This is a genomic window from Gemmatimonadales bacterium (assembly GCA_036265815.1).
Taxonomy (GTDB): Bacteria; Gemmatimonadota; Gemmatimonadetes; order Gemmatimonadales; family GWC2-71-9; genus CAVVWJ01.
The window spans coordinates 57,672-110,680 of the sequence record DATAOI010000028.1 but is presented as its reverse complement, the minus strand read 5'-3'; the positions used below and the strand labels follow the sequence as shown (position 1 = coordinate 110,680).

The window sequence follows — 53,009 nt, the reverse complement described above, 5'->3', positions numbered from 1 at the left end:
CAGGGATTCGACGCGGCGCTGACCGATGTGTTCCAAGTGCAGGCCGACATCGCAAGCCAGGTCGCCAGCGCGCTGGACGTGGCCCTGACCGACAGCACCCGCCGGGAGCTGGCGGTGAGACCGACGAAGAACCTCGATGCCTACGATGCTTACCTTCGCGGGAAGGAAATACGCACCGGGGATATCGCGCCGGGCGTCCTTCATGCCGCCGAAGCCGAGTTCCGACGAGCGGTCGCCCTCGACTCCACCTTTGCAGCCGCCTGGGCTGAGCTGGCAACAACTCACATCCTGTTATTCCGCCTCGGTGGAACGCAGGCGGGAGATGCCGAAGCAGCGGGGCGCGAAGTCGAGCGAGCGACTGCTCTGGGACCGGAGCTGCCGGACGTTCATGCAGCTAAAGGATGGTACCAGCAGGTAATACGCGGGGATGCGGCGAGCGCCCTCCGAGAGTATGAGGCGGGGTTGCGTGGCGCGCCAAACCGCAGCGATCTCCTGAGCTTGGCCTCGGGAGCGGAGGCCACCCTCGGCCGGTCGGCTGCGGCACTCGCACATCTTGAGCGGGCCGCTCGCCTTGACCCCCGCTCTCCTGATGTTGCGGGAGGGCTGTTCGACATCTACTTGGGACTTCGACGCTACAGTGAGGCCCAAGCTGCCCTTGATCGTGCGCGTGCGCTCCGTCCATCGAGCTTGAGCCTGCTCCACGACCAGGCCGAACTGCATGCCGCACAGGGCGACCTGGGGGGGCTCGCAAGGCGCTTGCCCTTGCACACAAGGTGACCGATTCCACCACCGTCGTGGCGTATGTGGCGCTCCGGGAATATCTCCTGTGGCTCCTCGATGACGCTCAGCAGCGTCGGGTCCTTACCCTGACCCCGGCGGATCTAGACGGCAGTCGCGCCGACTGGGCGCTCGCGCTGGCTGAGACGTATTGGAGACGCGGTGACAGGCGCTCGGCGCGGGTATATGCCGATACGGCCAGCGTGGAGTATGGGGCGGAACTCCAGCATGTGTTGAACAAAGGGCTTCGAGCTCAAACCAGCGGGCTGCAGGCGCTTGCCCTCGCCTATCTTGGGAGGACGCAGGAGGCCATCGATAAAGGTGACGAGGCTTTGAACGCAGCAAAGCTTGCCGCCGCTCCCACATGGCAACAGTCCTACATTCAGTTTCTGCTGGCTCGGATTCATCTCCTGGCGGAGCAGCCGGAGAAGGCGCTCGACCAGCTCGAACCGCTTCTGAGGACTTCGGGTAGTAGGATATCGCCCGGCTTGCTTAGGATCGACCCCACCTTCGCCCCTCTCCGGGGCAACCCGCGCTTCGAGCGGCTGGTGAACGGGTCGTAGCGCAGTTAGAGCCGCTACGAGGCGTGCGATGGGTTGCCGATTCTGGGTGTGCGAATTTCTGTGTCAACTTCATCCGAACATCCTGCACATTTCTCACGCTCCGGCCGTGCATCCCGCACACCTCACCCCCTAAATTCAGGGGGAACATGACAAAATGTTCACCAAGGCCTAGCCATCAGGTTTAGGCATCGACAAGCCGGACGTGTGTCTGCCGGACGCGTGAGCAATCGACTTCACGATACGCCTTCGCCGCTTACCTCTGCTCATGTTGGCCGACTAATCACGCCCGCGCGACGCGGCAACGTTGGGGCGCTAGACTTCTCAGCATGCGCGACTACAAGCTCGCCTGCGGTGCCCGGCTCACCAGCTCCACCCACGATCATTCCTGCTACCACACCAAGGACCACAGCGGCAAACACGTCTGCTCCTGCGGGATCAAGTGGGACGACGCGAGGAAGATCAGCGTGGGGAAGAAGCCGCCACGGCGCCGTTGAGCTCCCCATTCGTCCCAACACAACCTAAGTTTGGATGAATGTATGCTAAGTAGTAGTAGTATATATATCTGGCATTCGTCCAAGCGTTTGCTGGACGAATGGAGCCCTGGACGAATGGGGGAATGGTTCTCCGGTGACAGCTGAGGGACATTCTGAGGGACCGACCACGCCAGAGCGGACCGAGTGCGACCGAGCAGGGAGCGGGGCGGGGAAGTGCTCCGAGGAGAAAACGCGAGTCGGTCCGAGCTGGCCTTAGTGCTCAGGAGCCTCAAAATCCACCGGGGGCAACCCCGTGCGAGTTCGAATCTCGCCTCGGGCACTCCGCTTTTACCACAACGACTTAGCCCTCCTCGCTTGAAGTAGCGCGCGAACTCCGCCGCGGGTGCCAACCCCCGCTACGTCGCGCTGGCCTTGTACAACGTCGAATACAGCACCAGGCCCCTTCCCACCGCCGTCGCGATCAGCTCCGCCATGTACTGGGGCATTCCACCGAGCTTTGCTTCGGTTCCGACCAGGGCCTTCCGAGCATCGTCACCCTGCCGCATCCCGGTGAATCGGTCCATGAGCCCGGTGCCGATGGCCTGTTGCACCCAAGGTTTGGTCTCGACCGTCGCGGTCGTGACCATCGCCCGGGCGATCGCCCCATCGGCACCGAACGTGAGCCCGACCTCGATCGGCCCGTGGGGCGTGTCCACCTGCTGAAACAAGACCACGCCCACCGACGCCCCACCATCGCCCTGGCCCAGATAGAACTGGACGTCCGGCTCGTCGGGCGTGAAATCGCCGGAGTGACGGATGGCGGCGAGATCCTGCTTGCCGATGTCCACCGTGCGAAGAAAATACTGGCGGGCACCCTGAAGGGTCTGCCGGATGAAGTCGGCGTGCTTGACCAGCACCACCTTGGGCGTGGGATGGGCGACGGCGCCGAGCGTGGCGGGCAGGAGCGCGAGCGCCGCGGCCGCGGTGAGGCGTCTGAAGTTGTTCATGATGAACCCTCCGTCGATCTGCCGGGCAGGACCGCCCGGACGGTCGAGTACAGGACGATGAGATAGATCAGGGACATGCCCCAGCCGGACACGATGGTGAGCCACGCGAACCCACCCAGCCCGAACTTCATGAGCCACTGGCCGGCGAAGTCGAGCGCACCGGTGGCGAAGGCGACGACGATCACGGTGTCTCGCCACCAGGCCGGCCAGTCGAGCCCGAGGATGATCAACGTCAGCAGCGCCGCCACGATCGCGTAGATCATGATGTGGATATGGCTGTCCTGGATGAGCGTGTTGGTGTCCACCGTATGCTGCATCTCGGGGACCGCCCCGAGATCGAGCGGCTGGGTGGCCGCGTGCGACTCGGTCGCCATATGCATCTCGTCCATGCCCGCGGCCGGCGCGTAGGTTGCCGCGACCTTGGCGGGGGTAAGCCCGGACCAGGTCTTCACCATCAGGAACGCGAACAGATAGGAGTAACCCAGCACGAGGAGAAACAGCACCACCCCGAGCTTCACCGACCGGTTCGCCTGACGCAGACTGTAGAGACCCATGGCACGCCCCGCTAGAAGGTCGTCACCAGCTGCACCCTGTACTGCACTCCCCACTGGCCGGCGCCGTCCGACGTCTCGAAGAAGGGTACGTCCGAGTGGTTGAGCCGGACCTCGCCCCTCAGCTGGAAGCGCGGGATCCGGTAGGTGGTGTGCTGGATGTTGGCGAAAATTCCCTCGCGTCCCACCCCGATCGAGTAGATCGGCGCGATGGTATAGGACGTGAGCGTCTGCGGTTGGCCGGTGCGGGAGCCGTCCTTGTCATCTAGAACCTCCGCCCGCGCGGCGATGCCCCAGTGCCGCGCCACCTGGTGGTGCACGATCAACGTCGCGCCGGTCCAGCTCGCGTTTCCGCCGTCGTCCGGGAGGTCGATGTCCTTCCCGTAGTTCGCCTCGCCCGCCACGATCCAGTCGCGGCTGGGCTGGACCACGTAGTCCGCGGCGAGCAGCAGGCGGTCATTGGTCTCGCCGGCTTCCCCCTCGGAGCCGTACAGCGCGCTCAAGCCGACGCTCGCCCGCTCCGTTGGGAGCAGCCCCAGGCGGGCGCCGACGGTCTTCCCATGGTTGGCATCTACCGGCGAATCCCACCCGTTGGCCACCAGTGCCGTGAGGTCCACCGTGCGGCTCAGCGTGTAGGTCCCGAACAGGCCGGTCAGCTTGGCCGGCCGCGCCAGTTCGAAGTTGAACGACGTGGTCGGGGTGAGCAGCAACACTTCGTCGTCGCGCTCGAACCCGATCGGGGCGTCGAGGGTGCCGAACGTGAGGTTGAGATTCGACGCACCTTTCGGCGTGAAGCTCACGAGCAGGTTGTCGATCTCGATCTCCGTCGTGGGCTCCTCGCCCTGCGCCGCCTGGTCGGAAATCGAAGTCGTGAGCTGGCCGAACACGTACAGGTTGTCGGTCAGCTCGCGGAACAGCGCCACGGCCACCTTTCCAGCCGCGGCGGAGTTGTCGTGGGTCTTGCCATCGTAGGTGTAGCCGCCGACGCCGAAGCCCGTGATGGACAGCTGATGTTCGTCCTCGCCGGTCACCGCCTGGACGTCGCCGGGCCCCTCGAGCGTGACCGGCTGGTCCGATGGGTTCTGCGCGGCGACCTTGCCGCCGGCAAGGCCAAGCATGAAGCACAGGCAAGCCACAGCTCGCATGTCGTCTGCTCCCGGATCTGAGGCCCCTGCGTCGCCGCAGGGTTGCGGTAGACGCCGCGCCGACGGCGGAGCCGTCGCGCGCGAAGGTCCAAGTGAGTTATCTGGGGTTCAGACGGAGCGGGGGGGCGGCGGTTCGGGCGTGGAAGAAATCTGCGGAGGCAGGATCGGACGCACGTCCAGCGGCTGCATCACCTCGCTGGGAAGCTCGGCCAGGACCGGGTCCGTTGCCGGCTCCATCGGCGATAGTACCTGGATCGACGTAATGTGGTCGGCGTCGGTGACGCCGCTGTGACAGGTAGTGCGGCTCGTCGCCGTTGACCCGCCATCCATGCCAGCCATCAGGTGCGACGCGTGATGTCGCTGGACCAGGCACAGCGCTGCACACCCCGCCAGCGGCTGGGCCATGATGAAGGCGCCCAGGACCAGAGAGGCAAACCGGGGGGAGCCGAAGAGTCGGGGCATCAGACGCATAAGGTAACCCATGATGGGCCCCGAGGGCAGCGGATGGTACCGGCGGGACCGCTGTCCGCTAATTCCGGCCGGTGATAGCGGAGGGATTGGCCTCGAGACGGCCCGGCGGGCCCGGGAGGCGGGAGCGGAGGCGATCCTGATGGCGCGCGAGCCGGATCGCCTGCACCGCGTTGGCCTCGAGCTCGGAGCTGCTAGCATCCCCGCCTTCGACGCGATGGACTTTGAGCGGCTGGCGAGCTTCTTCGAGGAGCTGCCCACCCCAGTCGACCATGTGCGGGTCACCGGCCCCGGTCACCACTACGCCCCACTGACGACACGCCGCGAGGTCGACGCCCATCTTCTACTGCCGCTCCAGGTCGCTCGGGACGCCGCGAGCAAAGTGCGCCAGGGGGGAACCGACCAGCTGGAAGCACGTCGCGAGCAGCTTCGCACGACGCTGCCGATCGGCGCGTCGTCGGCCCGGCCGACATCGCCGTCCTGCCGTCCACTTGATGACAAACACAATAGTGACCGGCGCGACCTTCGACATCGATGGCGGCCAGCACCTCGTCGAGCAGTAAGTTCAGAGAGGGGCCAGGACATCGTGCACCTGGAGAAGCCGGAGCTGACGATGATCTTCGTGGACCAAGCTCTCTCTCCGGCTCCTGGTGAAGCTGTTCTTCACCCCCGGCGAGTCGAGCAAGGCAGCGAGAGCGTCGACCTGATACTCCACTCACCGCGACAGCTTACATCACACCTGACCTCAAGTAAATCCTTAGCGCCATCACGCCCGAACTGGTCAGCCGGCGTCTCGAACCGGCGACCGCCGCCGGCTCACCGGCCTGCCGGCACCGGCGGAAATGCCGCCACCGCCTCCTTCCATCCCTCGGGCACCCCGACGTCGATGAACTCCGCCATGCACCGCGCGCCCACTAGCGCGTTCCGCCGCGCCAGGCGCTGAAGCAACGGCACGTCGTCCCCCCCCCACCCGGGGCAGCGATCTCGCGACCTCGTCCCGCTCCCCCCAGGTGGCGGCTGGCAGGACGAACTTTCCGATCGGGGTCGCGGCCCGGCTACCGCCGCCGGTGTCGAACCGCCCGCGGCCCTTGTCCGCCAAGTCCGTTACCTTGAGCGAACCGTCGGGTTCTTCGCGCACCCGGGCGCGCCCCCCGCTTCTTGCTCTGCGTCTCGTCCGCCGAGACCTCGGCGATCAGCGCGCTCGCGAGCATGTAACGATCCCAGGACGCCAACACGGCCGATGTTTGGTCGGGACCGCGGAACAGATTGTCCGGCAGCACTACCGCGAACGGTCGCTCGCCGATTCGGGGCCGTGCCCGAGCCATCGCGTCTCCCAGGCTGGCCGGGCGATCCTGCGAGTCCAACTCTACCTGGAAACCATGTCGCCCGGAGACCCGCGCCACCTCGCCCAGAATGGGCTTAGCCGGATTGATGACGACGATGGCTCGTGCCAGGGGCCCGCGTCGGCGGCTTCGCCCAACGCCCAGTGGATCAGCGGCGTCAGCGAGACTGGATGCAGCTCCTTGGGGAAGCCAGCGGGCGATCGGTTGCATGCGCGTACCAAAGCCGCCGCACGGATGATCACGGTGTCGGGGGTCGTCATTCGGTCGGGCTTGCCTTCCCTCGTCTCCACGAGTCAATCCGGAGGATTATCTCAGCCAACGGGGCCCAAAATGCGGGAAGGTAGATGGGAAGTCACGCGTCCTGTCCATACCAGTGCCGGATCCAATCGCGATACGCGCCGGTCATGACTGTGTTCCACCACGCTTCATTCTGCAAGTACCATTGAATCGTATTGCGGAGGCCGTTCGCGAAGGCTTCCCCCGGCACGAATCCGAGGCTCGTCCGAATCTTCTCGGAGTCGACGGCGTACCGGCGGTCGTGACCCGGGCGGTCCTGCACGAAGCTGATCAGGCTGGCCGTTTGCTGCCGAGAGGCGGGGCACAGGGGGAATCGGCCGCCGAGAGTAGGCGTGCCGGCAAAGGTCTCGTCCAGGAGCCGGCACAGCAGCTGGACAAGCGCCAGGTTGTTCCATTGGTTGTCTCCGCCGACATTGTACACCTCACCCACTTTCCCCGACCGGAGCACCAGGTCGATGGCTCGGCAGTGGTCCTCCACGTGGAGCCAGTCGCGAACGTTCAGGCCATCCCCGTAAATGGGTAATGGCTTTCCCTGCAAGGCATTCAATACGATCAGCGGAATGAGCTTTTCGGGAAACTGGTAGGGGCCGTAGTTGTTCGAGCAGTTGGTCACGGTGGTCGGAACTCCGTACGTATGATGATAGGCCCGGACCAGATGGTCGGAAGCCGCCTTACTCGCGGCATATGGTGAGTTAGGCTCATAAGGCGAGTTCTCGGTGAATGCCGGTTCGCCACTATCCAGGGACCCATATACTTCATCGGTGGAGACGTGATGAAACCGCTCGAGTCCGACCGCTCGGGCAGCCTCCAGCAGAACATGGGTGCCGAGCACGTTTGTCTCCAGAAACTGTTCCGGGCTGACGATCGAGCGGTCCACGTGTGACTCGGCCGCAAAATGGACCAGGATCGTCGCCTTATGCTGGCGCAGCAGGCGCTCGGCCAGCCCAGGAGTGCGGATATCGCCGTGGACAAAGTTCAGCCGCGGGTCAGCGCGCAGGTCGGCGAGGCTGACCAGGTTGCCGGCATAGGTAAGCTTGTCCAGGACAATGACGTGATCATCGGCATGCCGCTCGAGCCAATAGCGGACGAAGTTGCTTCCGATGAAGCCGGCTCCGCCGGTCACCAGGAGGCTACGCACCGGCGAGCTCCTGCAGCATTCGCCGCAAATTTACCCGCCAGTGATGCACTGGAAGGTCGAGTGCGGCCCAGGTTGCACGCTTGTCCAGCACGCTGAAGCCAGGACGGCGAGCCGCTGTCCGATAGTCATCCGAGGTGACCGGCATGATCGATACTCCATTGGTGAGAAGATTCAGCGTCATCGCCTCCTCCTGGACAGCGACGGCAAAATCGTACCAAGTCGCGACCCCAGCATCGGTCCAATGGTGGACACCGTGAACCTCGGGCCGTGCAGCCGCTCGCCATACGGCGTCTGCCAGCGAGCGGGCCCAGGTAGGAGAGCCCACCTGATCGCTGACCACTCGCAATGCCTGCCCGGCTCGCATCCGCTCGAGCATCTGCAGGACGAAGTTGCTTCCATGGGATGAGTACAGCCAGGCGCTCCGGAGGATGACTGCTTCGGGACGACAGCGTACCACCTCTCGCTCCCCGTCGAGTTTCGAGCGTCCATACACCGACAGGGGTGCTGGTGCATCATCCGGCAGGTAGGCACGCCCCTGCGTTCCGCCGAATACGTAATCAGTGGAGATATGGACCATCCGCGCATCGATTCGTCGGGCCGCCTCGGCCACGTTGGCGGCACCTCGCGTGTTCACCAGCCGGGCCCGCTCTGGATCGTTCTCCGCCGCATCCACCGCAGTGTAGGCCGCGGCATGGATGACCACCTGGGGGCGCACGGCAGTCAGGATCGCCTCAACCGCCTCCGCAGAGGTAACGTCGAGCATGGCCGAGGTGTAGGGGAGTAGAGCCCAGCCTTCCGGTGTGGCGGCCCGAAGCTCCCGGCCAAGCTGGCCGCCCGCGCCGGTCAGCAGCGTCGAAACGGGTGGCGATGCGTTCAAGGGAAGGTCGGTGCCTCAGTCAAGAGGAGTCCGGCCGCGTCCTTGGGTGAGAGACGAGGACTAGTCCCGGCCACCAGCGGCCAGTCGATCGCGAGGGTCGGGTCGTCCCACCGGATGCAGCGCTCGGCTGCTTGGGAATAGGCCTCAGTGCACTTGTAGATGACGTCCGCCGACTCACTCAGGACATAGAAACCGTGCGCCATGCCGGCCGGAATCCATAGCTGCTGATGCGTCTGGGCCGACAACGTCACCCCGAGCCACCGTCCAAAGGTCGGCGAGGAACGTCGCAGGTCGACGGCAACATCGAACACGGATCCGGTGAGACACTGTACCAGCTTCCCCTGCGGCTGCTCGATCTGATAGTGCAGTCCCCGCAGCGAGCCACCGACCGACTGACTGTGATTGTCCTGGCGAAACACCTCGGGGATGCCCATCGCGGCGTAGCGGTTTTCACTCCACAGTTCCACGAACAGGCCGCGGTAGTCCCGGTGGACAATCGTATCGATCAGCAGGACTCCTGGAATGCTCGTCTGTGCCACGTTCACTGAGGGGAGACCTCGCTCAGCACCCGCTGGAGGTACTCGCCATATGGGCTCGTCCTGATGGCATGGGCCAGCGACTCGAGCTGAGGCGCATCGATGTAGCCCATACGGAAGGCGATTTCCTCCGGACACCCGATCTTGAGGCCCTGACGCTGCTCGATAGTCTCAATGAACATGCTCGCCTTCAAAAGGGACTCGTGGGTACCGGTATCGAGCCAGGCCGTACCGCGCCGAAGGATCTCCACTCGGAGGGCCTTGGCTCGGAGGTACCAGGCGTTGACATCGGTAATCTCGAGCTCGCCCCGTGCGGACGGTCGGATCTCTCGCACGATATCGACGACTCGCTGGTCGTAAAAGTAGAGCCCCGTGACGGCGTAGTTGGAGGCCGGACGCGACGGCTTCTCCTCGATGGACTCGGGAGCGCCCGCGGCATCGAAGGCGATGACGCCGTAGGCCGTCGGGTTCATGACATGATAGCCGAAAATCGTCGCTCCCTCTCTCTGGCTCGCCGCCTGCTGAAGGACGCCGCTCAGGTCCTGGCCGTAGAAGATGTTGTCCCCCAGTATGAGGCAGCTGCGGTCCCCGGCGATGAACTCTCGACCGACGATGAACGCCTGCGCCAGTCCCTCGGGCCTGGGTTGGGCGGCATAGCTCAACGAAATTCCCCAGCGCTCGCCGTCCCCCAGCAGACGATGAAACGCCGGCAGGTCCTCCGGAGTGGAGATGACGAGAATATCCCGGATGCCGCTCAGCATCAGAGTAGAGAGCGGGTAGTAGATCATCGGTTTGTCGTATATGGGAAGCAGCTGCTTGGAGATAGCCAGGGTGACCGGGCGGAGCCGGCTACCGGTTCCACCCGCAAGCACAATCCCCTTTCGTCCGACCAGCTCAGTTCCCAAATCATCCCCCGGTTGACCATGTGCCATAATGTTCGAACGTGGGTGCGCGGCGCACTCGCGAGTCAGCGGACCTCTGATTTCCTCGCGGCGGCTGATCCCACCGATTAGCGATCAGGGCAAAGACACCACTCTAGGTAGGAATTTCAGGCGGCTTCTCGCGCAAGTATCCGTCCGGGCCGGATGGTCGTCAAGAGTAGCGCGGCTCCGAACCCGTGGCCGGCTCACGCATGGCTCCGAGGTTGAGGGAGTCGGCCCTTCCGCGCGCTTACGATCTCCGTGTTCATCCCACCCCAGTGCAGCGTGCCGGCGAACCTCCCGTGCTCCATCTTGATGCACTTGTCCATGATCACGTCGAGGCCTGCCCCCAGGGCGAGCTCCGCCGCCTCGAAGTTCACGATCCGGAGCTGAAGCCAGAGTGCCCGAGCGCCGAGCGCCACCGCCTGCCGTGCGAAGCCAGGTGCCTCGGCGGGCGGACGGAAGAGGACGACCAGGTCCAGCGCACCCGGGACGGCCGCCAGATCCGGGTAGACCGGTTCACCCAGGATCCGGCCACCACGGGGGTTCACCGGGACGATCCGGTAGCCTACGTGCTGCAGGTAGCTCGCGACGAATTGGCTGGCCTTCTGCGGCTCGCTGGAAAGGCCGACGACGGCGATCGTGCGGCTCTCGGCCAGCACGCGCCGGATCGTGGTCACATCCTGATACCGCCGCCGCTGGGCCGGGGTGAGCCCGGTGTTCAGGCCGATGTCGCACGCAAGGCTTGATCCAGGTCCCACAGCAAATCCTCCAGAGTTTCGAGCCCTACCGACAATCGAATCAGCTCCGGCGCCACGCCGGCACGCTCCAGTTCCGCTTCGTTCAACTGCTGGTGCGTGGTCGAGGCGGGATGGATCACCAGGCTGCGCGCGTCACCCACGTTGGCCAGGTGGGAGAAGAGCTGGAGTGACTCGATGAACCGTCGGCCCGCGGCCCGCGCATCGCCGGCATCCAGCCCGAAGGCGAAGACGGCTCCGGGCCGTCCCCCGAGATACTTCTGAGCGAGTGCATGGTCGGGGTGGTCTGCCAGCCCGGCGTAGGATACCCAGGCGACCCGCGGGTGATCGCGGAGGAACTCCGCCACCGCGCGCGCATTGGCGACGTGCCGCTCCATCCGGAGCGCCAGCGTCTCCAGACCCTGGAGCAGCAAGAACGCGTTGGTGGGCGAGATACAAGCACCGGTGTCCCGCACCGTCTCCGCCCGCGCCTTCATCAGGAAGCCGTAGTGGCCGAAGGTATCGTAGAATCGGAGCCCGTGATAGGACGGCGACGGCGCCGCCACGGTCGGGAAGTCGCTGTAATCGAACTTCCCCGATTCCAGGATCAGCCCGCCGATGCTGTTCCCGTGACCGCCGATGAACTTGGTGGCGGAGTGGAGCACGATCGTCGCACCCCAGTCGATGGGCCGGCAGAGATACGGCGTCGCGAAGGTGTTGTCGATCACCAGCGGGATCCGGTGCGCCTCGGCCAGGGCGGCGAGGGCCCCGAGATCCAGGATGCTCCCCCGGGGGTTGCCGATGGTCTCGCCATACAGGGCCCGGGTCCGCGGCGTGATGGCTCGCTCCCAGGCTCCCAGATCGGTCGGATCCACGAACCGCACGTCCACCGACAGCTTCCGAAAGGTATGGGTGAGCTGGGTGACCGTGCCGCCATAGAGGTGCGCCGATGCGACCACCTCGTCGCCGGGGGCCAGAAGGGTCATCAGGGCGACGAACTGTGCCGCCATGCCGCTCGCCGTCGCCACGGCGCCGGTGGCGTTCTCCAGCGAGGCGATCCGCTCCTCCAGCACCGCCGTGGTCGGGTTGCCGATCCGGGTGTAGATGTGGCCGTACTCTTTGAGCTCGAAGAGCTGGGCCGCCGTATCCACGTCGTCGAAGACGTAGGAGGTGGTCTGGTAGATCGGCACCGCCCGGGAGCCGGTGAGCCCGTCCGGGATGTGCCCGGCGTGGAGCATGCGCGTCTCGAAGCCGAACCGGTGGCTCGCGGTCGCGCTAGCCATAGAGAGCGGGCGCTCCGGCGTGGAGGTCACAGGCGGAGAAACTCGGCGATGATGGGGTCGGCCCGGAGCTGAGCCAGCGCGTCGTCATCCGGCCGCTCGGGGATGTCCCGGGCGCAGTCCACCATGCAGAGGAATCCCAGCGGCTCGGGGCCGGTCGCCCGGAACTGATGCCAGGTGAGGGGCGGCACCCGGACCAAGTCGTGACCCCCGAGATCCAGGATCCGATCACCCACCAGGGCTCTGCCCCCACCCCGGATCACCATGACGGCATGTTCGTGCTGGTGGCGCTCGAGGGAGGAGTATCCCTGGGGCTGGATCTCGAAGTAGCGGAGCTGGCAGCCCAGGCGCTCACCGCCATCGAACAGGAGTTGCCGGGTGATGCCGGCGAAGTGCGTCCCGCCCGGCTTGTAGGACGAGACCGCGATTCCTTCCCAGCGGAACGGGTCGCTCTGTCTGATATGGATCGTCATGCAGCCGCAGGTCCTTCGGACGCGGCTCTGGCTACTTCGTCCACCAGGGCTTTGGTCCGGTCGAAGAGTGCGTCACCCGCCTCATACAGGCTGCCGCCGATCAGCAGGATGCAATCCCGGCCGTAGAACGTGAGGAGCTCGGGCACTTGCTCCAGTCGGATGCCACCAGCGGGCATCGGGAACGCCGGCCGCGCGAGGAGGCTGGGGGCCCTGAGGGCACCGGCCAGGCGGCTGCAGGTCTCCCGGCTGTAGCTGAACCGGCCGCCCGCGTGCGGGAAGATGACGGCGTCCGCACCGTACCAGCGAAACAGCTTGCCGAATAGTACCGGTTCCTCGACGCGCAGCACACCGGCTAGCGCCGGATGGGCGAGGATCGGGAGCCCCTCCGCGGCACTGGCGAGTTGATGCAACAGCGGAAGCCCCACGATCATCGGCGAGATCATGACCGCCGGCGCCCCGGCGGCCCGGGCGAACTCGAGCTGCCGCAGCACCCGTTCAGGAGTCCCCGCGAGGTTCGGTACATAGAGCGCACGATGGCCGGTCTCCGCCGCTGTGTCTTCCACCGCCCGGAGGCACGCCTCGACTCTGCCTTCGAACGGCGAGAAAGCATGGTCGGCCAGCCCGTGATCGTCCTTGACCAGGTCGATCCCGGCGCGGGCGAACGTGCGGCACAGGCCGGCGAGCTGCCGTGGGTCGAGTCCCATCGGCTTCAGCGCCGTCGCGACGAGGGGTCGGGACGCCGCGTCCGCGAGCCGCCGCAGGCCGGCAATGCCGAGCCGGGGGCCGGGTAGCCAGGTGGACGCCTCGTCCGGGAGCGCCACGTCGGCGAGCATTACGTCGGCCTGCAGGGAGCTGTTGCCGAATATCACGTTGAGCAACTGGGCGGGATCGTGGGCCGTCGTGGCGAGGGGCTGGACGATCTCGACCCGAAACTGGCCCGGGCCGTCAGGTTCGATGCGCTCGACCCGGCCGAGAATGTGCTGAGCGATCCCCCTATCGCGAATGGCCGAGCGGGGCAGCTCCACCGTCTGCTCGAGGAGGAGGGCTTCGGCCCGGGACTCGATCTCTCCCGGGGCCGCCGATACGCGGTAGGTAATGCGGAGCGCGCCGGACCGCTCGAGCGCAGACACGTGGGGGCTTCCTTCCCTCCAGGGTGCTGGACTCTAGCGTCGTTCGGTGCCGATCTGAAGGTGCCGGTCGGGAGGGCGTGCTCAGGTCGCCGGCTCGGGTGCCCCCCCGGCAACCAGGCGTCGGAGCGCTTTCCGCGAGCGCACCTTGAGCTTGGTGAGGACGTTCTCGGTGTGGTGGCGGGCGGTGTGGGGGCTGATGCTCAGCATCCGCGCGATCTCCTTGTTCGAGAGCCGATGCATCAGCAGCGAGGCCACCTGGAGTTCTCGGACCGTCAAGCCGTAGCGGGCCCGGAGCGAATCGGGCGCCGGGATCTCGAATGCCACCCGGTCGAGGGAGACCAGTACGGCGCTAGGGTGATCGAGTGCATTACGTCCGACCGGCTTCCCTCGCAGCCGGTAGGCGGCCACCGTCGTGGCGACTTCCCGCCGGGTCCCGTCGGATCGGTTGTCCTTGGGATCGGCTTCTCCCGGCCGCAAGGTGGCGATGACCGCTTCTGCCACCTGACGGATGTACCCCTGCAGCAGATCGCGCTGATCGTCTTGAGCCAAGACCCGCCGCATGACCGGATTGTTGCGCAGCTCCCGCCCCTCCAAGTCGAACAGGACCAGCGCCTGCCCGGTCACGTCGATGACGGACGCGAGGTGCGCCAGCGAATCGTCCCCGGCGAGGTGCGCCCGGACGGCCAGGCGAAAGGTGGGCAGGATCACCTCGAGCAGGCTCAGTCGCCGTTGGATCAGTGTCGGAGCACTAGGGTGCTCGGCGTAGAGCCCGATGAAGATCTCCACCTGCTGCGCCGGTAGGCGGACCGAGAGGCCGAGCGTGTCATGGAGCCGGAAGGGAAGCACGAAGGCGCGGTAATATTCGCTTCGCTCCAGTTCCCAGTGATCGAGCACCTGACTGGAACTCCATACCTCCAGCCCCGACGCGAGCGCGCGATTGCGGGCGGGATCCAGGGCAGCGAACCGCTTCAAGTAGGCATTGAGGGCCTCCTGGCTCACTCCTTCCCCGTACGCCGCCGGCCCCTGTCCCGGCGCCCAATAGTACAGCGCAGCCTTATCCGAGTCGGTCAGCGCTCGAACGCTCCGGAGCACACTGCGCAACCACTGCCAGGGGCTGACCGATATGCCCTGGACGGTGAGACAGCGCATCGTGGAGCGTAGACGCTCGAGGTCCGGGCTCTCGAAATGACTGCGGAGTCCATGGGCTGCTCCAGTCTGCTTCAACGGACCTGCCTCGGCCACAGGGTGCTCTCTACGTCAGGGGGATGGACTTCGTATTCGGCCCCATCGCGACCTCAGGATGTAGGCGATGTGCTACGCCGGCAGGGACCCGCACTCGACGGCGCGCCTACGTGGCAAGCTTAAGGCCAGCAATTAGCTACTCGGTCAAGGTGGCGCAAGTCATGGCGTCACGTGCATTTAGTGACTAATAGGCCGAGGCGGCCGTGGATAAGACGCGCTCCCCCGTACGTTGAGGCAAAGCAACAGTATTGTGTGGGCCCACTTGGCTGGGCAAAAGCTGCCCATGTTACCCAACGGGATCCGTAACAACTTCTTCTCCAGAAATCGTGGTGGCCAGCAGAATTACACCGAAGACCTTCCGTTCTGCAACGTCCGTGATGCTGAAGGGCAAGCCGCACGCCGAGTCGGGGCGTAGCGCAATTGAACAATGGGGCGCCCCCTGAAAGCAGGAGGGCACTGACTAGGATATTCAGCTCTTTATGAAGACTCGATGAGACCTCGGGCGCCTGCCAGATCTGGTCCTCCTGCTCAATTGTCGTGCTCGCCTCCACGGAGAGTTCAGGCGCGCGCTGACGCCGCCTCACTGCGGAACGGTAGGGACAACCGCCGGGATGAGTCATGACTCTCTCTCCGCCTCTCAGGCCGCGGCTGAGTGTCCCCACCCCGGAACGAGTACGCGCGCCCTCGAGCGCTGAGCACCAAAATGCCGCCGTCAGGCTGTATCTCAAACTCTGTCGGAGCTACGACACGGTTATTGCGCTGGGGGCGCTGATCGGGCTGTTTGTAATCGATAACCTGGGCCGGCTGCCGACCGGCCTCGATGACTTCCTCGGTGCTCGGCTTACCGTCAAGAACTGCCTGCTCGCGGTCATCTTTGCCAATTCCTGGTACCTGAGCTGTCGCTGGGCGGGGCTATACGACTGGGTCCATGTCAAGAGTCGGAAGAGCGAGGCCCTCCGGGTATTCGGCGCCACCTCGCTCGGGACCCTGATCGCGGTAATTTTCCCGTTGACCAGCAAGTCCGGCGCCTTTCACATCGACCTGCTCTTGCCCTTCCTGGCGCTCGGCACTGGGCTCATGCTCGCCTGGCGGGCGGTCCTGCGCTCCACGACGGGATCTTTGGGCCGCACCTCACGGACGCTGCTCATCGTAGGAGCAGGGCCTCGCGGCCAGGAGCTCCGCACACTCATCAAGTCGGAGGGAAACGGTGAGGTCAATTTCCTCGGTTTCGTCGATTCTGACATTGAGCCAGGCAACTCGATATCCCCGCTCTGCTCGCTCGACGGGTTGGAGCGCTTTCTGATGGGGCAGGAGCTCGACGAGGTGCTGATTGCGCTCCCGGTCAAGTCTCGTTACGCAGAAATCCAGAGGACCATTCAAATCTGCGAGCGCGTCGGTGTCCCGGTCAAGTACTCGGCGAGCTTGTTCGCCCACACCCGCAGGGAACCGCGTGTGGAGTACTCGTCTTCGGGCCCCGTCTTGTCCGTCCCCGCCGCCGCCGAGGGCCCGAGGTTGCTGGTGAAGCGGGCGATCGATCTGTTCGGCGCTGGCCTAGCTGCTATCGTGCTGAGCCCGCTGATGGTCGCTATTGGGGTGGCAATCAAGCTCACCAGTCCCGGCCCCGTGTTCTTCGCGCAACTACGCTACGGACGGGACCGCCGGCGCTTCATGATGTATAAATTCCGCACGATGGTGGATGGTGCCGAGGACCAGCAGGTGCAGTTGGAGGAGCTAAACGAGGTCAACGGCCCCGTCTTCAAGATCCGCATGGACCCTCGCATTACTCCCCTCGGGGCGTTCCTTCGGCGGACCTCCCTCGATGAGCTCCCGCAACTGTGGAACGTTCTTCGTGGCGACATGTCTCTGGTGGGACCCCGTCCTCTGCCACTTCGGGACGTGAGCAGGTTTCAAGAGGCTTGGTTGATGCGGCGTTTCAGCATGTTTCCGGGGATCACTGGCTTGTGGCAAGTGAGCGGCCGGAGCGACGTGGCGTTCGATGATTGGATTCAGCTCGACCTGGCCTACATCGACCGTTGGTCGCTGATCCTGGATCTGTGGATCCTGGCACGGACAATTCCCGCCGTCATCTCTGGCAAAGGCGCTTCGTAGAAATGTGCGTCGGCAGTGTGCGCGAAGTGGAGCAGATGTCGCCGGCCGTTCACTTTCGCCCCGACTCGTGCCGCTCCTGAAGCACCGAAATCGCGAAGCTCTGAAGTGATCTGAGCTCCTCCATTGAGCAGGCCCTGCACATGGCAGATACATACGTGTTGGGCATTTCGGCGTTCTACCACGACAGTGCCGCCTGCCTTCTGCGAAATGGTGAAATCCTCGCCGCTGCGCAGGAAGAGCGATTCAGCAGGTTAAAAGGCGACGCGAGCTTTCCGCATCGAGCGGTCGAGTACTGCTTGAAGGAAGGTGGCGTTTCGGTTGGGGATCTGGCCTCGATCGGATTCTACGACAAGCCCCTGCTCAAATTTGAGCGCATTCTGGAGACCTATCTCGCTATCGCTCCGAGAGGCTTTAGCTCCTTCCTGAAGGCGGGACCCGTTTGGATCCGGGAGAAGCTTTTCACTGATCGGCGACTGCGCGAAGAGCTGGGGTACGCTGGCGAGCTCCTTTACGCCGAGCACCACGAGTCTCACGCGGCCAGCGCCTTCTTCCCGTCTCCCTTTCAGGAGGCGGCGATTCTCACGGTCGACGGGGTAGGTGAGTGGGCCACAGCGAGCTTTGGCATCGGACGGGGGAGTGATCTCCAGCTCAGTCGGGAGCTGCAGTGGCCTGACTCTCTCGGACTCCTCTACTCCGCGTTCACCTACTACACTGGATTCCGGGTGAACTCCGGTGAATACAAGGTCATGGGGCTGGCCCCCTACGGCGAACCGAAATACGTTGACCTCATCTACCGGGAATTGGTGGATCTCAAGGACGATGGGTCGTTCAGCCTGAATCAGAAGTACTTCAACTATGTCGGCGGCCTCACCATGACCAGCGAGGCCTTCCACCAGCTCTTTGGAGGACCGCCCCGCACTCCCGATAGCAACCTTACCCAGCGTGAGATGGACCTTGCCCGCTCCATTCAGGTGGTGTGCGAGGAGATCATGCTGCGCATGGCGCGGGCGTTGCACCGAGAGACCGGACTGGAAAATCTTTGTCTCGCGGGCGGTGTGGCTCTCAATTGTGTCGCCAATGGCCGTCTCCTCCGAGAAGGTCCGTTCCGCCGGTTATGGATACAGCCGGCCGCCGGTGATGCCGGCGGTGCGCTTGGTGTCGCGCAACTGGCCTGGTATCGGCACCATGGAGGTGCGCGTGCCATCTCCCCACAGGGGGATGCGATGCATGGGGCCTACCTGGGCCCAGCGTACCCCGACCGAGAGATCGAAGAGGCTCTCCACGCGGAAGGGGCCGTCTACGAGCGACCTGATCGGTGCGATCTCCTTCGAGCCGTCGCCTGCCTGCTCGCCGAAGGAAAAGTAATCGGCTGGTTCAACGGTCGAATGGAGTTCGGCCCGCGGGCGCTGGGGTCCCGGAGCATCCTGGGAGACCCGAGGAGCCCTCGCATGCAGGCGCAAATGAATCTCAAAATCAAATTTCGCGAAGGGTTCCGGCCATTCGCGCCAAGCGTCCTCCGCGAGCGGGTCGCTGAGTACTTCGAGCTCGACTGCGCCTCACCCTATATGCTGTTGGTTGCCCCAGTTCGGGAGGAACACCGGGCCCCCGTAGCAGCTCGGGACCGTCGGCTCTGGGGCATCGACCAGCTCAACGTCGTCCGATCCGACATTCCGGCGGTGACTCACGTCGACTACTCGGCCCGGATCCAGACGGTGAGCCGGGACACAAATCCGGACTACTACGATCTCATCCGCGAGTTCGAGTGCCTCACCGGATGCGCGGTTCTCGTCAACACCTCGTTCAACGTCCGCGGTGAGCCGATCGTGTGCAGTCCGGCGGATGCGTACCGCTGCTTTATGCGGACCGACATCGACCATCTCGTTCTCGGTCCCTACCTGCTCGCCAAGAGTGCCCAACCTGAATCCAGGGAGAAGGCGGATTGGAAACAGGCGTACCAGCTCGATTGAGCGCACGGGACGGGCGCCGATTCGGACTAGAGGTCGGCGCCGCGTTCCTCGTCCTCGCTGGGGTCTCGAGCTGGCGCGGGCACTCTCGAAGCGCTGTGGTGCTCAGCATCATGGGCTGCGCGTTTGTGAGCGCCGGACTTCTGGTGCCCGGACGCATGACGTCGATTCGTCGGGTCTGGATGCGATCGGCGGAGGCGATCTCCAAGGTGACCACACCGCTCGTGATGGGTGCTTTGTATTTCTTGGTACTCACCCCCATGGGCGTCTTGCTGAAGGTCTGTGGCCACCGGCCGCTCGCCCCGCGCAAGGATGGTCCGGCGTGGATTGCTCGCCATCCAACGCAGGGCGGGCGCAGCGATCTCAAACGTCAATTCTGAGAGAGAACGATGCCTCATTCAAGTCTGGTAAGGGAGCTCTGGGCATTTCTCCGAGTGCGCAAGAAGTGGTGGCTCCTGCCGGTGATCGTGATGATGCTGCTGGTCGGCACTCTGCTGGTGATCGCTCAGGGTTCAGCGCTCGCCCCCTTCATCTACACGCTGTTCTGAGCACCGAGCCAGAGGAACGGCCGAAGTCAGGGGTGGGATACTGGACCGTGGGGCTGCGACGATGCGCCCCAAGGCTCACTGGTATCCCACTTGGCGCAAATGCTCTGCAATTAGCTGTGCCGCAATCTCACTTCCCCGAACGTTAAGATGATCGTCATCCCGGAAATACAGCATCTCCGTACCAGCGTATGGCTCGAAGCCCTTGAGAAGGGAGATGGTGTCGAAGCCCTGCGTTTCGGCAAGTTTCTGGAAGTAGTCCACCAGGTGAGGTTCGCTTGAGGGGGCGGGTAGGAGCTTGAAATATGGCGCGTAGAGTCGGACTGAAGTGGGTATGATCGCGACCGTTACCTTGAAATGCAAACTGTCGCTCAGATGAGCCATTCGAGCGAACGTCTTGTCGAGCTCCCCACGATTGGGATGGCGAAGGACATAGGTGGGGGGCTCCGAAGCGGTCTCAAGGTCTCCAGGGGACAGCAGCAGGTAGCCATGCGTTGGTGAGTGAAAGAGGGGGCGAACCAGTCTAACCCCATCGATGGTGTAGGCTGATGCGTATGGGCGCCGCCTTGCGGGACTGATGAGCTGGATCTGACCCACCCGCAAGCGAAAGGCGAGGGATTCCTCCCGAAGTGCGCGCACAAGGTTTCGGAAATCAATAAGAATCGTGCCTCTCACCGCACGAGCAAAGGTGCTGGGCGTGGAAGCCTCATTCCACTCGGCATAGCTGTCCTCGAGGTCGTTGCCCTCGTAAATCATCCAAAGAAGGCGCCCGATGCGCAGGTGCCCATCGAAATGAGAGAGCAGGTACTCCAACAGCATGAGCTCCTGCTTGGGAGAGGACCCTGGGATACCAAGATTGTATACGCAAGTATTCATCTTGCGTTCAAGCAGATCCGGCCAGGTGGCGCCCTCCGTCACGCCCCATCCAAAGGTGAACGAGTCGCCCAGGGTAAAGATGTGACACGAGTCCATCGCACTCTGTTCGCGAAACCCGAGCTCGTTTACATGGATCGATACTCTATGCCGGTACAATACCGAATCGACCAGGGTCCGCGACTGTAGCATGCTGGGAAAGTAATAGTCGCCATAGTGGGCACCTGCGACATCGAAGTCAGGTTTGAGCAGGCGGAAATTCTCGGCCGTGGGGAAGTAGAGCTTAGGGTACCATTCCTCGATCGTTCCGTTGCGATCTATAGGGGAGAGGATACTCTGATCCGTTTCGGGCAGCGTGAGATTGAGATAAACAGACACCACGAGATCGAGGGCGATAGAGCAAACCAAGAGCACCCCAGCCAGCAAGGACACGTTCAACAGCATGTCCACAGATATGATGCCACGCTCGGTGGTGTGGCGGACCACCGTGCCGCCGATCAACCACACGACAGCAAGCAATGGAAAGGCGAGGCCAGGCCCGAAGAACACTCCCCCCACTGTCGCTCCGAGAAGGAGCACCACGACCAGGTAGGTCGACAGTGCGGCGAATATCCCTGTCGCGATCCACTCGGCACGGGTAGTGCGGGAGATCAGTGGAGCACGGATCTCAGCCGCGGGCTGCTCCGCTTCATAATTCGAGCCTGACATCACGCCCCGGCTGTCACGGCCGCTCTGAGCTAACGGCGATCGGGCGGACGCTCAGGTCGGGCAGGTAGTCTCGCACATGGGTGAGGAGCGCGCAGAGGAAGGCTATACTGCCGAGCAGCTGCATCAGCTTCTTGGTAGAAAGCAATAGATCAAATAGCAGAGTGCTTGAGCCATGGGACTTAGCCTCGATCCCCAAGGCCATTTCCATCCCGAGGGCACCGCCGACGTACAGGGCGCCAGCGCCGATGAATGACCAACGCGAGCGCCGGGGGAGCCGGTTCACAAACGGTGTGAACACGACGGCAAAGACTATGACGAACAGCATGCCAGGGATCACCCAGGAATATTGCAGAGGACCCGGATACTCGAAAAGGAGATCCATTGGGTCACTCATCATCTCATGGAAACGGCAGAGATCGTCGATTGAGAGGAAAAAGAACGTCCCGGCAAGCCCCGCCCAAGCGACCCAATCCGGCGCGAGCTGGGCCCGAGTAGCCAGCGCAATCACACTGAGAAGCAGCGCGCATTCCACCAGCAGCATGGAGCTGTACCAAGTCTCCAGGTTATTGTCACCTCGGAAACTCGCGACACGGAGGATTGCACTGGTGTCCTGATGTCCCCCCGAATGCACCACATAAAGCGCGAGTAACTGACCGAGAGTCAGTAGGGCCACCCCGCACAGAAGGATGGCGGCAACTCGCCGGGGGGCAAGCTGAAGTGTCATCCAGCCTCTGGGTAACCCGCTGCGTCGGTTGGGGTCCGGAACAAACTTAGCTTGTCCCCGGGTAAGTCCGGAGTCAAGGAGGAGGCCTAAACGGTGGATGTGCCACGGCTCGCCGTGCGGCTCCTCGGAAGGATGGCCGTGAAGGCGAGGGCCTATTTAGGTTCACAGAACATCGCTTCCGACATCACAATCCTCTCCCGGTCCGCCTGCGCGCAGGGAAGCGTGTCCATCTCGACATAGGGTATGCCGTGCAGTCCGAGCCGATAACGCGAAGCGGGGATGTCATTGAAATCCACGATTATTGGCTTCGTCTCGCGCTTAAGGGTCGCCAACTGTTGGGCAACAGCGCGGCTTTGCTGGAAGGCGAACGTCACATACCGCGCCCCGATCATGAGGTCGTTGAACAACAGGATGAGGATCAAGGCCAAGCTTAGCCACCGGCTTCTTCCATGGTCAGCCACGACCAGCCCAACGACTCCCACTAGAAGGGGTAGCAGCCACAGTTGAGGAGCGAAGCGGGCCCACCAGGTTTCGGAAAACGACAGCGCGCTGATCCCGATCAGGGCCACCAGCAGGTACAGAATGCTGGAATTACGTAAGCGCTGCCGGTCTCGCCAGACCAGCAGGGGCAGAGCGGCAACCGACAGGAGCAGCGCCCCACTAAACAGCGGCCCAAACCCGCCGACCCGCACGTCCGGGTAGGCGAACTGCTTGATTTCGAGCCATGTGAAGGTGAGGGGAAGCTTGATCGTGACCGGCGGAGTGGGAGTGACTTGCGATGGTGCCAAGAGCGACAGCATCAAACGCGCGAATCGTCCGGTGCCCGGGAAGATCCCCTGGGACTCGATGCTGACGATCGCTCTCCAGCTGGGATGCGGGTAGAACGCGTTCCCCTTCGTGATCAGGAACTTGGCGAATTGCGTAATGTAGGGATTATAGCCGACGAGTAACCCGCCCAAGGCTCCGCCGGCCAGGAGCCATGCAGCTAGCTCTGCCCGCCGTGGTTTGCAGGCCCTGGCAAACCACAACCAATATCCTGACCCGATGATCCCGAGGTAGAGCGCGCCGGTGAGTTTCGCGTTGATCGTCAGAATCACGACGAGGGCCAGGACGGCCAGCAGCGGCCGGTCCCCACGCCGGCCGATCAGGAGGAGCAGAGCGATCGTTGTGGCCAACAATGAGGAAAGTTGCCCATCGACGTAATACGAATGCATCTGGTAAGTACTGACTGGGTTCAACGCCACCATGACACCCAGCAGGCAGGTCAGACCGCGGGTGATCTTCTCGAGTGACCGAAGGGCCGCAACCCAGAAGAGACAGCATGCCAGCATGAGCGTCGGATGAAAGGCTTTGCCGGCCTCGAAGCTGCCGGTGAGCCTGTACAGGGCTGCGGCACTGATCCAGGGTCCCTTAGCGAAGAACGCCAGTTCCGTCGGATAGTCGACTGGGGGGAGCAGTTGGCCCCGGAACGGGTTCCAGCCTGCCGCGAGCTGAGCAATCGCTTCCGCGTGATAGGTTTGCCCATCCCAGGAGACGTCGTAGAGCTGGCTGCTGAGGAGAGCGAACAGGAGAAACGCGGTGATGCTGATTCCCGCCGCGACCCCGAACGCGCGACCGCGATCTCCCTCGGCATAGTGCCGGGCCACCCACCACCCGAAGCCGGCGGCCATCGCTGTGGCCAGCGGGACCTGAAACCAGTCGAGTGGCACGCCGGTGGCGAACAGGATCGAGCTGACCACCTGGATCGAGCAGTCGAAGGCAATCAGGATGGAGCCAATCAGGATGGGGAGCGCCGCCATGGGATAGCTCAATTCCTCACGTGGCCAACGCGATGCGCAGCTGCTGGCGCGGGAGATCGTGGACCGAACCGCCCACCTTGACCGAGGCCATTTTGGAGCCCACCATAGAGGAACTCTCCAACCAGGGTCGTGCCGTGTTCCTTGGCAGCCGATACCGGCAGGCCATAGCTGCAGGGGAACCGCGCCGAGTCTCCCGAGTCATTATCGCCGGCCTGACTGTGCTGGGACTGGGGCTCCGGCTGGCGGTCTACGCAGGCCGGCGCCCCCTCTGGCTCGACGAGGCGTCTCTCGCGCTGAACATTGCTTCGCGCTCCCCCGCCAGCCTCGCGGGGACCCTCGATTACCATCAGTTCGCTCCGATGCCCTTCCTCTGGGCAGAGTGGCTGGTGACTCGAAGTGTCGGCGTCAGCGAGTATTCTTTGCGCGCGGTCCCTCTCGCCGCCGGAGTCCTGCTTCTGCTGGTGATCTGGCCGGTCGCTCGGCAACTGCTCGGGGAGCTCCCAGCCGTGGTGGTAACGGCACTCGCGTCCATCTCCCTCCCCCTCATCTACTACTCCAGTGAGGTCAAGCAGTATGGGGTGGACGCCTGCACCACGGTGGTTCTCCTGGCCCTCGTACTGTCCGTCGTGCGCCACGCCGAGTCCAGCAAAGCCTGGCGGCGCCTGCTGGTCGGTGGGATGCTCGGCCTTTGGATCTCGCAGCCCTCGATCTTCATCCTCGCGGGCAGCGGTGCCGCGCTCATCGCGGAGCCACGTGTGCGCGCAGCCCCGCGCTGGAGACGCGACGTGGCATTGACGCTCGGCGTGTGGTCCTCAGCCTTCTTCATCCTCTATGTGCTGACATATCGTCAAGGCACTGCAGATCCCTATCTGCGTCAGTATTGGGAGGGGACATTTCTCCTGCCGGGGGCGCCCGACATCGTGCACCGGGTCCTGCGCGCGGCGCGGTACACTCTGGTGGAACCGGTGTTCCGACCGGTCTCCGCCAATTGGTTCGCGGCGGCGTACGCTCTTGGCGGCCTATTCCTAGTCGGGCTGTATGCCGCGGTGCGTCGCCACGGGCTGTCCGCGGCGCTGCTGCTGACGGTGCCGTATGGCGCAGTCGGAGTCGCCTCCGCGCTGGGGAAGTACCCGATCGCGGATCGGCTCCTGTTATTTCTCTCACCGCTGCTCTTCATGGTCTACGGAGCGGCGATTGGGATCCTCGTCGATCAGCTACCCTTGCGCGCGCGCCGCGGGGCCACTGCTATAGTGGTGGGGCTCCTGTTCGCCTGGCGTGCCCGGTCTGTGTTCGAGTTCACCACTCATCCTCCCCTGATCAGTGGAGACACCCGCGGCGTGATCAGCCAGATCGAGCAGGGAAACCAAGGCGAACCGGTGTACCTCTACGTAGAGGGTGTGCCGCTCTGGATGTTCTATACCACGGATTGGCACGCTCCCGACAGGCAGCGCCTTCGATGGGCGGCGCACAGTCAAGCCGCAGCGCAAGCGAACCAGGGGAAGAACGGTGACGGAAGCTCTGAAGATAGTCTCATTCGTGGCTTCAGGGGTCGGCGCGAGGTGATCGGTCTTCCCAGTGGCGTGGAGGCCCTCGCCGGCGTGGCGCCGGAGGATCTGCCCGCCCATCCAGACTCAGGCTGGGCTCAAGCCGAGGTCCGCCGGATCCTTCACGCTGGAGTTGGTCGGGATGCATGGTTGTTCGTTTCAAGTGCCAGCGATGCCGAGCTGCAAGCGCTGCTCGCAGCCGTGGCACGGAGGGGAGGGCGGATCGAGTGGCAGCGCGGCAACGGCACCGTGGCATACCGCGTTCGATTTCGGTCAGCGAAGGATTCCGTCAGCACCCCTCACATTTCCCGTGGGCCTCAAGGCCACTCGGCCCTACCACCGCTTGCCGACGTGTTCCGAAATCATCCTGGCCGTTAGCTCGCTCCCCCGCCGGTTCAGATGGTCGTCATCGCGAAAGTAGAGCAACTCCGTGCGCGCGTAGGGCCTGAAGGCCTGAAGCAAGTCAAGGACATCAAATCCCTCCGCGTCCGCGAGCCGGTGCACATAATTCAGGAAATAGGGCTCGGCCGAAGGCGTCGGGATCAGATTGAAGTAGGGCGCATACAGTCGAATCGAGCTGGGCATGAGCGCCACTGTTACGCTGAAGTGCATGCTGTCGCTGAGATGAGCCATACGGTCGAACACCCTGTCGAGCTCCCCGCGGTTGGGGTGATGGAGCACATACGACTCCGGTTGTGAGGCGCTCTGGAGGTAAGGTGGAGACAACAGCATGTACCCAAACCTCGGCGAGTGAAAGAGTGGTGTCACCAAGGTCACCCCATCGACCTTGTATGCTGAGGAGTATTGCCTCCGCCGGGCCGTACTCGTGAGCCGGACCTCCCCCGTTCGGAATCGGTTGATGAGCGACTTGTCACGCAGAGCATAGGCCAAGGATCGGACGCTGCCGACAATCGTGCCCTTGACGGCTCGAGTCAGAACGCCCCGTGTATTGGGGTCACCCAACTCCGCATAGCTGTCCTCCAGGTCGTTACCCTCGTAAATCATCCATATCAGGTGTTGCAAGGAGTGGGGGCGATTCGGCCGGGAGAAGAGGTATTCAAGGAGCAAGAGCTCCTGTTTGGGCGACGCGTCGTGAACCCCGAGATTATAGACACAGGTGCCGAGGTCATTCTCCAGCAGGTCCGGCCAGGTGGCGCCATCGGTGACGCCCCAGCCGAAGGTAAATGAGTCCCCCAGAGCGAAGATCCTACAGGAGTCGATGGGGCTGGTCTCTCGAAAACCGAGCTCGTTGATATGGATGGAAACTCTGTGCCGGTCGAGCACCGAGTCCACCAGGGTGGGCGACTGCAGCATGGAAGGAAGATAGAATCCACCATAGTGTTCGCCGCTGAGGTCGAAGCCGGGCTTGTGCAGCCGGAAATTCTTTTCAGTGGGGAAGTAGAGCCTAGGATACCACTCTCCGATCGCCGTGTTGCTATCGGTGCTGAAGAGAATGCCCTCGTCAGTCTCAGGCGACACACTGGCGAGGTAGGCGGAGACAGCAACGTCGGAAGCGATGCAGCAGGGCAGCAGTACCGCAGCGAGCAGGCACACGTTCAGCAACATGCCCCGAGATATCAGACCGTGTGCAATGAGCCAGCGGCCGCCGAATCTGGCGGCAACCCAGATGGCAGCCACCAACAAGAAGATGATCTTGAGACCGATCACTGCTCCGGCAACGGTGTCGCCCAGTAGAAACACTATCAGCAGATAGCCGGACAGTGCTGCCAATACCGTAGCCGTCAGCCGCTCCGCGCCCCTGGCTGCAATACTCATTGGAAATGGCAGGGCATGTACTCCTCCATCAGCGATATCAGTGCTGCACGGAAGCGAAAGATGCGCCTTGCCGCGCAATGCCGACAGAATGGCGCTCTAAGTTCACCTTCGGACCACGGGTGTTGACACCTGGCGGTTGCGGTTCCACCCTAGAGCACACCTCGGGCGACGCGGAGTTCCCTGGTGTACCCTCGCGAGTTGTGACTCGTAACGCAAACGCCCCTTCCCCTTACCGGAAGCATTGATGACGACACAGTGGCTGTCGTGAACCGGGTGCCTCCACAAGGCGTCCGTACACTCGTCCTGCTGGGGCTAGCGGTGCTGCTCAGGATCGCGCTGGCGTATCAGCGGCCCCTGGGCGTCGATGACGTGTTCTCTCTGGCAATGGCCACAGGCCACAGCCTGGAGCACCCGGCGGCTGAGGCGAATCCTCGGTTGGGCGATTACGTGGAATGGCCCGGGGCCGAGCTGCCAGCGCTCTATCGCAGGTATATCGAGCACGAGCGACCTCCGGCCTCGGCGCAGCGGGTGGTGAGAGCGGTGCTGCTCTCCGATACCAGCCCGCCGCTCTACTACCTCCTGTTGCACGGATGGACCCGCGCCTTGGGGACCAGCGATACGGCCCTTCGATGCTTCTCGGTATTTTGGGCCCTCGCCGCGCTTCCGCTCTTGTGGTTGCTTGGCCGACATCTAGGCGGGAACCAGACGGCGCTCTCCGCGTGCGTGCTCTACGCTTTCGCCCCGGTGAGCCTCTACTACTCGGTCGAGGGACGGATGTACTCGCTGCTCTGGTTCCTGACGTTGGCCCTGGCCTGGGGGACCGTGGAACTCCAGCGTCGGGGCCCGCGGCCGTGGTGGGCGCTACTCTGGTGCGTCGCTGGTTCGGCTGGGCTGCTGACGCACTACTTCTTTGCATTCGTGTGGATCGCCTGTATCACCTGGCTGATCATGTATCCCGGGCGGCTGCGGCGGTCGTCTCTGCTGGCGCTCCTAGGCGTGGCGGCACTCTTGACGCTCCCATGGTACCGGCTGCTGCCAGAGAGTTTCAGCCGCTGGCGGGTCAGCGGCCAATGGCTGTATGGCGACCCAATATCGTGGAGGTATCGGATCAAGGCGCCCATCAAGCTCGCGTGGAGCCTGCTGGCCAGCTTCGGTGACTGGGACGGTTCCAAGTCCGCAGACCGGCTGACCGCCGCCCTGTTTCTGCTGCTGGGTTTAGGCTGGGCGCGCCGGGGCATGAAGTCCTTGTTCTCTCCACCATACGGGCTACTGTGGCTCTGGCTGGCCGCGGCATGCCTTGGGCCCCTCGCCTTCGACCTCGTCCGCGGCACCGACACGGCTTCCGTCGCACGATACGCTCTCCCCGGGATGCCCGCGGCGATGCTGTTGGCCGCGGTGGGGCTAGGCCAGATCGGGCCGCGTGCACGCCTCGTGTTCCTGGCTTTGATCCTGGCCACCTGGGCTCCCGGGATCCGTGCCGTGTTCACCTTTCCGTCCCGCTCATGGGAGCCCCTCAGCCAGGTGGGTACGAGGCTGGCGGCCTGGGGGGACGCGTCAGATCTCATCATTGTGCACTCGATTCCCTCTGGCGTCCTCGGAATCGCCCGCTACATGCATGGGAGCGCGCCGATTCTGTCCTGGGTTGGTCAACTGCATCAACGGCGAGTGCCTTCCGACCTGGTACGAGCCTTGGAGGCACGCCGGAAGGTGGCGTTGGTGAAGATCGTAGATATCGGCGAGCCCGCGCCGGAGGAGATCTGGCTTCGCCAGCACGCAAACCTGACCGGGGAAGACTCCTTGCGCGGTGCTCAGGTGTTCTACTTTGCGCCGGGTCGGGGAGACGCCTTCCCCTCGGCCTCTGCAAGCGGACCTCGCCCGGACCCGCCCGGCCTTGTGCCACGGCTGGGCATCGCAACCGTTCGACCCATGCCTCTCAAGCCCGAGCGAATCGAGCTGAGGGAAGGACCCGAGTTCCCCAGGCGTGCTGGGCGGTATCCTGCCCGACGGCGCACCTGATGCATGAGATTTCCGTCGTCATCCCGACGCACCAGCGCTGCGAGCTCTTGAGTCGAACGCTTCACAGCGTTTTCGCTCAGCTGGAGGTCGACATCGAGGTGATCATCGTGGATGACGGATCGACGGACGGGACGTCCGCGTTGGTAAGCGGGCTGGGTGACCCGAGGATCCGGCTGATCCGCCATGAACGGGCTCTGGGAGTCAGTGCTGCTCGGAACCGGGGTGTCATGGAGGCGACCGGCGAATGGGTCGCCTTTCTGGACGACGACGATCTCTGGGCCCCCGAGAAGCTGGCTCGTCAACTGGACGCCGTGCGTCGCAGTCATTGCGAGTGGGCCTACTGCGGCGCAGTCGCCGTGTCCCCGGCGCTGCACATCATAGCCGGAGGTCCTCCTCCCATGCCCGATCGGTTGCTCCGGGACTTGCCGCGACGGAACACCGTCCCCGCGGGTTCCTCCAACGTGTTCGTGAGGAGGGCGCTCCTGCACCGGGTCGGACCGTTCGACCTCGGCCTGCGGCATATGGCGGATTGGGATCTTTGGATCCGGCTTGGACAGGCTGCACGCCCTGCCGTGGTGGACCGTGCATTGGTCGCCTATCTCCTCCACGTGAGCAATGCCTCGGCGGATTCAGCGGATGTGCCGGCCGAGATGAGCCTCCTGGAGGCGCGTTACGCGGCGGTGCGGGGAAGCCGGCGGGTGGATCGGGCCTACATCTACCGGTGGGTGGCGTGGAACGCACTCCGGAGCGGCCGCCGCGGCACGGCCGTCCGCGCTTACGCACGGGCCGTCCTCGCGGGCGACCTGCCGTCCCTCGCACGAGCGGTTGTCGGCGTCCTGAATCCCGCCCTGGCCGGACGCCCATTGCCGAGCCTTGTCGGAAAGCCTTGGGGTATCGAGGCCGCCGCGTGGCTACACGACATGGCGTGCCGGTGAGACGCCTCCCTTTACCGCCAGCAGTGGTGAAGCGGATCCGGAGTGCACGACTGGCGCCGAAGCCCACTCAGTGGGACTACCTGCACCTCGCAGCCCTGGTGCGCAGTCTGGGCCCTCTGCTGAATGGGGAGAAGTTTCGAGGCCCAACGCTCGATCTGTATTGCGGCAGCCAGCCCTACCGGGAGCTGATTTCCGCAAGACCCGTTTGGGGCCTCGATCTCGATCGCCACTTCGGCCGAGCCGATCTGCTGGGATCCATGCCGCTCCCGTTCCGCGATCGTACCTTCGGACTCATATTGTGCACCCAGGCGCTATACTTGACGACGGACCCGGTCGCGGTGGTCGGTGAGATGCTCAGAGTACTCCGGCCCGGGGGTTGGGCCGTGGTGACCGTACCGTATCTCTTCCGGCGAGAGCTGTCCTTTGATCGGCGATACCGCCCAGACCAGCTGGGGGCGTTGTTCCGCGCCTGGTCGGACGTCCAAGTCCTCGGCGCCGGCGGCACCGGCACTGGGCTGGCCTATATCGTCGGCAGTCTCGGAGCCGCAGCCGCGCGGCGGTCCAAAGTGGCGCGCGGACTCGCGCCGGCCATGGCGGTTGCCCTCAACGGGGTCGGTGCCGCTCTCGATGTCACCCTTCGTCCATTCGCCCGGAACTGGCCCGCGACCCTGATCCTTCAGGCGCGCCGACCGGCAGATTGAGACGAAGGGCGGCTTGGGCCGCGAAGTCATCGGTTTCCAGAGCCCCGGGCTCCCAGCGGCCGAGCAGAAAGGGGTCCGCGCTATCGGATACCGGCCGCCCACCGGTCCGGAAGCCCCCATGGTAACCGGCGGTTCGGGCTGCGCGTGCTATTCTGGGGTCGGCCTTGCCATGAGGGTATGCGAGGAGGCGGACTTCCCGCCTGACGGCACGCTCCAGTTCGTCGCGCCCATCGAGTAGCTCGCGATGGAGGGCCTGATCCGGTACCATCGTCAGCACCGGGTGCCGGAGGGTGTGGAATCCGATGGACATGCCGGCATGAGCCAGCATGCTCAGGCCAGCGGGGTCGAGCTGAGGGATCGAGGCACTGGGCAGCATCTCCAGAAGTCGCCGGCTGGCGGCATCGATCTCGCACTCCGCGGCCAGCTCGGCCGGCGTGCTCCCGCGCAGATGCAATCGTCGGCGCGTACGCTCGAGGCCTTCGGTCGCGATCTGCCATTCGAGGAGCTCCCACCAGTACGGGCCGAGTCCGTGTAGTGCTCGCCCTGAGAGAAAGAACGTGGCCGGGACTCCCAACTCCCGCAGCACGGGGAGCGCCTGCTCCACATGACTCGGGTGATCGTCGTCGAAAGTGATGGCGAAGCCGACCTTCCGACGAGGCTCGGAGCTCCTGAGCAACGCCGACAATGGGAGGAGTTCTCCGATCTCACCCAGGACCTGCAACTGCCGCCGGAACAGGCCGCCGGGAACGGATGGTACGATCGACCCGGGTGGGGACTCGGGGGCTGCGACGCGATGGTACAGGAGCACCAGGCTCCTGCGCCGCACACGGGCTGCGCTCAGCATGACCCGGCGCGGGCCTGCCCGTTTCAGGCACGTCGTGCCGGCGCTCAATAGGGCGCTACTCAATCGGCTCATCCGAGGACGGGTGAGAAGCGATCTACCTCGGGTGCTTCAGCTCGTGCCGAAGGGCTACCCGGAGTGGGAGATACCTGCTCGGCGTGCAACATACAGGCGATCACGGTGCCCTCGCCACCAGGTCTGGTGCTGAGCCTCGAATGCCACCGGTGCTAGAGGACATTACCGTAGTTATCCCGACGATCGGGCGAGCGCTGCTGCGTGACTGCCTGCGCTCGGTCGCCGAAGGAAGTGCCTGGCCCAGCCGCCTCGTCGTGGTCGACCAAGGGACCAACCAGGACGTGGATGCGTGGATCGATGAGTTGAAAGCGCGTGGCCTGATGGCCGAACGGCTTCGATCGGCGCAAACCGGAGCGGCCGCTGCCCGGAATCGGGGATTTGAGCGAGTGGTGTCGCCGTTCATCGCGGCGACCGACGATGATTGCCGCGTACATCCGGAGTGGCTCGAGCGCTTGGTGACGACGCTCCGAGCCCATCCTGGTGTGCTGGTCACAGGACGCGTCGACCTGCTCCGGGAGCAAGGGCAGGGAGGGGAAGCCCCGTCGCTCATTTCGAGCGAGGTTCCGGGACTCCACCGACGTCCCCTGCTGCGGCGCGATCCGCTCTTCTCGAACAACATGGGCTTCGCCCGCGAGCTTTTGAAGCGACTTGGCGGGATGGACGAGCACCCGAGCGTCCGCTACGCCGAGGATGCCGAGTGGTCTTATCGTGCTCTTCGGGGAGGCATTCCCATTCTCTATGCGCCCGGGGTCCGGGTCGGTCACCTCGCCTGGCGAGACAACGTCCAGCTGGCCGCCACCTACCGCCGCTACGCCAAGAGTCAAGGGGGATTCTACGGCCACTACATCCGACAGGGAGATTGGTTCATCGGGTTAAGGGCGGCGTACGACCTCTTGCGGGGCCCCTGGCTTATTGCGCGCGGCACGGCCACCGGCGACTCCGAGCTCGCGACCATCGGCCGCGCGTATGTCGGTGAGCTGCTGCCCGGCATCCTGGCCGGCCTGAGGCGGGGCTAGCGTGAGCACGGCGCTCGCCCGGCGGGCGGGAGACGCCATGGTCTGGCGAGCCGTACAGCTCTTCGGGGGGAAGGCCCTGCTCCTGGCGCGGTACCTCATCCTGGCCCGTCTCCTGGATCCGGATGAATTCGGGCTCTTCGCCATCGCCGTCGTGCCGCTCGACGTCTTGCTGAGCGCCACCAATTTCGGCATGATCCCCGCACTGGTGCAGCGGAGACAGTCCGAGACCCGACAGTATGACGCGGCGTGGACGGTCGGGTTGGCGCGCGCGCTGGCCATTGGTGCGGTGGTGTTCGTCGCCGCCCCGCTCCTGGCCGGCTTCTTCTCGGAGCCACGTGCCGCACCGCTGCTCCGCGGCCTGGCCCTCCGACCCATGCTCGGGGCCTTGGCGAGCATTCGGGTGGCCGATCTCGAGCGGGATCTCCGGTTTCGATCCCTGGCGGTGCTGGAGCTCTCCTCGACGCTGGTGGCGGCGGCCGTCTCCATCGCGCTCGCCTCGGCAGTCGGTGCCTGGGCCCTGATCGCCGGGACTCTCGTCGGCTCGCTGGCCGGCACTCTCCTGTCATACGTCCTGGCGCCTCATCGGCCCCGCCTGGCGCTGGACCCCGGGTCGGCCGGTCCGCTCTTCCGCTATGGACGCTGGATCCTGCTCAGCGGACTGATCGAAGTAGTCGGTGACGCCGTGCTTCGCGCAGTCATCTCGCGGCAACTGGGCACGGCGTCCGTAGGACTCTATTTTCTGGCTGCGAGTCTGGCGCTGCTACCCAATGACGTGGTGAGCGGCATTGTCGGGGCCGTGGCGTTTCCCGTCCACGCGCAGGTTCAGTCCGATCCCCGGCGGGTTGGGCTGGCTTTTCGCGCTAGCTTCGTGGCCATGGCGGCCGTTCTCATGCCGGTGTACGCCATCGTCGCCGCCCTTGCTCCTTCGCTCGTGCGCTACGTGCTGAGCCCGCAGTGGACCGGGACGGAACCGGTGATCCGGGTCCTGGCAATCGCCGGGATCCTCGGCATCCTGTTCGATGCCACCTCGCCGCTGCTCCAGGGAAGAGGTCAACCCCAGAAGCTTGCGGCGCTTTTTACCGTGTTGACGACCAGTGTGGTCACCTCGGTCTGGGCGCTCACGCGTGCCTACGGGCTCATGGGGGCCGCTATGGCCTGGGTTCTGGCGCAGGCCGTCGTGTGCGCTGTGTGCGCCATCTATGCTCGGCAGGCGCTGGGTCATTCGCCATTCCACGGGCTGGTCAAACCCCTGACCGCGATTGCGGTGGCGTCCGGAATGGCCGGGATGATTGCCTGGTCGATCGATGCCGTCCTGCCCGGGATCCTCGGATTAGGCACCGCGGTGGCGGCCGCCAGCGTCGTCACGGCGACCCTGCTGTGGGCTCTCGATGGGCAGCTCGGTCTTGGGCTGCTGCGGGACTTCGCGCACGCGTTTCCTCGTCTGGCAGAGCGGCTGAGACTCCCCCTGGCGAATGCCTAGGTCCTAGCCACTGCCTGAGCCGCCGGCGAATTCCCAGTCGCGGTCGAAGGCTTCGTCCGGCCACGCCGAGCTTGAGGCGAAACCGCCACCCTACGTCCCTCCTCATGATCTCCACACGAGGAACGGTGTACCGGTCGCGGCCCGGGTGGACCCAGCCAGGGTCGACGGTGAAGGCTGCAGCAAATCCCGCGGCTCGGACGGCCTGGTGGACCCGCGCGTCGTGGGCGCCATAGGGGTAAGCAAAAAGGCGGACAGGATGGTGAGCCAGGGTGGCCAGCTGCGCCGCCGAGCCCACGGTTTCGTCGGCCAGTTGTGCATCGGAGATCGTGGTCAAGTTGGGGTGGGTGCAGGAGTGGGCTCCGATCTCTACCCAGTTCTGGACCAGCTGCCTCAGCCCGGACGAATCCAGCAGCCGGAGTGCTCGCCTCCCGACCCGGAGATCCCACTCGTTCAGGCCCCCGACCAGTCCACTGACGGCAAAGGCGACGGCAGGGATCCGCAGCTGGCGGAGCAGCGGTAGTGCATTGTCCGCCAGGTCCTGGTAGCAGTCATCGAAGGTGAGCAGCACCGCGCGGCGGGGCAGTCCACCTTCGCCACCCAGGAACCGGATGAATTCGTCCGCGGTGATGAAGTGAAAGCCGGCTCGCTGCATCGTGACGAGTTGCTGCTGGAAGGACGATGGAGGAACTCCGTACTGCTCCAGCACGGGGTCGCCGGACAGGTCTGCGATGGCGTGATAGCTAAGGACACGCATGGGGCGAGCCCGGGGAATCCCGCCCGCTCGAGCGACCCCCAACCAGTAGCGTACCGAGCGCAAGGCAAAGAACAGCCACGCGGTGCCCCGGTCCCGACGACCGCCGTCCACCCGCCGCGCGATCCACGGCTCCAGCAGGCGAGAAGTCAGGTCCGCGAGTCGCGGCGCTCCCCTTACCACCTGCCGAGTCCACCGGTGGATTTCCGAGTCTGCCAGCTTGCTCGCCACAACGGACTCGAACAGCTCCGGGTGCTTGCGGATGATGGCGACGTCCGCCTGACCGACCTGACCGTACTGCCGCAGATGACTCGCGGCGTCGACCACATAGCGCTGCCAGCTGATGGCCCGCGGGTTGTGCATGGAGCGATAGCCCGCGCCGACGAGCCGGTGGGCGAAGTCCAGGTCTTCGTTCCCATAGCTGCCCTGGGCGGTGAAGTGCTCGTCGAACCCACCCAGCTGGGTGAAGACGTCTCTCCGAACCGAGAGTTGTCCGCTGACCAACTCGTCGACCCGTGGCCCGTAGCCTGACTGAGACAGTCGGCGGGCGAGGTCCTCCGCCCAGAACCGGACGCCATCAGTGAGCAGGGTCGAGGGCGAGTCCGGATGGAGCGGCATCACTCCCGAGACGGTGTCCGCACCGTCGGCATAACACCGATCGTGTTCGGCCAACAAGTGCGGATCCGGCTCCATGTCATCGTCGAGGAAAAGAAAGATGTCGCCCCGCGCCGCCTCCGCGCCGCGGTTTCGCGCACGGGCCGGGCCGGAATTCGGCTGAGAAATCACCTGCAAGGGAAACCGAGGATGGAGTGCGGCCAGTCCCGCCTCCGTGTCGTCGGTCGAGCCGTCCACCACCACGATAGCCTCGAAGCCGTGGGCATACTCCTGGCTCCCAAGCAAGTGGACGAGGCGCACGACGAGCGCGCGTCGCTGATACGTGGGGACGATGACTGAGATCCGCGGCCCGGGACTCACCGGCGGAGACCCTGCAGGCCCAAATCCTTGCCCCCAGCCTCCACCAGCCCCAGCCACCACTCGGCCGTCCACACGCCGATCCAGAGCCGGTAAAGTACGGCGCCGGTCCAGCCCCGGTTGATAGCGGCGATGACCGCCTGGCGGAGTGGGGCGAGCCATCGCACTGCCTGCGGCCGCCTCAACACTAGCGCCCCTACCGTCCGCGGAATGCGCCGCCGACAAAGCCCGTCTCGGATCAGCGCCATGGCGACGTCCGGGTGCTTGCGGGCGAAACGGACGTCGTTGGCACCCAGCGACCGGGCCCGCCGGAGCGCCACGACGGGATCCACCACGCAGTCGCTGTCCACCACCAGCTCAGGTCGACAACAGATCCGGTATCCCCCCCGCAGCAGGCGATAACCCAGCTCCGTATCTTCCTTTCCCCAGGCGCCCTCGGCCGTGAACGACCCATCGAAACCCCCGACCGCCTCGAAGCAGGCCCGGGTCATGCCCGTAGCGATGAAATGGATGTGGTCCATCGTCGGACGGTCCTGAGCCATGGCCGCCACGACCTCCGCGTCCCATTCCCGCTGCTCGCGCGCGAGGAGACTCTCCGGCACCCACGGAGCGACGCGGACGAACGGGAGGACGACATCGGCCCCCTCGGCGAACGACCGGCTGAGGCTGCGCAGAAATTGGGCATCCGGCACCACGTCATCATCGAAGAAGATCAGCTGGCTACCGCTGCTCTCCGCCACCCCGTGATTCCGGGCTGCGCCCTGGCCTTGCTGTCGCTGCTCGATGACCCGGACGGCATACGGCAGTCGGGTCTCCCGCACGGCCCGAGCGGTGCCGTCGCTGCAGCCATCAGCCACCACGACCACTTCGAAGGCTGCGGGATCCATGCTCTGCTCGCCCAGGGCTTGCAAGAGCCGCAGCACCTGATCGCGGCGTTGATGGGTCGGGACGACGATGCTGAGGACGGGGTCAGGCATGCGTGCCGGTTGTTGCCTTGACCAGGGACCGCCCTCCGCAGGCAGCGACACCCTGCCAGTAATCCACGGCTCTCAGGGCGAACCAGATGCGATATGGCAGTCTCCCCACCAGACCCCGGCGAATGCCGAAGAGCAGCGCGTGGCGAACCGGCGCGGTGAGAATCGCGAGCCAAGGCGCGGCCAGCAGGGCGGGGGCGACCAGGCGATGGATCCGGGACTCTCGAAGGCGGTGCCCGAACACCTCGCTCCCGAGCTCACGGTGCTTGGCGACCAGGCGTACGTCGTTCCTGGCCACGTCGCGCTCGCGTCGAAGCACAAGTGCGGCGTCGAGAAGGGGCTCGGTTTGCGCGCGTGCGCGCGGTTGGTGACGAAACACGGCACCTGCCTTGAGCAGCCGATGCCCAAGCTCGATGTCTTCGTTCCCATACGCGCCCCCCGCAGTGAAGGACTCGTCGAATCCACCCATCTGCTCGAACCAGCTCCGCCGAATTGCATTGGCGGAAAACAACACCTGTTCGAAGCGGACCGGGTCGTGCGGCATCGGGCGGGCGGCCTCCCGGTTCCAAAACCCGAACTCCCGGGCGAGGAGATGGTCGGGGACCCAGTCCCCGATCTCCAGAGCTGGGATCACGCAGTCGACCCCGTCGTCGAGCGTCGTAAGGAGCTCATGGAGAAATGTCGGTTGCGGCACCATGTCATCGTCCAGGAACACCAGAACGTCTCCTCGCGCCGCACCGGCACCCCGGTTCCTCGCGGCAGCCTGGCCTTGCCGGGGCTGCTCGATCACCCGGACGTCGAAGGGCCAGGTTCGGCTCCGGACCACGTCGACCGTATCGTCGGAGGATCCGTCGACCATCACCAGAATTTCGAGCGCGTCGGTGATCTGCCGTTGGCGTCCTAGCGCCTCCAGCAGGCGAATCACGGAGGCCCGGCGATTGTAGGTGGGAACGATGACGCTCAGCACGTATGCCCTGCGGCAGGCACAGCTCGCAGCGGCGGGGGAACGAGGGCAGAGGCGTAGACCTGCTCCATGCGCTCGGCGATAACTGGCCAACGATACTCACCCGCCCACTCAGCCGCCGCCTGCCGGCGACGTATCCACTCCTCAGGCACCTCTAAGGCTAACGCCCGCAGCGCCTCACCGACTCTGGTCGGCTCGACCAGCCACCCGGCTCTCCTGGCGACCTGACCCACCGCTCGCTCCACCTCGGAGCTCACCAAGCCCGGGACGCCGCAAGCGGCTGCCTCCAGCAATCCCATCGGCATACCCTCCGAGCGGGAGAGGAGGACGAAGACGTCGGCGGCCGAGAGCGCCTCCAAGAGGTCGTCTCCTCGCCGCGGTTCGACCAGATGCACCCGAGCGGCCACGCCGGCCTCCCGGCAGATCGCCCGAAGGTGGTCGGCGCCGGATCGGAAATCTCCTCCGAGGAGAGCAAGAGTCCACTCTGGTGCCGAGGCCAACCCCCGCACCAGGTGGTCCAGGCGCTTCGCGCGCACGTCGAGTCGACCGGCATAAACGGCAAGACGGCCGGCGGCCGCCATCCCCAGCTCGGCTCTGAAGGAGGCTCGGTCGAGCGTCGGAGGCACCGGCGTCACACCGTTCGGGACGACAGCTATCGGTCGCCCGATCCCGAAGGCGCGAGCGTCCTCTGCCTCCGCCTCGGTGAGCGCGCACACCACCCGCGCTCGGCGGAGCATGGGCAACTCACAAAAATGTTTGAAGACCCGCTTTCTGGTAGTGTGGTACGCCAGGGAGCCAGGAGCATAGCCCCCGTGCGGAGAAATCACGAACGCGACAGCCAGCTCACGGGCGAGCCAATAATTAGCCGGATTGAATACGCCGTGAAGATGGAAAATCTGCGGGCTCTGCGCCCTGACCAGCTCAGCTAACCGCGGAGGTGCTCGAAAGGGGGCGGGGCCGGAGGGGAGAATGATTCGCTCCACGCCCGCCGTGTCGAGCACCCGGCCCAGCTGCATCGCTTCGCGAGACCAGGCGCCGAAGTGCCATACCTGGACATGATGCTTTCTGTCGGCCAGTGCCGAGGCCAGGTGCACCAGCGCGGTCAGGAGCCCGGAATACGGATGCACCCCAGGAGGCACCACATGTGCGATACGCATCGGGGAGCTAAGGAGAGATGAGAGATCGGTCCGGCAGGAAACCCCTGGAAGTTAAGATTAGATCCGGGGACTAGCCAGTCAGTCGTGCCGGCACACCACCGTGGGATCTGCGTACGATGCTTCCCATCTGGCACCTGGGAGCGGCCCCGCCGCATGGGCATGTGGCGGCTCGTAGGCGCGGACAAATGCGGTTAGTCTCCATGAACGCGGCTCAGTTATCTATGGGCTCTTCCGGCCCGGTTGACGGCTCGTGTTTTGCGTACCAATATGTATTCAATCCTTTACTGCATGGGATTTTACGATACCGCCTTGCATTCCGAGGCCAGCGAACGAACCACCGGTCACGGGACGTGTAGACCGACTTTCCGTCTCTGCGCTGTAAAATTAGTCCACAGAGCGACTTAAGTGAGCGTCAGGGGAAGCGGGGAGGTGCGGGAGACGAGTTGGATGAAGGGTGCTGCTGGAGACGCCTTCATCCTCGCTCTCGCACCGGGATTGCCTTTTCCGTTAATCAGCCGAACGGCTGTGGGTTTGATGCTACAGTGGGGGCCCAGGACCACGACAACCGACGAGGTCGTAATGCCGCCAGCGAGGCTCGGCCCACGAGTGCTTGCCGCTGCTCGGCACGACTCCTGGATTGACCCTATGGCCCACCGGACTCAGCGCAGAATCGGCTCGATTATGCTCTCGTTGGCAGTCACATTGCTGGTCAGAACGCCGCTCAGCGTGCCCATCGCTCAAGCCCAGACGCCGCCCGCTCCGGCCCAGCAGGTCAAGGACACCGGGACTTCGCTGCGGCCGGGCGACATCGTCCGGCTGCGGATCTGGCGTGAGCCAGACCTTTCGGGCGACTTCCCCGTTAATGAGTCGGGCCAGATCGCGTTCCCCAAGATTGGCGCGACCAACGTCACCAATATCGGTGCGGATTCCCTCAAGCACCTGCTGGTGAGTTCGTACTCCACGTACCTGCGCGATCCCGCCATCGAGGTCATTCTGCTCCGGCGGATCACCATTCTGGGCGCGGTGCGCAATCCAGGCCTTTACCCGGTGGACATGACCATGACCGTCTCCGACGCCATGGCCTTAGCCGGCGGTGCCTCATCCGACGGCCGGGCCGATCGGGTGGAGCTTCGACGAGCCGGGCAAAAGGTCACCGTCGATCTCTCAGCCCAGACCCGACTAGGTGCAACGCCGGTGCGCTCCGGCGACCAGCTGTACTTTCCCCAGCGGAGCTGGATCAGCCGAAACCCCGGCGTGGTCGCGGGCACCCTGACCGCCTTGACCGGGCTCGTCATCAGCCTGATAGCCCGTTGAGGAGAGGCTCGTGAGCCAAGTTCCGATCAATCGCGAGACTGGCTCGCTGCAGCGGCCCGGAGCCATGATCGAGCCGGCTGACGATCCCAAGCTGCCCCAGATGGGGCAGCTCTGGGGCATGCTCATCCGTCAGCGGTGGATCATCTTGGCCATGGTGGCGTGCACCATTGCCGCGACGGCGTTCTTCTCGTATTGGCAGACGCCGGTTTATCAGGCCTCCGTGGCCCTGCGCATTCAGGATAAGCAGCCCAACCTTCCGGAGGTCTTCCGAGACCTGACGCGCGGCAGCGATATCGCCACCGAAATGGAAGTGCTCAACAGCCGGGCCGTGATCGAGGATGCCGCGCAGCGACTCGGCTTGCGATTCCAGCTCACCTCCCCGAGGCGAGTGCGGCAAGGCGAGCTGGTCACGCAGGTGGAAGTTTCCGATAGCGCATCCCCCGGGACTTACCGATTCTTGCGGCTGGCGGATGGCCGCTTCGCGGTCACCGATGACTCCAGCGGAGCCAGGCTGACTGTGCTCAAACCCGGCCAGGTGGGAGAGTTTGCCGGCGTCCGGCTGATTCTCACGCCGGAGGCGGCGAAGGAGCGTGAGATCGTGGCCGAGGTGCAGGACGCTGCCACGATGTCGGCCTCGGTACGGGCTGCCCTGTCGGTTTCACAGCCATCTCGAGACGCCAACATCGTGCAGGTGCAGTACGAAGGTACCGACCCGGAGATCGTGCGTCGGCTCGTCAACGTGATGGCGAACCGCTACATCGCCCGGCGGCAAGACGCCTTCAAGGCCGAAGCGCGCAGTTCCGCCACGTTCCTGCGTGAGCAAGTGGACCGAGTAGGCCAGCAGTTGGCGGCGGTGGAGGACAGCTTTCGCAGCTTTCGGGAGCGGGCCCAGGTCATCGACCCCGCGGTCGAAGCGAGCAGTGAAGTGAGCCGGCTGATCGCCAAGGAGGCGGAGCGCAGCAGCCTGGAGTCCGAACGGCAGGCCCTTGCCCAGAGTCTGGAACAGCTCAACCACGAGGCCGCTGAACAGAAGCCTGGATCCCCCAGTCCCTACCGGCAGCTATTGGCGTTCCCGACTTTGCTGCGCAGTCAGACGGTTTCCGAGTTGCTCACCACCTTGACCACGGTGGAGAACGAACGCACCACCCTGCTGACACGCCGAACAGAGCAGGACCCGGATGTACGCGTGCTGAGCGACCGGATCAGAGAGCTCGAGGGTCAATTGCGTGGGCTGGCGGTCACCTATCTCAGTGGACTCACCAATCAGGTGAGCTCGCTCGACACGGCGCTCGGCGCCTTCAACCGGGAACTCGACGCCATTCCGCGCAAGCAGGTTCAGTACGCCCGGCTTCAGAGGAAATCCAAGGGTCTGGAGGACGCGTATAATATGCTCCAGACCCGTCTCAAGGAGGCGGAGATCGCCCAGGCGATCGACGATCCGAGCGTGCAGGTCGTGGATACTGCCCTCACCCCTGACGAGCCTAGCCGCCCCAATCCTGAGCTGAACATGATAGGCGGGCTCTGCGTGGGACTGCTGCTCGGGGTCGCGGGTGGCCTCTTGCGGGAACACCTCGACCGCTCGGTGCACACCCGGCGGGACGTGATGTCGGCGACGGGCCTTCCAGTTATGGGCCTGATTCCCCGCTTGTCCCGTGAAAGCGGTGAACGACTGGCGTTGATCACGGAAAAACACAGCGCGTTGCCACGTCGATCGGTGGCCTCCCCGGCAGCAGAGGGGCGGCGCCGTAGCTTCACCTTCCTGCAGGTCGGCCCCACTACGGCGGGCCCCGCCCAATCCGGCGCCTCGACCGGCGGGCCACTCGTGTCGTCGCGGAAGGTGCGATTCACGCTGTCCGGGAGCGGCACTCCCGCGTCAGAGGCCTACGGCATTCTGCAGACCAACATTGCCTTTGCACGCAGCAACGTCGAAGTAAAGACCCTGGTACTGACCAGTCCGCTGTCCGGGGACGGCAAATCGACCTGTGCAGTGAACCTGGCGCTGACACTGGCGCACCGCGGTCTCAAGACGCTCATTATCGACGGCGATCTCCGTCGGGGCGTGGTGCATACCGCGTTCAACGCGCCCAAGCAGCCGGGGCTTACCGACGTCTTACACGGTACTGTGGAGCTGTCTGCGGCCATCCGGCAGGTAGAGGTCGGCGATCACGGCGCCGTGCTTGATTATCTGACGGCGGGCACCCCACCGCCGAATCCCTCGGGGGTGGTCGAATCCGCTCCTATGCGGGCGCTGCTCGAGCAGGTCGCGTGTCAGTACGATCGCATCCTCATCGACTCACCCCCGGTGAACATCGTCACCGATGCTGCGCTCCTCGGCGCCTCGGTGGATGGGGTGCTTCTGGTCGCCCGTGCTGGAGTGACGGACTCGGCTGCGCTGGCGTACGCGATGGAGCAGCTTCGCCACGTGGGGGCACCCGTGCTCGGGGTAGTGCTGAACGATATCGATTTCCGACGGGACGCGGCGTACGACGGCGCCTACCGATACTACAACCACAACGAGTACGTCAGCCCGACTGCCCCAACATGATTACAGGGAAGGCGACACGCGATCAGGGCACAACACCATCGCCTTTTTGACTCGGAGGAAGCATGCAGAAGGAGCAACGGCGGGTGCTCGTCACCGGGGCCGGAGGGTTCATCGGCCATCATCTGGTGAAGTACCTCAAGAGCCGCGGGTACTGGGTACGTGGAGTTGACCTGAAGTACCCCGAGTTCGAGAGCACCGGCGCCGACGAATTCCTCCAGCTGGATCTGCGGCGCTGGGAAGGCGCGCTGAGCGCGACGGAGCAGGTCAGTGACGTCTACAACCTCGCTGCCAACATGGGCGGCATCGGGTTCATTGAGCACAACAAGGCCGTGATCATGCACGACAACGTGCTGATCAACATCCACATGATCGAAGCGGCCCGAACCCGAGGGGTCGAGCGCTACCTCTACACGTCGTCGGCCTGCATCTACCCGGGGTATCGCCAGGATTCCCCTCAGGTCGTGCCTCTGAAAGAGGAGGACGCCTATCCCGCCGATCCAGAAGATGGCTACGGATGGGAGAAGCTCTTCTCCGAGCGGCAGTGCCGCCATTATCAGGAGGACTTTGGCTTGGAGACCCGGGTAGTCCGGTTCCACAATATCTTCGGCCCGCTGGGGACATACGACGGCGGCCGAGAAAAGTCGCCGGCGGCGATCTGCCGCAAGATCGCCATGGCGGAAGACGGTGATGAGATCGAGGTCTGGGGCGACGGTCTGCAGACTCGCTCCTATTGCTACATTGACGACTGTGTCGAGGGGATTTATCGCCTGATGAACTCGGACCATCGCCTGCCACTCAATCTCGGCCAGGACCGCCTGATCACGATCAATGATCTGGTGGAGATGGTGGCCTCGATCGCGGGCAAGCAGATCCGCCGACGGCACAACCTTACAGCGCCGCAAGGAGTCCGGGGCCGCAACAGCGATAATTCCCGGCTCCGCGAGGTGCTGGGGTGGGAACCGCAGATCTCGCTGGAGCAGGGGTTGGAGCGGACCTACCATTGGATCGAACGTCGCGTTCGTGCGCCCTCCGAGGCGTCGAGGGAACCGGCGGTGGGTGCGGTCAGCGCTGCGAGCCACTGAGACAGGAGTGCGTCCAGGAACAGTGGGGCAGGCCGGATCGGCGCAGAGGGTCAACATCCTCGGCGTGCTGGTGAGCCCGGTAGGCATGAACCAGGCGCTGCGCACCATCGAGGGCTGGATCGAAACGAGCGAACGCCAGTATGTGACCGTCAGCGGCGTCCACGGCCTCATGGAGAGTCAGCGGGACGAGGCCCTCCGGGCCATCCACAACGCGGCGGGCATGGTGACACCGGACGGAATGCCCTTGGTCTGGCTCAGCCGGCTCAAGGGCCACCCCGGCGTCCAACGGGTCTATGGCCCCGATCTCATGCTCGCCTGCTGCCAGCGATCGGTCCGCCGGGGCTACGCGCACTATCTCTATGGTGGTGGTCCGGGAGTTCCGGAGCGCCTGGCCGACCGTCTGCGAGCTCGAGTACCGGGCCTCAAAATCGTGGGGTGCTACTCGCCGCCGTTCCGACCGCTCACTCCGGGCGAGGACGCGGTCGTCGTTCGGGAGATCAACGAGGCGAACCCCGACATCGTGTGGGTGGGTCTCAGCACCCCGAAGCAGGAACGCTGGATGGCGACGCACCGGGAGTCGATCGGGGCGGCCGTGCTGATCGGGGTGGGTGCGGCGTTTGATTTTCATGCCGGCCTCAAGCGGCAGGCGCCCTATTGGATGCAGCGGAGCGGGCTCGAGTGGCTGTTTCGCCTGCTGGCCGAGCCACGGCGGCTCTGGCGCCGTTATCTGGTAAATAACCCACTGTTTCTGTGGTACCTGCTTCGGCAGGCGATCGACCCGGAACGATTTTCCGTGCCGCGTTCCCCCAATGGCTCCAATGAATCGGGCCGGGCGGACCAAGCTTACTAGCTGAGAGGTCTCATGCTGATCACCATTCTCGGGGCCGGGGGGTTCATTGGCTCTCATCTTGTGGAGCACCTCTTGGCGCGTGGCGAACACCAGGTGGTCGGGGTCGACCTGACCCCGGAGAAGCTCGAGGGCATCGAAGGGGCGGCCTTCCGCTTCCACCAGGGGGACGTGCGGCGCTCGCCCGAGCTCCTGGAGGAGGTCATCCGGTCATCCGATCAGGTGGTGGACCTCATCGCGTATGCGAACCCCAGCATCTACGTCACCGCGCCGCTCGAGGTATTCGAGCTCAATTTCCTGCAGAATCTGGAGATCGCCAAGCTCTGCATCAAGCACCGCAAGCGACTGATTCAGTATTCCTCCGCGGAGGTATATGGGAAGTCGAGCGCGGGGGAGGCCTACTCCGAGGACCGGACCAACTTCGAGTATGGTCCGGTACAGAAGCAGCGCTGGATCTACGCGGCGGGGAAGGGCCTGCTGGAACGGGTTCTGTACGCGTACGGCATGGCCGGCGACCTGGAGTACACCATCGTCCGGCCGTTCAATTTCATCGGCAGTCGACTGGATTACCTGGTGCCCGCCAACGCGATGGGCGGCCCGCGGGTGTTCCCCCACTTCATGTCGGCGCTGCTGGAGCGTGGCCCGATTCGCCTGGTGGACGGGGGACACGTGCATCGCTCCTTTACCCACATTGTGGACGCCAACGGGGCCTTCCAGACGTTGCTGGATCACCCAGCCGCCACCCGCAATCAGATCTACAATGTAGGGAACCCACAGAACAACGTGACCATCCGGCAATTTGCCGTGCTCATGTGCGAGATCTACGAGGAGCTGACCGGGGAGCGCTGCCCCTCCGAAATGGTCGAGATTACGGGCGAGGAATTCTACGGACCGGGATACGAGGACAGCGACCGGTTGCCGCCAGACATCAGGCGGTTGCTGGCGCTCGGGTGGAAGCCGCGTCGCGACCTGCGCTGGACGCTCCGGGACGCTATGAGCCATTACCTCGCTCCCCGAATGCCTGCCGCCCGCCGCGAGCTGCCGGCGGCAGTGTAAAAGACCTCGCGCGGCGGAGGCGGTGTGGCATCGTTCAGGTCAGCAGGAACGATTGCGGTACCTCGCCGGCAGCAGCTCGTCGGAGGAGTCGGGCTGACGTGCGCCCTGGTCGTCGCCTCGATCCTCGTGGCTTATGGTGGCGCGAGGGACTTGCGGCTCTTTGCCGCGGCCGGCGTGCTCGTGTGCCTGCCCTTCGTGGTGTATGCGGCCTTCCTCTGGCCCCTCCGAGCGCTCCCGGCTGGCTTCGTGCTCGTGCTCATCGCGGCGACGAAGTTCCGCGGGCGCTCCGCCACCGCATCGCTCGAGGGAGACGCTGACTCACAAGTGAAGTTCGAGTTGGCGATGTACGCCTTCCTCGGGCTCGTTGTCGTGTTGGCGTATCTGCGGCATTCCCGCGCGGTCAGGCGCCTTCGACCGGTTGAGCTGATCCTGCTCAGCTATGCACTCCTGGCTCTCTGTTCCACTCTTTGGTCTCCATCACGAGCGCTCACTTTGGTCCGTGCGGCTCAGCAGCTGATCCTCCTCTGCCTCGCCGTTCTCAGCGTCCGGTTGATGTCGCCTTCCCGGCTCCTGCGAGCCCTGTCGGGCGCAGTGCTCGCCTACGTGCTTATCTGTTCCACGCTGTCACTGGCATTCCCTTGGGCCGGAGGCGGGCTCGTGGATTTCGGAGAAGGACAACGCTTCTCCTGGTTCGCCATGCATCCGATTGCCGCCGCCACCCTCATTGGTATCGCGTCCCTGTTGACCCTCTCCGTGATCGTCTTCGGCCCCCGTGGCTGGCGCGAACGACGCTTCGGACTGCCACTCGCCTTGTACATGGTCCCCCTTACCGGACTCCTGATCGCCGCGAATTCCCGTGGACCGTCTGCGGCCTTTCTCGCGGGGGCCGGCGCATTGCTCGTCCGCAAGCATCTGCGAGTCTGGACCGTGCTCGCGCTCATAGCGTTTAGCGTCGCGCTCCTGGTGCTGTTTGCTTCCAAGGGCGAAACCATGGCCGATCTGCTTACCCGGATCGCGAGTACCGACCCTCGGGTCGCCGAGCTCATATTGCGAGGCCAATCCGTCCGAGATCTGGAGGGCTTTTCCGGGCGAACCGACGTCTGGCGAGCGGCATGGCCCCTCCTGGTCAAGCATCCGGTTTTGGGCGTTGGCTTCCAGGGGTCGCGCGCTGCCCTATTGGCGGCGGTACCCTGGGCCTCTTATGCCCACAACGCACTCTTGCAGACTCTCCTCGACCTGGGAGTGCTGGGCGCGGTGCTGCTGTGGGGCTCGTTGGTGTACTGTCTCGTGGTCACCTGCCGGCCGATAGAGGGGCTCTCACGAGAGGCGGTATGGTGCCAGGCGAGCGCCTTCTCGGCCGCTGTGTACCTGACGGTCAACTCGGTCACATTCGAAAGCTTTGCCGCCGCACCGGGGTTCGACCTGCTGCTGCTTCTGGTCTGCATCCTTATTGCAAACCAGACGCGAGCACCGGCCGTGGCGACCGATCCACAGCGGCCAAGTGTTCGATCGGCGGGGCGAACTTACACTCCGCAGTTCCTGCGGTGATCGTCCCGGTTGCCGATCTCTGAGGATCGGAACTGGGAGGCGAAACCGGGAGCGAGGACCGATGCGCAAGGGCCAACTTGGGGGGGGAGGGCTTGGTCAAGGCAGTTGCGTATGCTAGGCGTGAGCGGACTATTCATCCGTACCGGTCGGGTGGGCGGCGCCGAGTACATGCTCTACAACCTCCTGGAAGGCTTAGCGCAGCATCCCGAGGCCTGGGGCACCACGCTGTTCGTCCAAAGCGTAGGGGAGCTCGATCCCGTGTTCCAGCGCCGGTTGGAGAGCCTGCGCGATCGGCTGGGCCTGTCTTTGGTGGAAGTCCAGGGTCGCGGGAATCGATTCGTCAAGGAGTCCATCAATGTTCCTCTAGCGGCCTACCGGCGGGGGCTCGCATCGATGTTGTTCGCCAATTACTACACCCCTCCAAAGCTTCCCAGCGTGAGAACCGCCACCATCATCCACGACATCCAGTACAGACATCTGCCCGACAACTTCTCCCGGCGGAAGCGGCTATGGCTTAATTTCGCGCACCGCTTGACACTACGATCAGCCGATTATGTAATCGCGATCTCCGAGTTCGTGCGGGACGACGTGTTGAACGCTTACGGAGCTACCTACGAGTCCAAGCTGTGCGTGATTCCCAATCCAATCGCGTGGGGGCGATTCGAGGCCTCGAGCGAACCCCGTGCGTCGCCCCTCCACGATCGAACGTCTACCTATATCCTCACCGTCGCATCACACTATCCCCACAAGAATCTCGCAACGCTTATACGGGCATTTGCTTCACTTCGGCATCGAATTCCACACAATTTGGTGCTCGCGGGACAGCTGAGGGGTAACCTCCAGGGGATCAAGCGGGGAGCAGCAGATGATATAGCGGGGCTGATTGCGGAGCTCCACTTAGGCGACAGAATTGCGATTCTGGGCCACGTGCCGGATGACGTTCTGGGCTCCCTTTATCGCGGCGCGGATCTCTTCGTGCTGCCATCAATGTTCGAAGGTTTCGGCATGCCCACCGTGGAGGCCCTCGGGATGGGGGTTCCGACGCTCACGACCAGATGCGCGGCCCTCCCAGAAACGACTCTTGGGAAGGCAACCTACGTCAGCGATCCGCTCGATGTCGAGGAGTTCGCCTGCCGGATGCTGGAAATCATTGAGAAGCGCGACCTGTTTCTTCCTACGGAAGACGACGTGCGTGACATACGGGCATACTATGCCCCTGCTCGAATCGCTAGCGAGTACATGCGGGTCCTTGGGATGGCTTAGGTTGCTGAAGTCCGAATGACGGTTCACCCGGCCAGTAGAAGAGCCGCCCTGTAGGCCTCGAGGCTCGGCGGCGAGCGACAGCGGTTCATTGGAGTCTACCGTGTTAAAGTCTCGCAGCTGCCCAGGACAAGACACTTATCAGTACAGTCCCAACTCACCCATGGCTTGCTCCTGGGGCTTACCGCACCGTAAGCTCCAGCCCGCCGGGTTCGGACAGTCAGACTGTGAGTTCAAATAGTGATACGGGTTGCTTCAGTTATCGCTCACCGCGGCCACTCGGGCGCATTCATCGTCCTTGTAGGACCCGATGGCGTGGGGAAAACCAGCGTGGCGAGGGCCCTGGCCAACTCATTTGGGGGACCCACCGCGTACTTTCACTTCATGCCACCGCTTCGCAGGCAGCTCCTTACAAAGCCGCCAGCGCATGAGGCAACACGGCGTCCCGTGATAAATCCGACTGGCTCACGAGTCCTTGGCTGGTGTCGCCTGATCCGCAACTGGGGCCGCTGTTGGATCGGGTATGCGATTGCCATTCGGCCGGCACTGCGACGGGGGAGCCTTGTGATCGCCGACCGGTGGGCGTACGGCTATGTTGTGCAGCCTGCGGCGCTCCGCTTTTATGGGCCGGCGTCCCTTGCGACTGCCGCGATCGGCCTTCTCCCACGCCCGGATCTCGTCGTCAACCTGAGTGCTCCCTCGGAAGTTGTGCTCGCCAGGAAGCAGGAGCTGACCCGTGCCGAGATATCTCGGGAATTGATGGCGTGGTCCCAACTGCCCTACTGCCCGATGAAGACATTCGATGCGACCGAGGATCCGGCCAGCATCGCGGTCAGGATCCTTGAGGCTTTATGACGACCCCGATGCGTTACAAAGACTTCCCGCCGGGCTGGGATCATCTCAAGATACCTTTATCCTCTCGTGAAGCCGCACTTGCCGGTCTCGCTCTGTACTCGGCTTGCCGCCCTCGGGCCATGTGGCTTCAGCGAGCCGCATGGCTATGGATTCGACTGCTCGGCCCTACCAGCTTACCCGGCCGCTCTGTTGTCTGGAGCCCTCCCGTCGACGCGGCTTGGGAGGAACTTTCGCAGACCTTGCGGGATCTGGTAGGACCGTTCGACTCATTGGCCGGCTATAATCGAATGCAGGCGGCTAGACCTGGGCTGGCACTGCTTCTCCTGGCTCGGGGCGTACCCAGAGCATTCGTCAAGGTTCGGAAAGGCAACTCCGAGTCGCTGACCAATGAGGAACGTGCGCTCCGGGTACTCGCGGACTATCACCCCCGTACCTTTCGAGTACCGACTCCTTTGGGATCAGGTGTCGTGAAGGGGTGGCAATACCTCGCCGTTACCCCGCTGCCCGCCCAACTACACCGCGTGCCCTCGCACCCGCCGCTTGGGCAGATCCTTGGGGAGGTGGAACTCGCGCTAGCCGGCTGCCCGAAGCCGCATGGGATCGCGCCGGGATGGCGGCCAATGCATGGAGACTTCGCGCCCTGGAATCTTCGGCAGATGCGCGGCGGAGCACTTTTCTTGATCGACTGGGAATTTGCGGGGTGGGGCCCGGCTGGTGCGGACGAGGTATTCTACCGTGCCACTGCTGCTGCACTAAGTAACAGCGCGAGAGAGGTACGGGGGAGTCCGGAGGCGATGCGTTTCTGGCGTGAACGGATCAACCAGCGGCCGAGCAATGCCCGTGATTTACGACTGGCGCGCGGCCTTGCGGCGGCGTTAGAGCAGCGCAGTGTCGCCCGCGATCGCTCGACATAGTGATGCCTTAGCGGATGACCTGGCCTTCAAGCGCCCCAAGAATTCTGATCTTCGCCTATGCCTGTGAACCGGGGCGTGGCTCGGAGCCCGGTGCCGGCTGGGGCATGGTGCGGGAGCTCTCCGAGCTCGCCGACTGCACCGTGTTGGTAGGTCCGGAGCACACCGACGGTATCCGGCAGTGGCAAGCGTCCGCTAATCGTGCGGGGCTGCAGTTCATAGAGGTCGGCGAGCCCCGCTGGGGATTGCTGGCCAAGGGCCATCGAGTGACCTGGTTCTTGCTTTACCTGCGATGGCTCCACAGCGCGAACCAAATAGGGCGACAGTTGCACAGGGAGCAGCCATTCGACGCGGTTTGCCACGTCAGCTATTCCACCTACTGGCTCCCCTCACCGGCCACCGACTATGACGTGCCCAGCGTGTGGGGTCCGGTTGGGGGTGCAGTCACCACTCCCTTGCGGCTCTGGCCGCTGCTCGGGTGGCGTGGAGTGTGGGACGAAATCCTCGACAGAGTGAGTGTACGCATGATGAGTTGGCTCCCGGCGACTCGGCGCACTTGGCAACGGGCATCCGTGTGCCTCATCCAAAACGAGGCCACTCTCGCTCGCTTGCCGGCGTCCACTCGCTCTCGGGCAGCCATCCTGAACCATGGCCTGTTGCTCGAGGTGCCCACGGTACCACGGAATGCACCTGGGAACCATTGCCTTTACGTCGGCGCCCTTGAGTCCAGGAAGGGTCCCCGCCTGGCTGTGCGTGCACTCGCACACGCTCCGGAGGACGTGAGACTTGTGATGGTAGGTAACGGGCCCGAACGCGGTGCTTTGCTTCGTCTGGCTCGCCGTCTGGGGGTGGCAGACCGGCTGGAGCTACGAGGGGCGTTGCCCCGCTCGGAAGTAATGAATTTGCTGGCTCGTGCCGCCGCCGCAGTTTTCACAGGCCTACGGGAGGAAGGCGGGATCGCACTCGCTGAGGCCATGGCGGGAGGCGTACCGGTCATCGTGCTCGGCCATGGCGGAGCACGAGTCCTGGCGGAGACTGCCAAGGACATGAGCCGTATGGAGATAATCGAGCCTGGGAATGTCGAGGAGACCGCCCGCCGAATCGGCGATGCCATGAAGCGTTTCGTCCGCCAGCCATCGCTGACGACCACATCCAACCTCGACGGGAGCCATGCCCGAGGGCTGCTGCGAGAGAAGTTCGCAGCAGTCCTTGGGCTTCCGGCCGGTCAGTAATTGAACGTGCCGGTGGCATCCTCCGGAATCCCCCGCCACTGGGCAGGGGTCCTGTTGACTTCGTTCCAGGTGAAGTACGTGGTCGTGCTCGAGCCGAGATAGTAAGTGTTGTGCACGAACCGGTTGTTTCGGCTGGTGTAGATGGATTTGTCGCCGGTATTGGTGACCAGTCCGGTCCTTCCACTGGACATCTTCACCGTATTGTCGTGCACGTACAAATTCTGTACGATGAGCGCGCCGTATGGTCCCGTAGTGGGGTATCCGGACGCGTACATCACACCGATGCCGTTGCCGTTGTATGCGACAGTGTTGCCGTAGATCTCGACGTTCGGGGAATTGGAGACCTGGATCCCAGAGTTCGCCAGCCAGCCACTGCCCGCCGCACCATTCTTCTGGCAGAGATTATTCCGGATGATTGCGCTGTAGCTGGCCTCGTGCCAGATGCCGGCATCGCGGTTGGCCGTGACCTGGTTGCCCTCGATCAGGGTGTTCAGATACATGTGATCAGTCCAGATCCCCTTGCCCGTGTTATCATGCACGTTGTTGTTCCGGACTGTGAGGTTCTGCCCCTGCAGAAATTTCATGCCGGCCATGGAGCTTAGCGAAGGGGTGGACGTCGAATTTGAGGCGTTATTGTAGGAAACCTCGTTGCCTTCTACGAGAACGTTGTCCGACCGGTAGCCGTTAATACCCGACAATCCGTTGTGATGAATCTTGTTGCGGAGGACCTTCATCCCATCCCCGGTATGCAGACCCGTCCGGGTGTTGTACCGGATCTCGTTGGCCTCGACCGTCCAGTTGATAGCGTTATCGCCCTGTATGACGGCCTGCCCCGCGTCGCTGGTCGCGTAGTTCTGAATGATGAGGCCTTGGATGACGACACCCCTGGGTGCACTCCGCAGGGTCTCGAATGCATAATAGGTGATTTTGTCGCCATCCAGGATCGCGCCTGGCTCGCCTACGAATTTGTCATAATCCTTTGGCACGACCCTCTGCCGGTGATGCGTTCCCGCCTTGATGGTGAACTTGGTGCCAGCCGGTCTGGCGTTCACCGCTGACTGAATGCTCTGTCCAGGATAGATGGGGACCCCATCAGTGGTGGACAGGAGTTGACTCGGGTCAGAAGTCGCCGGGGCACTTGAATTGGTCTCGTCGCGGGTGATTGGGTCGAGTGGCTCGGCGCAGGCGCCGAGGAGACCAGCGGCGATGACAGTCGCCAGCAATCGATCACGGAGTCGGGCGGCGATGATGGGCAGCCGCTGGGTTACTGAGTGGCGGTTGGGCACGGACGTAGGAGTCCCTTTCCGGGTACGGAGTTGAGCACGCCCGTGGCACGGCCCGGAGCACTGGGCCGCATGGCAGAGCCTGCGGCCGCAGGCCGAGCAAACGTGACGCAAGGCGGCACGTGGTTCCCGCTGAAGGGCGGGAGGCTCGATTTAGGTGTACCGGGAGTTAGCTGGCGACTAGGAGGTGTCGGC

General features: G+C 64.2%; 47 protein-coding genes. 22 read left to right on the top strand and 25 right to left on the bottom strand.

Features of this window, described 5'->3' with window-relative positions:
* The 3 genes from VHR41_06010 to VHR41_06000 form a co-directional block, all read left to right on the top strand.
* Window positions 1–777: tetratricopeptide repeat protein (locus VHR41_06010; protein HEX3233731.1), on the top strand; the 777-nt coding region annotated here is incomplete at its 5' end.
* Window positions 774–1,340, top strand: coding sequence for a hypothetical protein (locus tag VHR41_06005; protein HEX3233730.1), 567 nt, complete (start codon window positions 774–776; stop codon window positions 1,338–1,340). The genes VHR41_06010 and VHR41_06005, both read left to right, overlap by 4 nt.
* Before the next feature lie 326 nt (window positions 1,341–1,666).
* A complete protein-coding gene (locus tag VHR41_06000) occupies window positions 1,667–1,834 on the top strand; it encodes a hypothetical protein (protein ID HEX3233729.1) in 168 nt (55 codons plus the stop codon).
* 395 nt (window positions 1,835–2,229) lie between these two features.
* On the opposite strand, the gene VHR41_05995 is transcribed toward VHR41_06000, so the two are convergent.
* From VHR41_05995 to VHR41_05925, 15 genes are all read right to left on the bottom strand, one after another.
* Complete coding sequence (locus tag VHR41_05995; GenBank protein ID HEX3233728.1) at window positions 2,230–2,820, bottom strand: hypothetical protein; 591 nt, start codon at window positions 2,818–2,820, stop codon at window positions 2,230–2,232.
* Complete coding sequence (locus tag VHR41_05990; GenBank protein HEX3233727.1) at window positions 2,817–3,374, bottom strand: hypothetical protein; 558 nt, start codon at window positions 3,372–3,374, stop codon at window positions 2,817–2,819. The genes VHR41_05995 and VHR41_05990 overlap by 4 nt, the downstream gene beginning before the upstream one ends.
* 11 nt (window positions 3,375–3,385) lie before the next feature.
* On the bottom strand, window positions 3,386–4,516 hold the full coding sequence (locus tag VHR41_05985; GenBank protein HEX3233726.1) for an outer membrane beta-barrel protein: 1,131 nt from the start codon (window positions 4,514–4,516) through the stop codon (window positions 3,386–3,388).
* 108 nt (window positions 4,517–4,624) lie between these two features.
* Entirely contained in the window at window positions 4,625–4,978 is a 354-nt protein-coding gene (locus VHR41_05980; GenBank protein HEX3233725.1) for a hypothetical protein, read from the bottom strand.
* A 67-nt stretch (window positions 4,979–5,045) separates the two neighbouring features.
* Window positions 5,046–5,324, bottom strand: a complete 279-nt coding sequence (locus VHR41_05975; protein HEX3233724.1) for a hypothetical protein — start codon at window positions 5,322–5,324, stop codon at window positions 5,046–5,048.
* Window positions 5,325–5,800: 476 nt separating this feature from the next.
* Window positions 5,801–5,932 (bottom strand): hypothetical protein, encoded by a 132-nt coding sequence (locus VHR41_05970; GenBank protein ID HEX3233723.1) that lies wholly within the window; start codon window positions 5,930–5,932, stop codon window positions 5,801–5,803.
* A 747-nt stretch (window positions 5,933–6,679) separates the two neighbouring features.
* Window positions 6,680–7,747 (bottom strand): dTDP-glucose 4,6-dehydratase, encoded by a 1,068-nt coding sequence (gene rfbB / locus VHR41_05965; GenBank protein HEX3233722.1) that lies wholly within the window; start codon window positions 7,745–7,747, stop codon window positions 6,680–6,682.
* Window positions 7,748–7,754: 7 nt separating this feature from the next.
* Window positions 7,755–8,639, bottom strand: coding sequence for a dTDP-4-dehydrorhamnose reductase (rfbD, locus tag VHR41_05960; GenBank protein HEX3233721.1), 885 nt, complete (start codon window positions 8,637–8,639; stop codon window positions 7,755–7,757).
* Window positions 8,636–9,184, bottom strand: a complete 549-nt coding sequence (gene rfbC, locus VHR41_05955; GenBank protein HEX3233720.1) for a dTDP-4-dehydrorhamnose 3,5-epimerase — start codon at window positions 9,182–9,184, stop codon at window positions 8,636–8,638. Before rfbC ends, rfbD begins: the two co-directional genes overlap by 4 nt.
* A complete protein-coding gene (gene rfbA, locus VHR41_05950) occupies window positions 9,181–10,068 on the bottom strand; it encodes a glucose-1-phosphate thymidylyltransferase RfbA (GenBank protein ID HEX3233719.1) in 888 nt (295 codons plus the stop codon). Before rfbA ends, rfbC begins: the two co-directional genes overlap by 4 nt.
* A 233-nt stretch (window positions 10,069–10,301) precedes the next feature.
* Window positions 10,302–10,856 (bottom strand): CoA-binding protein, encoded by a 555-nt coding sequence (locus VHR41_05945; GenBank protein HEX3233718.1) that lies wholly within the window; start codon window positions 10,854–10,856, stop codon window positions 10,302–10,304.
* The gene (locus tag VHR41_05940) at window positions 10,817–12,115 is read right to left on the bottom strand and encodes an O-acetylhomoserine aminocarboxypropyltransferase/cysteine synthase family protein (protein HEX3233717.1); all 1,299 of its coding nucleotides are present in this window, start codon (window positions 12,113–12,115) and stop codon (window positions 10,817–10,819) included. Before VHR41_05940 ends, VHR41_05945 begins: the two co-directional genes overlap by 40 nt.
* A gap of 26 nt (window positions 12,116–12,141) precedes the next feature.
* Window positions 12,142–12,585 (bottom strand): cupin domain-containing protein, encoded by a 444-nt coding sequence (locus VHR41_05935; GenBank protein HEX3233716.1) that lies wholly within the window; start codon window positions 12,583–12,585, stop codon window positions 12,142–12,144.
* Window positions 12,582–13,715 (bottom strand): RuBisCO large subunit C-terminal-like domain-containing protein, encoded by a 1,134-nt coding sequence (locus VHR41_05930; GenBank protein ID HEX3233715.1) that lies wholly within the window; start codon window positions 13,713–13,715, stop codon window positions 12,582–12,584. The genes VHR41_05935 and VHR41_05930 overlap by 4 nt, the downstream gene beginning before the upstream one ends.
* An 81-nt stretch (window positions 13,716–13,796) precedes the next feature.
* Entirely contained in the window at window positions 13,797–14,864 is a 1,068-nt protein-coding gene (locus VHR41_05925) for a helix-turn-helix transcriptional regulator (GenBank protein ID HEX3233714.1), read from the bottom strand.
* Between the two features lie 711 nt (window positions 14,865–15,575).
* Between VHR41_05925 and VHR41_05920 the strand changes: the two genes are divergently transcribed.
* From VHR41_05920 to VHR41_05905, 4 genes are all read left to right on the top strand, one after another.
* Complete coding sequence (locus VHR41_05920; GenBank protein HEX3233713.1) at window positions 15,576–17,066, top strand: sugar transferase; 1,491 nt, start codon at window positions 15,576–15,578, stop codon at window positions 17,064–17,066.
* 140 nt (window positions 17,067–17,206) lie between these two features.
* Window positions 17,207–19,033, top strand: coding sequence for a carbamoyltransferase (locus tag VHR41_05915; GenBank protein HEX3233712.1), 1,827 nt, complete (start codon window positions 17,207–17,209; stop codon window positions 19,031–19,033).
* Window positions 19,006–19,410, top strand: a complete 405-nt coding sequence (locus VHR41_05910; protein HEX3233711.1) for an SxtJ family membrane protein — start codon at window positions 19,006–19,008, stop codon at window positions 19,408–19,410. Before VHR41_05915 ends, VHR41_05910 begins: the two co-directional genes overlap by 28 nt.
* Before the next feature lie 9 nt (window positions 19,411–19,419).
* On the top strand, window positions 19,420–19,578 hold the full coding sequence (locus tag VHR41_05905; GenBank protein ID HEX3233710.1) for a DUF5989 family protein: 159 nt from the start codon (window positions 19,420–19,422) through the stop codon (window positions 19,576–19,578).
* Window positions 19,579–19,653: 75 nt separating this feature from the next.
* On the opposite strand, the gene VHR41_05900 is transcribed toward VHR41_05905, so the two are convergent.
* The 3 genes from VHR41_05900 to VHR41_05890 all read right to left on the bottom strand — a co-directional run bounded on the left by VHR41_05900 (window position 19,654) and on the right by VHR41_05890 (window position 23,679).
* The gene (locus VHR41_05900; GenBank protein ID HEX3233709.1) at window positions 19,654–21,156 is read right to left on the bottom strand and encodes a hypothetical protein; all 1,503 of its coding nucleotides are present in this window, start codon (window positions 21,154–21,156) and stop codon (window positions 19,654–19,656) included.
* A gap of 13 nt (window positions 21,157–21,169) precedes the next feature.
* Window positions 21,170–21,697, bottom strand: a complete 528-nt coding sequence (locus tag VHR41_05895) for a hypothetical protein (GenBank protein ID HEX3233708.1) — start codon at window positions 21,695–21,697, stop codon at window positions 21,170–21,172.
* Between the two features lie 335 nt (window positions 21,698–22,032).
* Window positions 22,033–23,679 (bottom strand): hypothetical protein, encoded by a 1,647-nt coding sequence (locus tag VHR41_05890; GenBank protein HEX3233707.1) that lies wholly within the window; start codon window positions 23,677–23,679, stop codon window positions 22,033–22,035.
* Between the two features lie 218 nt (window positions 23,680–23,897).
* Between VHR41_05890 and VHR41_05885 the strand changes: the two genes are divergently transcribed.
* A complete protein-coding gene (locus tag VHR41_05885; protein ID HEX3233706.1) occupies window positions 23,898–25,601 on the top strand; it encodes a glycosyltransferase family 39 protein in 1,704 nt (567 codons plus the stop codon).
* Here VHR41_05885 and VHR41_05880 read toward each other — a convergent pair.
* Window positions 25,557–26,999 carry a hypothetical protein gene (locus VHR41_05880; protein ID HEX3233705.1) on the bottom strand — a complete coding sequence of 481 codons (1,443 nt, stop codon included), beginning with the start codon at window positions 26,997–26,999 and terminating at the stop codon, window positions 25,557–25,559. The genes VHR41_05885 and VHR41_05880 overlap by 45 nt on opposite strands.
* 273 nt (window positions 27,000–27,272) lie before the next feature.
* Between VHR41_05880 and VHR41_05875 the strand changes: the two genes are divergently transcribed.
* The 6 genes from VHR41_05875 (at window position 27,273) to VHR41_05850 (ending at window position 34,063) form a co-directional block, all read left to right on the top strand.
* The gene (locus VHR41_05875) at window positions 27,273–29,015 is read left to right on the top strand and encodes a glycosyltransferase family 39 protein (protein HEX3233704.1); all 1,743 of its coding nucleotides are present in this window, start codon (window positions 27,273–27,275) and stop codon (window positions 29,013–29,015) included.
* On the top strand, window positions 29,015–29,950 hold the full coding sequence (locus tag VHR41_05870) for a glycosyltransferase (GenBank protein ID HEX3233703.1): 936 nt from the start codon (window positions 29,015–29,017) through the stop codon (window positions 29,948–29,950). Before VHR41_05875 ends, VHR41_05870 begins: the two co-directional genes overlap by 1 nt.
* A 257-nt stretch (window positions 29,951–30,207) precedes the next feature.
* Complete coding sequence (locus VHR41_05865) at window positions 30,208–30,651, top strand: methyltransferase domain-containing protein (GenBank protein ID HEX3233702.1); 444 nt, start codon at window positions 30,208–30,210, stop codon at window positions 30,649–30,651.
* Window positions 30,652–30,895: 244 nt separating this feature from the next.
* On the top strand, window positions 30,896–31,186 hold the full coding sequence (locus VHR41_05860) for a hypothetical protein (protein ID HEX3233701.1): 291 nt from the start codon (window positions 30,896–30,898) through the stop codon (window positions 31,184–31,186).
* 521 nt (window positions 31,187–31,707) lie between these two features.
* Window positions 31,708–32,583, top strand: coding sequence for a glycosyltransferase (locus VHR41_05855; GenBank protein ID HEX3233700.1), 876 nt, complete (start codon window positions 31,708–31,710; stop codon window positions 32,581–32,583).
* A gap of 1 nt (window position 32,584) precedes the next feature.
* Window positions 32,585–34,063 (top strand): lipopolysaccharide biosynthesis protein, encoded by a 1,479-nt coding sequence (locus VHR41_05850; protein ID HEX3233699.1) that lies wholly within the window; start codon window positions 32,585–32,587, stop codon window positions 34,061–34,063.
* On the opposite strand, the gene VHR41_05845 is transcribed toward VHR41_05850, so the two are convergent.
* Genes VHR41_05845 through VHR41_05830 form a run of 4 tightly spaced genes read right to left on the bottom strand, consistent with a single transcriptional unit; the run spans window position 33,945 to window position 38,881 of the window.
* Entirely contained in the window at window positions 33,945–35,789 is a 1,845-nt protein-coding gene (locus VHR41_05845; GenBank protein HEX3233698.1) for a polysaccharide deacetylase family protein, read from the bottom strand. The two genes, VHR41_05850 and VHR41_05845, sit on opposite strands and share 119 nt — an antisense overlap.
* Window positions 35,786–36,763: a glycosyltransferase gene (locus VHR41_05840; protein ID HEX3233697.1), complete on the bottom strand. Its 978-nt coding sequence runs from the start codon at window positions 36,761–36,763 to the stop codon at window positions 35,786–35,788. Before VHR41_05840 ends, VHR41_05845 begins: the two co-directional genes overlap by 4 nt.
* Complete coding sequence (locus tag VHR41_05835) at window positions 36,756–37,727, bottom strand: glycosyltransferase (GenBank protein HEX3233696.1); 972 nt, start codon at window positions 37,725–37,727, stop codon at window positions 36,756–36,758. The genes VHR41_05840 and VHR41_05835 overlap by 8 nt, the downstream gene beginning before the upstream one ends.
* On the bottom strand, window positions 37,721–38,881 hold the full coding sequence (locus tag VHR41_05830) for a glycosyltransferase family 4 protein (protein HEX3233695.1): 1,161 nt from the start codon (window positions 38,879–38,881) through the stop codon (window positions 37,721–37,723). The genes VHR41_05835 and VHR41_05830 overlap by 7 nt, the downstream gene beginning before the upstream one ends.
* Before the next feature lie 690 nt (window positions 38,882–39,571).
* Between VHR41_05830 and VHR41_05825 the strand changes: the two genes are divergently transcribed.
* The 8 genes from VHR41_05825 to VHR41_05790 all read left to right on the top strand — a co-directional run bounded on the left by VHR41_05825 (window position 39,572) and on the right by VHR41_05790 (window position 49,388).
* Window positions 39,572–40,195 carry a polysaccharide biosynthesis/export family protein gene (locus VHR41_05825; GenBank protein HEX3233694.1) on the top strand — a complete coding sequence of 208 codons (624 nt, stop codon included), beginning with the start codon at window positions 39,572–39,574 and terminating at the stop codon, window positions 40,193–40,195.
* A 64-nt stretch (window positions 40,196–40,259) separates the two neighbouring features.
* A complete protein-coding gene (locus tag VHR41_05820; protein ID HEX3233693.1) occupies window positions 40,260–42,740 on the top strand; it encodes a polysaccharide biosynthesis tyrosine autokinase in 2,481 nt (826 codons plus the stop codon).
* 83 nt (window positions 42,741–42,823) lie between these two features.
* Window positions 42,824–43,822, top strand: a complete 999-nt coding sequence (locus VHR41_05815; GenBank protein HEX3233692.1) for an NAD-dependent epimerase/dehydratase family protein — start codon at window positions 42,824–42,826, stop codon at window positions 43,820–43,822.
* Window positions 43,823–43,829: 7 nt separating this feature from the next.
* Complete coding sequence (locus VHR41_05810) at window positions 43,830–44,672, top strand: WecB/TagA/CpsF family glycosyltransferase (GenBank protein ID HEX3233691.1); 843 nt, start codon at window positions 43,830–43,832, stop codon at window positions 44,670–44,672.
* A gap of 12 nt (window positions 44,673–44,684) precedes the next feature.
* Window positions 44,685–45,725, top strand: coding sequence for an NAD-dependent epimerase/dehydratase family protein (locus tag VHR41_05805; protein HEX3233690.1), 1,041 nt, complete (start codon window positions 44,685–44,687; stop codon window positions 45,723–45,725).
* Between the two features lie 24 nt (window positions 45,726–45,749).
* A complete protein-coding gene (locus VHR41_05800) occupies window positions 45,750–47,273 on the top strand; it encodes an O-antigen ligase family protein (GenBank protein HEX3233689.1) in 1,524 nt (507 codons plus the stop codon).
* Between the two features lie 120 nt (window positions 47,274–47,393).
* Complete coding sequence (locus VHR41_05795) at window positions 47,394–48,536, top strand: glycosyltransferase family 1 protein (GenBank protein HEX3233688.1); 1,143 nt, start codon at window positions 47,394–47,396, stop codon at window positions 48,534–48,536.
* 561 nt (window positions 48,537–49,097) lie between these two features.
* Window positions 49,098–49,388: a hypothetical protein gene (locus tag VHR41_05790; protein ID HEX3233687.1), complete on the top strand. Its 291-nt coding sequence runs from the start codon at window positions 49,098–49,100 to the stop codon at window positions 49,386–49,388.
* Window positions 49,389–51,237: 1,849 nt separating this feature from the next.
* Here VHR41_05790 and VHR41_05785 read toward each other — a convergent pair.
* Both VHR41_05785 and VHR41_05780 read right to left on the bottom strand, forming a co-directional pair.
* Window positions 51,238–51,471, bottom strand: a complete 234-nt coding sequence (locus tag VHR41_05785) for a hypothetical protein (GenBank protein HEX3233686.1) — start codon at window positions 51,469–51,471, stop codon at window positions 51,238–51,240.
* 53 nt (window positions 51,472–51,524) lie between these two features.
* A complete protein-coding gene (locus VHR41_05780; GenBank protein HEX3233685.1) occupies window positions 51,525–52,817 on the bottom strand; it encodes a right-handed parallel beta-helix repeat-containing protein in 1,293 nt (430 codons plus the stop codon).
* Window positions 52,818–53,009 lie beyond the last annotated feature (192 nt).

Bases quoted from the DNA above. Each gene is read 5' to 3' on its own strand.
- VHR41_05840 (HEX3233697.1), bottom strand. From the start codon at position 36,763: ATGCCTGACCCCGTCCTCAGCATCGTCGTCCCGACCCATCAACGCCGC.
- VHR41_06000 (HEX3233729.1), top strand. From the start codon at position 1,667: ATGCGCGACTACAAGCTCGCCTGCGGTGCCCGGCTCACCAGCTCCACC.
- VHR41_05900 (HEX3233709.1), bottom strand. From the start codon at position 21,156: ATGTCAGGCTCGAATTATGAAGCGGAGCAGCCCGCGGCTGAGATCCGT.
- VHR41_05915 (HEX3233712.1), top strand. From the start codon at position 17,207: ATGGCAGATACATACGTGTTGGGCATTTCGGCGTTCTACCACGACAGT.
- VHR41_05820 (HEX3233693.1), top strand. From the start codon at position 40,260: ATGATCGAGCCGGCTGACGATCCCAAGCTGCCCCAGATGGGGCAGCTC.
- VHR41_05805 (HEX3233690.1), top strand. From the start codon at position 44,685: ATGCTGATCACCATTCTCGGGGCCGGGGGGTTCATTGGCTCTCATCTT.
- VHR41_05855 (HEX3233700.1), top strand. From the start codon at position 31,708: ATGCCACCGGTGCTAGAGGACATTACCGTAGTTATCCCGACGATCGGG.
- VHR41_05785 (HEX3233686.1), bottom strand. From the start codon at position 51,471: ATGGCTCCCGTCGAGGTTGGATGTGGTCGTCAGCGATGGCTGGCGGAC.
- VHR41_05925 (HEX3233714.1), bottom strand. From the start codon at position 14,864: ATGCGCTGTCTCACCGTCCAGGGCATATCGGTCAGCCCCTGGCAGTGG.
- VHR41_05865 (HEX3233702.1), top strand. From the start codon at position 30,208: ATGCCGCTCCCGTTCCGCGATCGTACCTTCGGACTCATATTGTGCACC.
- VHR41_05975 (HEX3233724.1), bottom strand. From the start codon at position 5,324: ATGGGCGTCGACCTCGCGGCGTGTCGTCAGTGGGGCGTAGTGGTGACC.
- VHR41_05895 (HEX3233708.1), bottom strand. From the start codon at position 21,697: ATGCTGCTGGTGGAATGCGCGCTGCTTCTCAGTGTGATTGCGCTGGCT.
- VHR41_05980 (HEX3233725.1), bottom strand. From the start codon at position 4,978: ATGCCCCGACTCTTCGGCTCCCCCCGGTTTGCCTCTCTGGTCCTGGGC.
- VHR41_05940 (HEX3233717.1), bottom strand. From the start codon at position 12,115: ATGGCTAGCGCGACCGCGAGCCACCGGTTCGGCTTCGAGACGCGCATG.
- VHR41_05920 (HEX3233713.1), top strand. From the start codon at position 15,576: ATGACTCTCTCTCCGCCTCTCAGGCCGCGGCTGAGTGTCCCCACCCCG.
- VHR41_05830 (HEX3233695.1), bottom strand. From the start codon at position 38,881: ATGCGTATCGCACATGTGGTGCCTCCTGGGGTGCATCCGTATTCCGGG.
- VHR41_05985 (HEX3233726.1), bottom strand. From the start codon at position 4,516: ATGCGAGCTGTGGCTTGCCTGTGCTTCATGCTTGGCCTTGCCGGCGGC.
- VHR41_05905 (HEX3233710.1), top strand. From the start codon at position 19,420: ATGCCTCATTCAAGTCTGGTAAGGGAGCTCTGGGCATTTCTCCGAGTG.
- VHR41_05880 (HEX3233705.1), bottom strand. From the start codon at position 26,999: ATGAGTATTGCAGCCAGGGGCGCGGAGCGGCTGACGGCTACGGTATTG.
- VHR41_05990 (HEX3233727.1), bottom strand. From the start codon at position 3,374: ATGGGTCTCTACAGTCTGCGTCAGGCGAACCGGTCGGTGAAGCTCGGG.
- VHR41_05890 (HEX3233707.1), bottom strand. From the start codon at position 23,679: ATGGCGGCGCTCCCCATCCTGATTGGCTCCATCCTGATTGCCTTCGAC.
- VHR41_05870 (HEX3233703.1), top strand. From the start codon at position 29,015: ATGCATGAGATTTCCGTCGTCATCCCGACGCACCAGCGCTGCGAGCTC.
- VHR41_05935 (HEX3233716.1), bottom strand. From the start codon at position 12,585: ATGACGATCCATATCAGACAGAGCGACCCGTTCCGCTGGGAAGGAATC.
- VHR41_05995 (HEX3233728.1), bottom strand. From the start codon at position 2,820: ATGAACAACTTCAGACGCCTCACCGCGGCCGCGGCGCTCGCGCTCCTG.
- VHR41_05860 (HEX3233701.1), top strand. From the start codon at position 30,896: ATGGAGGGCCTGATCCGGTACCATCGTCAGCACCGGGTGCCGGAGGGT.